Below are 54,978 nucleotides of genomic sequence, written 5' to 3'. Positions count from 1 at the left end.
AGGATCAGCACATACGCTTCGAGTATTCCGGCGACACCGAAAACCCGTTCTACACAACAGACGGGTACCGATTCACCACCCCGTCCGATTTCACCTGCAACCGCGTCGGGTATTCGACCCACGACTTTAACGATACCGACAGTCTGGGCCTTGGGGATCGCGTGTTGCTGAGCGATACGGAACAGGCCCGTCTGGAACAGGCCGCCGCCTTTGGAACCGAAAGCAGGATCGCCCCGCTGATGCTGGGAATCGACCATCTTGCGACGCGGGTGCTGGCGGGCGAGCGCGAGGATGCGATTCTCGAGTTCCTGACCATGGTACCCTACTATTTCTGGGGCGCTTACAACATATTCGACATGAACTCATCGACCAACGTGAACCGCAACGGCAATGTGGACGATGACAAAAAGTCTCCGGCCAAGGTATTCACCGCAAACAACACGCCATCCTTCGTCAACTCCTTCGCCAAACTGCCGATGCCGACCGAAGATTTCGTGCGCAATTTTGGCCGTCGCCTGCACCACATGGCGGTCGAGATTCAGGATGGCGATCACGGTGCCGGGGAAAAGAACGTCGATTTCGTGGTGAACACCCTGAAGGACGAGGGTGTGCCGTTCCTGGCCCATGTGGTGGGTGAGTGCAAAGACGACCCTAACCTGAAACAGATCTTCTCGAAACACTCCAAGCACACCCTGCTGATTACCGAGTATATCGAGCGGTGTCACAAATACGACGGGTTCTTCACCAAGGACAACGTCGCCGCCCTGACGGCTGCCGCCGGGCAGGATGAACAATACCAGCACGGTCACGTTTTCGACTGAAAAAAGGGCTGCGGAAAACCGCAGCCCAGACCCGTTCAGGAGAGAGAATGCCGAACCTTATGATGGCCCGATCATGAAACAGGTGACGTTGCGGGCCTGCAAACGGCGACAGGCCAGATCCGCCTGTTCGCGCGTCATGCCCTGAAAGGTTGCGTCAAACCCGCGCGCGCTTTGGTTCACCTTGCGCAGCGTGCCTTCCAGAGTGGTCATTTCCGACAATGCGGTTTTCAGCAAAACCTTCTCGGCCTCATACCGCGTGGTATAGCGACCCACATTGACCCCCCACAGGTGCCCACCTGACGAAGACAACCGAGTGACAACCTCCTGCTCAGGCTCTGGCTGTTTCGTGGAATCCGTCGAAGCCAGAACCAGATTTTCGGGGCGCAATGCCGGACGGGTATCGGATGTTTCCACAGGCGGTGCAGTTGGCGCGATATCCGCCTCTGCAATGGCCGCCGCGATCGCGCTGGTAATGCTGTCGCGATTCTCGTCAGCCGCCGCTGCAACCGCGCTTGCGACTTGCGTTGCCGCGGTCGGGCGCCGAACCGGGCGCAAACTGGATTTTGGCGCGCCGCTCACGCTGGCGACCTGCGTCCCGACACCCAATCCGGTATTTCCAGCATAGGCCGGTCGGGCAGGTTTGCGAATGGGCGCACGCGACGGGGCGCGGCGGAAGCCCAAATCCAGAAGCTCGGCAACCTTGGCATTCCGAGAGGCGCCGGACTTTCCGCCGAAAACGGTGGCGATGATGCGTTCATCCTTGCGCTTTGCCGATGCCACAAGATTGAACCCCGCTGCACGGGTGTACCCGGTTTTGATGCCGTCGGCGCCCTTGTAGGCCGCCAGCAGGCGGCGGTTGGTGTTGGGAACGGTTTTGATCCCTGCATAGGTCGATTGGCGCGAGAACAGATTGTAGTATTGCGGATAGTCATACAGCAGATGCCGGCCCAGCGTGGTCATGTCACGTGCGGTCGAAAGATGACCCGCTTCGGTCAAACCATGGGCGTTCTTGAAGGTCGTGCGGCTCATCCCCATCGCCTTGGCGGTTCGCGTCATGCGCCGCGCAAAAGCTGCCTCGGATCCGCTGATGGCAATGCCGATGGCCGTGGCGGCATCATTGGCCGATTTCACGGCAGCCGCGCGGATCAGATAGCGAAAAGCAATCGTCTGACCGGCGCGCAGCCCCAGCTTCGATGGCGGCTCGGCTGCTGCCTTTTTGGTGATCCGAACCGGGGTATCCAGCGTGATCTCACCGTTCCGCACCGCTTCGAACGCGATATAAAGCGTCATCATCTTGGTCAGCGATGCCGGGTGAAGTCTTGTGTCAGCATTGCGCGAATGCAGAACCTCTCCGGTTCGGGCATCAATCACCATCGCCGCGTAAGGTGCCGCCATGGACCTGAGCGGCGCAAACGCCAGAGCACATAGCAACACTATGAGAAGAAAGCCCATTCGGGCCGGAACTGTCCGCCGAATCTGCACGATTATTGCCTCTGTCTGCCTCGCGCCGCCGGGTTTTCCCGGTCGGCAAATTTTGTTTTATTATCGTACAGACTATCACAGAGACTTGGTGAAATAAACCGAAAGCTGAGCTTTTCGCGGTTTCGTCAGGCCGCCCGAACAGGGCTATATCTAGACAGATGCCGCCCAAAGCCCACCAGATGCGCGATTGAGGCAGAACTTGGTCAACGCCCGGCAGGGTTTTCGTGGAACTGCAGCCAAAAGGCAACATCACTTCAGGCTGTGCACCAGATCGGCCAGACCGCCCAAATCCCTCAACTCCCGGAATCGGGGACTGTCGACCGGGGCTTCAGCATGCTCCACCTCCCAGATAAGGCCGTGCGGAACATGAACCCCCCAGCTTCCTGCCTGAATCGGAGCCACGACGTCAGATCGCATGGAATTGCCAACCATCATCGCGCGCGTCGGGCCATCGCCATGCCGCTCAAATATCGACCGGTAAGTTTCAGGGGTCTTTTCAGACACGATTTCCACCGCGTCGAACAGATCGCCCAGACCCGACTGGGCCAGTTTCCGTTCCTGGTCGATCAGGTCCCCTTTGGTGATCAAGACAACCCGACACAAGCCGGTCATGCCTTCCACCGCGTCGCGGGCATGGGGCAACAGCTCGATCGGATAGGCCAGCATCTCTTGGCCGGCTTCGATCAATTGGCGAATGACCGAGGCCGGAACACGGTCGTCCGTGACCTCGATCGCGGTTTCGATCATCGATAGGACAAAGCCCTTGATACCATAGCCATAATGTCGAATGTTGCGCTTTTCGGCCGCCAGAAGCCGCTCCATCAGATGGTCCCGGTCGGCATGCTCGGCCAGCAATTCAGCAAAATGCGCCTGCGTCAGCTGAAAAAAACGCTCATTGTGCCACAGGGTATCATCCGCATCGAAACCGATTGTCGTCAGCTTGTCAGTCATCTCGTTTACGTCCGCTTGCTCTTTTCACCGGCCATCCCCACGTTATATAAGCGCGAAGATAAACCCCAAAACTGAATCGGACAGTTGCCTACGATGCTGGAAAAGACCTGGATGATGTCTGACGAACCGGACGACGACAGCGACGCGTCCGTTCTGGTGCAGACGCGCCCAAAAACCAAGCGTCCGCCTTTGTACAAGGTGCTGTTGCTGAACGACGATTACACGCCGATGGAATTCGTGGTTCATGTTCTGGAACGTTTCTTCGGCATGACCCATGCGGAAGCGTTCGAGATCATGCTGACCGTGCATAAAAAAGGTGTGGCCGTCGTCGGGGTCTTCAGCCATGAGATTGCCGAGACCAAAGTAGGCCAGGTCATGGATTTCGCCCGCAGGCACCAGCACCCGCTGCAATGCACCATGGAACGCGAAGAATAGGGCTTTTTGCCTGACACTCACCCATATTTGCCGGAATTGCCCATGTCCCCTCGCCTGGAACTTGCATTGCAGAACGGCCTGTCGCTGTCGTCGCCCCTTAGCGTGATCTGCCCTGTTCCGGCCCATGATCTGTCGGCGCTTCCCAATGAAGCGCAGGTGGTGCAACCGTTCAAACCTTTTCACGACCATTTTGCTGCGCAGGGCTTTGACACGGTGCCAGAAACAGACGGCCCCTGTCAGGATGCCATTGTGTTTTTGCCGCGCGCCAAGGCGCTGGCGCGGGCAATGATCCATCTGGCCAGTTCACGAGCCCGCGGCGTTGTCGTGATCGATGGCGCAAAGACCGATGGCGTGGACAGCATTCTGAAAGATGTTCGCAAAAGGATCTCGGTCGAAGGACCTCTGTCCAAAGCACACGGGAAAATCTTCTGGTTTCAGGCTGACCCGCAGAGCTTTGCAGATTGGGCTGCGCCAAAGACACAGATCGTCGATGGGTACCACACGGCACCGGGTGTGTTTTCAGCGGACGGGATCGATCCCGCTTCGGCCATGTTGCTGAAGGCCTTGCCCGCCAAGCTGGGGCCGCGCGTGGCCGATCTGGGTGCCGGATGGGGGTATCTGACCGCAGAGTTACTGAAGCGCGACACTGTGAAATCCGTACATCTTGTCGAAGCAGATCACACGGCCCTTGCCTGTGCGCGCATCAACGCCTCTGACCCGAAGTCCCGGTTTTATTGGGCTGACGCCGTCACCTGGTCTGAGCCAGAGCCGATGGACACCATCGTAATGAACCCCCCGTTTCACACCTCACGCAGTGCCGACCCTGCGCTGGGGCAGGGTTTCATCGCAGCAGCGGCACGCAATCTGACGCGCAACGGAACGCTCTGGATGGTGGCAAATCGCCATCTCCCCTACGAAACCACTCTGAACGAACACTTCGCTCGGGTCGATGAAGCCGCCGGCGACAACCGGTTCAAGGTGTTTGAGGCCTCTCGCCCTCGGCGATAAGGCCAGCTAACCTGCCCCCAATTCAGGAGGATTCGGATGTCCTTTTCCATCGCAGGCAAGACAGCAATCGTTACAGGCGGAGCCAATGGCATCGGGCTGGCCATAGGTCGGCATTTCGCGGATGCGGGCGCAAATGTCATGTTCGCCGATATAGATGAAAAACGTCTGATCGATGAGCTTGGGGAACAGGCAGAAGACGGCAATATTCGCTACTTCGCAGGCGATCTGCGCGAAAAGCTGACCATTGCCAATTTGCTGTCGGCAACACTGGATGCGTTTGATCAGGTGGATATTCTGATCAACGGCGCGCGCCAGGTGATCCAGTCTGATCCGCTGGACCCCGATGACGATTCGATGCGCACCTTGCTGAACCAGAACTTGATGCCTGCGCTGCGGCTCAGCCAGCTGGTCGCGAAACGCATGATAAAACAGGCCGGGGATGACGATGAAAACCCGGCCGGATCGATCATCAACCTGTCATCCATCGCGGCCCGCCGCACGCATCCGGACCTGATGGCCTATTCCGTGTCTACCGCCGCGCTGGATCAGTTGACACGTTCACTGGCCGTGGCGTTGGCGCCGAACCGCATCCGGGTCAATTCGATTGCGCTCGGCTCGGTCATGAGTGCATCCCTGCAATCGACCCTGAGAGAGAACCGAGAATTCCGCGACGACATCGAAAAGCACACACCGCTTGCCCGCATCGCGTCGGCCACCGAATTGACGGAAACTGCGCAGTATCTGGCATCGGATGCAGCCGGATTCATCACCGGCCAGATCCTGACAATCGACGGTGGCCGCACATTGCTTGACCCCGTTGCCGCACCTGCGCATTAAGACCCATGTTCGAAACAGAAAAAAACACCGCCTCTGCCTGGTTCCGTCAATTGCGCGACGACATTGTCGCCGCATTCGAAGCACTGGAGGACAGCCACGACACCGGCCCGTTTTCCGACGCAAAACCCGGCCGCTTTGAAGTGAAGGAAACCAAACGCCAGTCCGAGGACGGCTCTGACGCAGGGGGCGGTCTGATGTCCGTGATGCGCGGCGGGCGCGTGTTTGAAAAGGTCGGGGTCAATGTCTCGACGGTTTACGGGACCCTGGGCGAGCGTGCACAACAGGCAATGGCAGCGCGCAAAGGCATTCCCGGGATGACCGAAGACCCGCGTTTCTGGGCCTCGGGGATCAGCCTCGTGGCGCATATGCAGAACCCCCATGTCCCGGCGGTGCACATGAACACCCGCATGTTCTGGACCCCGCACGCCTGGTGGTTCGGCGGCGGGTCGGATCTGAACCCCTGCATCGAGTATGATGAAGACACGGCGCATTTCCACGCGACCCAAAAGGCCCATCTGGACCCGCATGGTCCCGGGCACTATCCACGCCTGAAAGAGTGGGCGGACGAATATTTCTATATCCCCCACCGCAAACGCGCACGCGGCGTAGGCGGCATTTTCATGGATGACTATTGCACCGGAGACTGGCAGGCCGATTTCGCCCTGACGCAGGATATCGGTCGGGCTTTCCTGCCGGCCTTCCTGCCATTGGTTGAAAAGCGGCGCGTACAGGGTTTCTCGGACGCCGACAAAGACACCCAGCTGGTGCATCGCGGTCTTTATGCGGAATACAATCTGGTCTATGACCGGGGCACCAAGTTCGGACTGGAAACCGGACATGACCCGGACGCCGTTCTGATGAGCCTGCCGCCGATGGCGAAATGGGTCTGACGCTTAGAAGGTGTCCATGATGAAATTGTCATAGCAGTAGTTCTGCGCCGACGACGCCGACATATTGGCCCCAACCTTCCTGACGGTGATGGAATATCCCGGCTTGGTATCCGCCCCCGGCGGCGGGGTCAGCGAGAATTGCACGGTCCGGACACCGGGTTCATAGGCGCGCCAGATATAGATCCGCTGGTTGTTTGGCACACCCAGCGAGCGGATCGCGTAATCCCCGATCCCACACCAATAGTTCACGGGCGCCGACGATCCGATGGCCTTGACCTCGTAGACACCGTTCGGCAAGGCTGTGATTTCCGTGCGAAATTGTGGCCGAACGGACAGACCGAACCCAACGGCCTCGGCCATTGCAGGTATCGATAAAAGCACGGCAGCAGCCAAAGTCTTGAATGATCGCATAATCCAGATATCCCGAAACAAGGGTCCGATACCAATAGCATAGCCGGGACGATCTGCGAGTAAAGCAGGACAGGCCAACGAAACGGTAACACTGACCACATCAAAGAATTTATTCTACCCATATTGCAGGAAAGCAGTACACTCGCGGCAGACTTTTGGTTCCCGTTACACTGTTGGGCATCTCTTTGAGCAAGACGTTTCCAAAAGACTGGTTCGATTTCACGCCGGAAAAATACGCGGATCTGGGCGCTATGTTCTATCTGGCGGGTTTGACGAAAACACATCAGAAACGCAGTCTGGCGCAGGTTTTGTACGCGTTCGAAACCCCGTTTCGCCTGGGCCAGTACCATATCTTCCGGCAGCACGGATTCCCCCGGGGTTTTGTCACCTTCGCCGGGCTCAGCCCCGAAGCCGAGTTCCGATATGCGGTGAAAGAAAAACCCCTTTCAGACACGGATTTCACCAGCGGATCATCCTTCTGGATCATTGATCTGGTGGCTCCGTTTGGACAGACCAGCCAAATTGTTGATATCCTCAAGCAGGAAATCCCGCACCCGCGTGTGCGCACCAACCGGATGGACAGTGACATGACACGCAATCGGATTGTCGAATGGACGCGGGATGAAGCGGGCGAGGTTCACATGCGCCTGTATCGCAAGAAGGAATTTGAACGCGTGTTGCAGCAAGGCGAGGGTTAATTGGTTTCAGTTCCGATCACAGGTGAACTGACCGGGGATGTGACTGGTTTCCCGCCCAACGTTGAGACGGGGCAACCCACTCTGGACAATGGAAACTTCAACCCGGTCACGCAAACCTGGACGATTGCGGCACAGCCCGCCAACGGTACCGCCTCGATTGACCCGAACACAGGAGAGTGGACCTATACCGTCGACCCGACATTTTTCGATGGCCTCGACAAAGGCGAGGTTGTCTTCGATTCTTTCTTCATCAGCGTCTCGGGTACAACCCAAGCCGGCCCATTCACCCTTCCATTCACCGGCACACCGGACCCGGTTGAAGTCGTCATCAGGATCGAAGGCGTCTGTTTTGCGGCCGGAACTCTGATCGAGACTGAAAGCGGCCCGCTTGCGATCGAAACGCTGGGCACAGGTCATATGGTGGCCACTGCCGATCACGGTCTGCAACCTATCCGCTGGATCGAAAGCAGCAGGATTCCACCCGAACGATTATTCGATGAACCTGCTTTGCGCCCCGTTCGTATCTCGGCGGGCAGTCTGGGGCCGAACGAACCCTCTTGCGACCTTCTGGTGTCGCAACAGCACAGAATTCTGGTAAAGGGCCCGAAGGTCGAGTTGCTTTTCGGCGCATCCGAAGCCCTGGTTGCCGCCAAACACCTGTGCGGATGGCCCGGCATTGGCATCGATACATCTGTTGAAGCCATCGAGTATCTCCACGTCCTGCTGGACCGCCACGAAATCCTGAGCGCCAACGGAGCGCTGGCCGAAAGCCTGTTTTTGGGGGAAGAGGCGCTGTATGCCTTGTCCTCTGACGCGTTGCGGGAGCTGGCCGCGATTTTCCCGGACAGGCCGACCTCGGGTCATATCGGATTCGGGCGCGCGGCTCGTCTGATACTGCGCGAACACGAAGCCCGCGCGCTCGCCTGAGACTAACTACCGGCCACGATATGTCCGCCGACATCCTGCGGGGCCAACGCAACCGTCTTGATCACCGCATGACATGTGCTGCCCGGTTGCAGGTTCAGGGCCACAACGGATCGGCGCGTGACCCGCGCCAGCACATTGCCCGCCGGAGTCCTTACGGACACGATCGCACCGGGTCCCTCGCCCGACCGGATCTCTTCGACAGTACCGCTGAGCACATTCAGCGCCGAAAGCCCCTCGGGTTTATTGTTCGACAGGATCACTTCCTGCGCAGGAATACGAATACGCAAATTGGCTCCGATCTCATGTCCGATACGAGGCAGAAACAACCGCGCGCCATTGGCATTCAATTCCGTCAGCCCATCGGAATGTTGTTTTGCAACCTGAACCTGCAACACGGCCCCGACGGCACGGACACCCGTAGGGGCCACAGACGGGTCGGCAAGAACTTCGGATGCGGGCCCATGACGAACGGCCTTGCCATCCTGCAACGCAACGACGGACGTTGCCAATCGGGCCACTTCAGCAGCCGAGTGCGTCACATAGAGGATCGGAACCGAAACCTCATCCCTGAGGCGCTCGAAATAGGGCAGGATTTCCGCTTTTCGCCCATCATCCAGTGCCGCCAGCGGTTCATCGGCAAGGATCAATCGCGGGCTTGCCAACAAGGCCCGCCCGATGGCGACGCGTTGTTTCTCTCCGCCTGACAACCCGGCAGGTCTGCGGTCCAGCAGATGACCGATGCCCAGCATGTCGATGACCTTGTCGGGGTCTTCGCGCCGTGTACTCTTCGGCGCGAACCATCGCCCATAGGCAAGGTTCTGGCGCACGGTCAGATGAGGGAACAACCGCCCTTCCTGAAAAATATACCCCAATCGCCGCCGATGCGGCGGCAGCCAGAGCCCCTGTTCCGTGTCGAACAGAACCCAGTCATCTACCGCCACCCGGCCCGCCCGGGGCCGCAGCAACCCTGCGACTGCGTTGACGATGGTGGTCTTGCCCGATCCCGAGCGCCCGAACAGCACTGTTACGCCGGGGGGTGCATCAAAACTGACGTCCAGATCGATCCCCGGCAGATCATGGTGCAACCGAACAGACAGGCTCATGATCCGGCCACCCGCGCGGCGGCGCGGCGTCCCACATATTCTGAAAGCAACAACGCGCTCATCGCGATGACAATCGAGATCAGAACCAGCCGCGTCGCAGCGGCCTCGCCGCCCGGGACCTGCAAAAACGCGTAAACAGCCGAAGGCAATGTTTGCGTCTGACCCGGGATGTTGGACACGAAGGTAATCGTCGCACCGAATTCACCCATGGCCTTGGCGAAGGCCAGAATAGCCCCGGCTATGACCCCGGGCAAAATCATCGGCAAGGTCACCGTACAAAACACCATCGGACGCGACGCGCCCAGAGTTGCCCCTGCCTGTTCCAGCTTCGGGTCCACCGCTTCGATCGACAAACGTATCGCCCGGACCATCAAAGGGAAAGCCATGATCCCGGCGGCAAGGGCCGCGCCTGTCCAGCGAAAGGCCACTACGATCCCGAACTCGGCCAAGATCCGCCCCAGCGGCCCTTGAATGCCGAAGGTCAGCAACAGCAGGTATCCGGTGACAACGGGCGGCAGGATCAAAGGCAAATGCACCAGACCGTTCAAAACCTGTCGCCCGGGAAACCGCCAACGCGCCAGAGCATAAGCGACAAATATCCCAAACGGCAAAGTCGCCAGCGTCGCCCAGAAGGACACCCGCAATGAAAGTTTCAAGGCTTCTACTTCGGCAGGTCCCAACCAATTCAAGGCAATCACCTGCCCGGCAGGGTAAATCCCTGCTCCAGAAATACAGCCGTGACAGCATCCGTCTTCAGGTGTTCAAGGAAATCGTGTGCTCCTTCTTTTGCATTGAGGGTCAGGGCCGCAGGGTAAATTATCGGTGGATGCAGATCGGCAGGGAAAGTCGCTACGACCCGGACCCTTTCTTCCACCCTGGCGTCTGATTGGTACACGATCCCAAGTGGCGCGGCCCCTGCCGCCACCAGGGCCAGCGCAGCGCGCACATTGTCGGCCTGCGCCACCTGTGTCCGCACAGCTTCCCACTGGTTCAGGCTCTGCAAAGCAGCTTTGCCATAAATCCCGGCAGGCACCGCGTCGACCAGTGCCATGGCCAGATAGCCTTCTTTCAAGTCCGCCCTAAGGTCATATCCGGGCTGGATTTCACCCATTTGCGCATGATCTTCAGCCCCGACCAGAACCAGACCGTTGCCCAGCAGATCCACTCGAGACTCTGTCCGAATTAGACCATCCTGCTCCAACACATCCATCCAATCCGTATTGGCCGAGACAAACACATCCGCAGGTGCGCCTTGCTGAATCTGCCGCGCCAGAACCGACGACGCCGCATAGGAAACGGAAACGCTCTGACCGGTCTGGTTTTCGTATCCGGCAACGATTTCGTCCAATGCGGTCTTGAGGCTGGCCGCTGCAAAGACCAGAATGCCTTCTGCACCGGCCCGGATCGGGGCCAGCGCCGACACGCCAAGGATCAATGCCACCATCCATAATCGGCGGCCGAAGGATAGGGTCATGTATACTCCCGACCGGATCGTTTCAGTTTCTCCGGGAATATCGGACGCCACAGGTGGCGCGCAAGCGCCTTTGGCCATTTACACGTGATGGGTCGCAGGTTCAGCAAGGCGTTTTCCATCGATCTGTCTGAAAATTAGGCTGTGCACCTTCCGGCCCGAAAGGCGCCCAGAGCACCCGCATGTTCTGCCTACTGCTTGCACGATGCCCCTTTGGTCGGCCGCCGAAAACGGAACGCAAGAAAATCTTCCAGACCCTCTTGCACCTGCCCGCAGGCTTGGCTAAATGCAGCATCACGGGTGATTAGCTCAGTTGGTAGAGCGCTTCGTTTACACCGAAGATGTCGGGAGTTCGAGTCTCTCATCACCCACCATCCTTTCCCCAAAAAATTGCTGCGCTGTTCCGTATCCGGGGCCAATCATCATTGAGGCCGATCCTGGACATCTATCGCGAATAGAACCCTTCTCTCAGTTCCTGTCTGAGACGCAGGCGCTGGGGGTATTCTTTCAGAAATCGTTCGGGGGGCTTGCCTTCCCACACTTGCGCGTAAACCCGCATCTTGTTGCCGCCATAGATCTTTTCGAGGTCTTCATCGGAATAGCCGCGCGCCCAAAGATCATCGGTGATTGCCGCAAGTATCTTGGCCAGTTCACCGTTACCGGTGGCCCCCTTGTTGAAGGCGTCGATCATATAGCCGCCATCATCATACATGCTTGCGTTTTCAGTGGCGAACTGCACGACAAGCTCGGTCGAGAACATATCATCCGTTGCGATCCCGACGTGGTCCACTCCGACAAGCTGGACATAATAATCAATCATGTCAGCGGCCTGTTTGGGTGAGATATCTTCAGGCCAAACGCCGTCCATCATCCATTCGGTGAATGTGGGAGAAATGTAACCCCCCGATTTGGCCGCACGCAGGGCCTCGTCGTCGGGAATGGCCCGATAACACCCGCGTGGCGTCGTACCGGGTTCGTTCGCGTAAAGGCCGGCGGGGACTGAGTGGGTGTAGACATAGGGCACGCCCGGATAGTTCTCGTCCATGTAGTCCATGGCTTCGTTGGCTGTTTTGGATCCGGTGTGGCTCAGGTCAAGCAGGATACCGAACCGCACCATTTCATCGATGACCGACTTCCCCCAAGGTGTCAGACCGATGTCGCGCCCGTTATAGGCTGCCAACTGTCCCGACCCGGTGCGGAAGATATCGTTGTAGGCCAGGATCATACTCTTGATCCCCATATCCTTTAGCAAGGCCATCTTCTTGAGGTCGCCGTTCAGGATTGTGGCAGTTTGGCTGTTCCAGATGACGGCCGTCTTGCCTTGAATATGGGCGGCCTCGATATCACGGGTTTCGTTCACGATCAGGTAGTTTTCCGGCTGCTGCGCCATCGCCGACCGGAAGTGGTAGTGCTGATCAAGAAAGGTCTCAAAAGACATATCCGCTGCGGCCAGCGTCATCTCGTGATCTGTTATGCCGTTGTCCCGAGCGCGCGCGAAGTAAATGTGCAGCTGTTCGTCTTCAGTCCACCCGGTGCCGTAGGGACTGGCCAACATGCCAAGCACGATTGTGTCCTTCACAAATTGCTTCGCCTTATCTGACGCATCCCATGTCTTGCTTTCCTCGCTCGCGTGCAGTGCGGCACCGAATACGATTGCAATGGCGCTTGCGGCCAACAAAGTTTTCATGACTGAGCCTCCCAAATTGGCTTCGTGTGAGTTGCAGCTTTCGAGCCGCATCAAAAAACGATCCGGGTTCGCAGGCTGAACAGCGTGATGCTATCCTGATTGGGGTTCAGCAGCGGATTGGAGATGAACTGTAGCGACGGCGTGATTTGCAGCCCGGGTGAGATCGAAAAGCGATAGAATGCTTCCAGCGTGAACTGACCGCCGTCGATGTTTCTTGCCTCGGCCCAGTTCAAACCCAAGCCGGCCAGATCTGTGTTTCGACCGTAATAGCCCAACCCGGCAGAAACCGAACGATCATACAGCGCTGCCGTGCCTTTCGACGCCCCTGCCCGAAAGAACGGCATCCATTTGTTGTCGACAAACCATGCCGCGGAAAACACACCCCCGTAATCTTCTGCACGGCTGCCATCGTCGGCCGCATCCGCATGCCAGAGGGTCAGGTGGATATTGTCGAAATAGATGCGATCAAAGCCCGACGTGTAGCCAATTTCAAACGATTTGAAGAGATTGCCATCGCTGAACACGTCAAGACTTGGATCAGACGGATCGGCGTTTGCGTCTGCAACGCTGGCAACGGCATAGAAGTTTTCGTTCAGCTTTATCCCACCGGCAATGCCAATTCCCTGGTTGGGCGTGTTGATTGTCGGGTTGGTGTTGAACGACAGGTTTTGGAACCCGCTGTAGGGGCTGACCAACCCATAGATATCCACAAAGTCCGTCACATCAATCTGGCCGACTTGCAGCGTCCACGCGCCGTTCTCGGCCCTTTGGGTCCAGAACAGGTTGGTCAGCAGCAAACCGTTGTCGTTGAAGGCAGTCCCGGTGATCGACAATGCGCCTCCGTCCAGCCCGAGGAATTGCGGGGCAACATCGGTGTATCCGTGCCGATCTTCGATTTTGAATGTCAATGAACCCCGCTCGGTTGCCTGCCAACTGCCGTAGACGCGAGCGATTCCACCTGCGGCTTCGCCAGTTCCCAAATCAGCGTTCGTGGATTGGCCCAACGCCAGGTAATCCACGTTGAAACGAAACCCGCCCTCGGCCAGCCGGTCTTTCCACCGAAACCAACCCGGCGCGATATTGCGCGGAAACTCGGAACGGTATTGCGGATCGGTCAGGCCATCGCCAGGTTTCAGCTCGGCCTCGACCGAAGAAGGCCCGGACAACCCCTGGGCAGACGCCATACCCGCGCAGGCAATACTCAATGCGGCAACAAGGCGCCCTATCATTCCGACGCCTTTGCGCCGCCGGTTTTGCGATTGCCGGCAGCTCGGACGCGATCGGCTGCACGCTGCCTCCATTCCAGACCGTCGGCCTTTGTTTCCAGCGTTTCAACGCTGTCCGTCTCCAATTTGAAGGTCGCATTCATCGGCACAGGCCCATCCACGACCATTATGTTCTGAACCGAGGGTTCAATCGTCAGCGTACCAGTGAGCCGAACAGGTTCATGGAAGTAACTGGGGGCCCAGTCGCCGTTCAACCGCACCCGGATCATCTGATTGGGCGGAGGCGGAGGCATGTGGCTGCACATCCCGCGTTCTGGTACCAAATACGCCACTGCTCGCCCGTCCGGATCGTTCGGCGCGGGAATGGCAAAGCCCGTCAATGTAACCGTCTGGCCATCGAATCGCGGATTTCCCCTTGTTCCTGCCTTTTTTCGCCGCTCTTTCACATCCTCGCGCTTATCGAGCAGCCAATCGACATCAACGCCACCCTCGGCCAAGGCGTCTTCGGTCTCGGTCAGAAGCTCTTGCCATTTCTGTCTTTCCTCGACGCTGCCGACATCCTGCTGCAACCTGCCGCGCAAGCGCACGACGAAAAGGACATCGTCAAACTGTTCAGGGCTGAGATCACGATAGGGGTCATCGAACACCTGCACGGACGGGTCCGGAAGGTCAGACCAGTCAAGCGTCGCATGGGGCGCTGCCATTGCGGAATGACCGCTCAGGACCAAGCCAACGAAAACTGCGGCGCGAAACCAAGGGACCATGAAATCTCTCCAACCGTTTTTGGGGTCACTCCAGCGTGTTCTTGTATATCACACCGTCCTTCATAATCAGTCGGATCGTTTCCGGGCTTTCCGGCCTCGTTTCGGCGCCAAACCATTGATCCCCGGTTCCAACGACGGAAAAGTCTTCAAGCGGGTTTCCGTCGATCAGCAGGATGTCAGCATAGGCCCCTTCCTCGATCACACCCAGTTTTCCGGCCGTATACGGGTTCATGAAATCGCCGGACAGCGCCACGATCTCGCCGCCGATCGACGTCAAAGTAACCATCGACTGATAGGGCCCGAAAAACTCATTGTTCAGGTGTTTCTCATAGGCAATCTGGATATTGCAAGCCTCGACCGAACCAACACAATCGGTCTGGAATCCCCGTTTCACCGGGCATTCCTTCATATTGTCGATATAGCCTGCAAATGTGGCCGAGGCGGATTTTGCCTTGGCCAGGCTCGACGGCACGTTTGCCACAGCCGGAATGTCCAGCAATCCGGGGTCGAAGGCCGTCAGGTTGGTGGTAATGTAGGCCCCTTTTTCGTTCATGACCCGGGCAATGTCACAGTCGAACGAGAATCCATGTTCGATCGACATCACACCTGCGTCGAGCGCTGCGAGGATTGCTTCCTTGCGATAAGAATGCGCCATGACATAGCTGCCATACTCATTTGCCACTTGCACGGCGGCCCTGATTTCCTCGGGAGATCCGGCCAGCAATTGCCAGGGGTCGAAGGCCGAGACGACGCCCCCGGATTGCATGAATTTCAACTGTGTCGCACCCATTCGGAAATTGTTGCGAGCAAACCTGTAAACGTCATCCACGCCGCTGACTTCCTGCGCCATGTTCAGGCGGCTCATGTTGGTCTCCGAGCCCGGCGGTGCAGTAAAATTGGCAAAGTCAGCGTGACCACCTCGCGTACCGATGAACGCACCTGACGGAAAGAAACGCGGGCCGTCGATTTGCCCCGCCTCAATTGCCCGGCGCAGCCCGCCATTGGCCCCACCTGCATCCCTGACCGTGGTGAACCCCTGCATCAGGTACATTTCAGCCATTCGTGCGCCATGAATGGCAAAGTCTTCCCATGTCACGTTGGCTTCCATCGCGGGCAGAGTGGGCCCCATCAGCATCAAATGGGCGTGGGTCTCGACAAAGCCCGGGCTCAACGTCCGCCCTCCGCCGTCAATCACAACGGCATTGGGCGCGTCGACCGCTTCGGTTGAAACAGTCTTGATCAGGTTGCCCTCGACCAGAACATTGGCATTCTCGATACGCTGTTCATTCACGCCATCAAAGACGTGTACATTGGTGAACAGCGTTTGAGGATCTTCTTGATCCTGAGCCTGCGCAGCCGCCGAAAAACCAAAAGCTGCCGCAACCATTACCGCCGGGCCAAGGGACATTCGCATGCTGGTCATAGGTTCTCCCTTCACATTCACGTTTTGCCAAGTGTAGCCCGAAAACTCTTGGGCGGGTTGCCACTTTTGGACTAACATGTGCGAATGTGGCCGCAAAAAGGGCCACTGAACGAAACCATTGGTTCAAACAAGGGTGACAGGCGTGCCACTCAGCTCTACTTCTGAAGCGCATAGCGAAGGCTTTATCCGCCTCGCGCTGGCCGCCCCTTTTCTGCAATATCTCACCGACCGCAGGATCAATCCGCAACCGGCCTTGGATCAGGTCGGCTTGAAGGCCGACCTGCTGTCCGACCCATCTGTCTATGTCCACTCAGAACTGGTCTATGGTCTGTTGAATGCCTTCTCCGAATTGTCAGGGGATCGATACATTGGTCTGAATGTAGGAGAGACGTTTGACCTGCAAGGATGGCCGCCATTCGCCCGGTCGCTGCAATCCTCGAACACGCTGTTCGAGTTTTTTGCCCGGTTCGTCAGGCTCGTGCCACAAGAGTCAAACGCCGTGCGGCACAGCCTTGTCGTGGAAGCTGACAAAGCGATCTATCGGATCGAGCGGCAACAGGAACCCACCGTTCCGCCGGTTCAGGTTACCGGGTTTGGGGCTGCCATCTATGTGCGCCTGTTGCAAAGCATGGTGGGAAATGCGTGGGATCCGTCCCGAGTGCGATGGGAAAGCAGATACATCCTTGGCTTGCCTCTCGACTACAAGGGTATCGAAGTCGGCCTTGGAACCAACCCCGGAATGCAGATCAGTTTTCCCGTGGAATGGTTGTTTTTGCACCATGCGGCAAAGGATCCCGAAGCGCCGAAAACCACGACCCGGCACAATGAAGACGTAACCGTGGTGGCCGCTTTGCGCTCTGTCCTGCGTGGAAAACTGGACGAGTCAGAACTGGGGCCGGAGGTTGTGGCCGGATTGCTGGGTATCCAGCCCGAGCGGTTCCTGAAAGCACTTCACAATCATCAGACAACACTTCCCCGAGAACTGAGGCGGCTGCGGGTCGATGTCGCCAAGGAGCACCTCAGAGAAAGCAAAAAGACAGTTGCCGAGATCGGCCTCATGCTTGGCTATTCCGACAAGTCCCACTTCACTCGATTTTTTCGAAGCCAGACCGGAGTGACGCCAACCAAATTCCGCCTTGGATAGAAACTGCGCTGCGAATGGGCGGATTGGCGTTCCACTGCTTCCCTCATGTTTGTCCGCCAAGGGATGGCAAGGGTTGAAAAAGCAATTGCCCCATGGCCCTTTCGGCAACGCATGCCTGTTTTGGCTTGATCGAACGTGACCTTGAAAACGGCAAGAAAGGATATGCCCTTGAACCGTCCCGCAGTTTGTGCAACTTCAAATCGCTGACAACACCAGGCATCTCTGGGAACTTGTGCGCTTGGTGGCAATGCAAGACGGCGTCTTGGTGCATCTGCGGATTGGAAAATGCGCTTCGGTTATACTGAAGATGTCAGGAGTTCGAGTGTCTCATTACCTACCTTTTTGCCTTCAATGTCTCGACACTCAAACAGGGTTGAACCGCCGAAGCAGGGTTGCAACCGGTTGCAAGTTCAGGTCGATGATGCATAATGCTCGGGCAATGCCAAACTTTCCTGCTTTCCTGCCTCGCTGTAATCGGAGTCCCGCAGCGTGAGCGTAACTCTGAAAGACGTGGCCGCCTTGGCTGGCGTTTCACGCTCTGCCGTGTCGCGCACCTTTACCGAAGGTGCCTCGGTTTCCGCAAAAACGCGCAGCAAGGTTGAAAAGGCGGCCCGTGAGCTTGGCTACAGCCCCAATGCTCTGGCTTCGTCTCTGACGACCGGGCGCACCAAACTGATCGGATTGATTTCGAACAACTTTCACAACCCGATTTTCCTGGAAGTCTTCGACCAGTTTACACGCGCCTTGCAGGAACGCGGCCTGCGCCCGCTGATCGTGAACCTGACCGACGAGACCGAGCCCGCCAATTCCGTGCGCATGCTGCGGCAGTACTCGGTGGATGCGGTGATCGTCGCCTCGTCAACCCTGCCGCCCAGCTTTGCCAAGGCGTTCCACGACGCGGGTGTGCCGGTGGTGCATACGTTCGGACGGTCGGCGACCTCACCCGAGGTGCATGTGGTCGGGATCGACAATGTGGAATGCGGGCGCATGGCCGCGCGCGAGCTGGTCGCGCGGGGCTATGCCAGCGTGGGCTATATGGGCGGGCCGGTCGATGCGACCTCGTCGCTGGACCGGCAGCGGGGCTTTATCGAAGAAATGGCCAACCATCAGCAGATTCCGGTCAGCCACTCCTTCGCCGGGGCCTATTCCTTCGAAGCGGGGCGGGCCGAGATGCTGCGCCTGCTGGCCGGTGACCCGGCGCAGGCCTATTTCTGCGGCGACGACATCCTTTCGATCGGGGCGCTGTCGGCGCTGGCTGATCACGGGCTGAAACCGGGTTCTGACATCGGGATCATCGGCCTGAACGACATGGAGATGTCGCGCTGGGAATATATCAACCTGACGACCATCCATCAGCCGATCAAGCAGATCATCACCTCGTCGGTCGATCTGGTGGAAGAGATGCTGAAAACGCCCGACCGCTACCCCGAGGCGCGGATTTTCCCCTGCCGGGTGGTCGAGCGGGGCACGTTGCGGCCCCACCCCTGATCAGCGGAACATCGGCGGGCGGGCATCCTGCCAGGCACCATCTGCTTTGCCCGACGCAACAGCCGCGTGGACCGCGGCGATCGATCGCACGCCATCGGCCGCGTTGGGCAGCCCATCCCGGCTTTCACCGCGGATCGCATCCGCCAGATCGCAATAGATATTGGCTACGGCCAACGGGAACCCCTCGGGATGGGCAATCGCCACGCGCGACAGACGCATGGCGTCGTCATGCAGGCCGCCCTCGCCCTTTTCGATGATCTGGGTGCGCCCACCGACCGGGGTGTAGATCAACTGGTTGGGTTGCTCTGACGCCCAGCGCAAACCGCCGGTTTCGCCAAAGACCTGTATGTCAAAACCATGCTGGCGCCCGATCGCCACTGAGGATGTCCAAAGACGCCCGACCGTGCCGCCTTCCATACGGAAGTTGATCATTGCATCGTCTTCCAGTTCCCGGCTTGCGATCGTTGAGGCCATATCGGCCGAAAGCGTCTTAACCTCATCATCGCAGATAAAACTGGCCATATGCAGGGCATGGATACCGCAATCGGCAAACTGCCCGGAAACGCCTGCCATCGCAGGATCATAGCGCCACCGCACACGCGGATTGTCCGCATCGGTGGCATCCCCGTGGTGGCCATGGCTGAAATTGGTCACCACAAGACGCACCTGTCCGATTTCGCCCGCGCGCACCATCGCGCGGGCCTGACGCACCATGGGATAGGCCGAATAGCAGTAGTTCACCGCGCAGATCTTACCCGAAGCTTCGGCGACGCGGACTATTTCCTCACCCTCTTCCACGGTCATGGTCATCGGCTTTTCGCACAGGACATTGAAGCCTGCTTCAAGATACGCCTTGGCAATCTCGAAATGGGTCGAGTTGGGTGTGGCGATGGTCACCAGGTCAACCCGGTCTTCACGGTCTTTCTCGCCTGCCAGCATCTCTTGCCAGTCGCCATAGGCGCGATCGGCCGCAACGCCCAATCGCTGCGCGTATTCCCGGCCCGCTTCGGGCCGGTGATCCAGCGCGCCAGCGGCAAATTCAAACAGCCCGTCAGCCTGTGCCCCCAAGCGGTGCGCGGGGCCAATCTGGCTGCCTTCACCACCACCGATCATGCCCCATCTCAACTTAGCCATGGTCATTGTCTCTCATTAGAACTTTTAGGTTGAGCGATCAGAAATCGCGGATGTCTTTCCACTGCCGCTGCTCTGACGACGCCAGGGCGGCAGCAAGCACGCGGTTGACCTCATGCCCGTCGCGAAAGGTGGGCCAGGTGGCTTTTCCGGTGTGGATGGCCTGAAGAAAGTCTTTGGCCTCGATAATGATCTGGTCCTGATAGCCCGTTCCATGGCCCGGACCCTGACAGAAGGGCTCGTAATCCGGATGCGCCGGGCCGGTCAGGATCTTGGCAAACCCGCGCGTGGCTTCGGGCCCTTCCCGCTTATACAGCCACAGCGCGTTCTGGTCTTCCTGATCGAAGCGGATCGCGCCCTTTGTTCCCGATATTTCATAAGCATAGCCCATTTTTCGCCCCGTCGCGACGCGGCTGAAATACAGGTTGCCCATAACCCCGTTTTCGAACCGGCACATCATCTGGGCGTGGTCGTCGTTTGTCACCTCACCACCAGGTCGGGTTTTGTGAACCGTTTCAACATCCGCCATCACCTGTGCGATGGGTCCAACCAGTGCCAACGCACCGTTGACCATGTGCGGTGCCAGATCTCCGATTGTGCCATTGGCCATGCCCGTCGTGCGCCAGGTCGCCGGAGCGCGTGGGTCGGCATAGAAATCTTCGGTGTGCTCCCCCCGGAACCAAGTGACATCCCCAATCTCTCCGTCGGCGATCAGCTGCCGGGCGAATTGGCTTGCGGGCGTGCGAATATAGTTGAACCCCACCATGTTGACCGCACCCGAAGCCTCGGCAGCAGCAACCATAGCCTGACTGTCCGCAAGCGACGCGCCCAATGGCTTTTCACACAGAACCGGTTTGCCCAGTGCAAAAGTCGCTTCGGCAATCTGACGATGCGTGGATTGAGGCGAGGCGATGACGATTGCCTCGACCTGTGGGTCCTCAACCAATACACGCCAGTCGTGGGTCGCGCGTTTGTACCCGTAGGCTGTCCTGTAACGTTCAGCGCTTTCGGGGCTGGAGGCACAAATGACCTCGAGCCGGGGTCGCAATGCCGTGTTGAACACCGCACCGACCGCAGACATGGCTACGGAATGGGCCTTGCCCATATAGCCGCCGCCGACGATTCCAATTCCGATTTCAGGCATCTGTAACGGCTCCGAACATATCATTTGCAACCGGTTGCAAAATCAGTATCGTGTGAATCGATTCAACGCAAGGTCCAAACTTTGCCGACCCCACTCTGCCGGAGGACAAAACTTGAGCGCTTTGATGGATGGTATCAAAGGAAACCGCTTCGCCGTTCTGGGTCGCGCAGGTATGGACCTGTACGCCGATCCGATCGGCGTCAGAAGCGAGGATGCCGACACGTTCCATGCCGATCTTGGCGGGTCTTCCGCCAATATTTGTGCCGGGTTGGTCAAGTTGGGCAGTGAGGCGTCGCTGATCACGTCCGTCTCGGATGATGCGATCGGACGGTTCTGTCTGAACCGGTTGCGGCATTACGGCGTGGACACATCCTATATCCGCGTTCTGGGCGGCGAATACCGCATGTCTCTGGCGGTGTACGAAAGCCGGACCGAGGACTTTCAGAATGTGATCTATCGCAACGGGGCCGTTGATTTCCAGGTCACCAAAGAGGACATGGACAAGGTCGATTATTCATCTTTCTCGGCAATCATCTCGGCTGGAACGGTCTTTGCGTCCGAACCGTCGCGCAGCGCCACATTCCGGGCATTCGAGAACGCCCGGAACGCAGGCCTGCCGATCATCTTCGATATCGATTACCGCCCCTACAGCTGGCCCTCGGCCGAAGTGGCTGCCGAAGTTCTGTCGCGGGCCGGTGAGGCCAGCGACCTGATCGTCGGCAATGACGAAGAGTTCGGGTTCATGGCCGGCGGCATCGAAAAGGGGTTTGCCAAGGCCCGGGAACTTGCTGAAAAACCCGGTCGGATCGTCATCTACAAGATGGGTGAAAAAGGCGCTGTCACGTTGGTGGACGGGCAGGAACTTCGAACCGGTATTTACCCGGTTACGGCTGTCAAACCCAACGGGGCCGGCGACAGTTTCATGGCCGGTCTGCTGGCCTCGATCGCGGCGGGGCACGATCTGAAAGACGCAGTCATGCGCGGTTCGGCCTGCGCGTCGATCGTGGTGTCGCATCCCGGTTGCGCGCCCGCCATGCCGACGACCCCGGAACTGGACGCGTTCCTCGCTTCTCATCCCGGCCCGGCCACATAGGAGAACCCCATGCATATCGCGCCCTACGACAACCAGAACAAACCCATCGTCGATGTCGATGACCCGACCGTGCCGCTGAACTATTTCAACATCGTCAAGTTGAAGCGGGGCGAAGCCTTTGAATACCAGGTCCCGGGATACGAGACCTGCATCGTGCCCGCCACCGGCAGCGTCGACGTGGAAGTCGAGGGCGTGCGCTTTGCCCATCTGGGCAACCGCGGCGAAGATGTCTGGGATGGCGAGCCCGAAGGCGCCTATGTCCCGTCGGGCGCACGGGCACAGATGGTCTGCGTCTCGGAGACGGCCGAGGTGTTCGTGGCCGGCGCCAAATACGACAAGGTGCTGGACCCGTTCGACGTGCGCGAGCATGACCTGGTGCAATATGGCAGCGACGACACCAAGACCCATCGCAAGATCAAGCATATCCTGGGCCAGAAACAGCATGACAAGGTCGGTCGCCTGTTGGTGAGTGAGCTGTTCACCGTGGGTCAGGGCGGCTGGTCGGGCTTTCCCAGCCACAAGCACGACACCAACCGCCTGCCGGACGAGACCCGGCATGACGAAACCTACAATTTCCGTTTCAAACCCAACTGGGGCTCGGGCCTACAGATGCTGCAACGCGAGGACAACGAACCGGGCGATGCCTATCACATCGTCGATGGCTCGACGATCTGCATCGACAAGGGGTATCACCCCTGCTGCGTGCTGCCGGGATACGAGATGTATTACTTCACCATTCTCGGCGGGCTGACCCAGCGGTCGCTGGTGCAGTACTTCCAACCCACCCATGCCTATCAGATCGAAACGATCCCGGGCATCAAAGACATGATCGCCAAGTTCAAATGACCCTCGCTACGCTCAAAGACGTCCTGCAACCGGCCTATGAACAGGGCTATGCCGTCGGCGGCCTGGTAACGCTGGGCTGGGAGGACATGCGCGCCTATGTCGCCGCGGCCGAGGCCGAGAACGCCCCGGTGATCCTGCAAGCCGGCCCCAGCTGCCGCGAGCACACGCCGCTGCCCGTTCTGGGCAAGATGTTCCGGTATCTGGCCGAAAACGCCTCGGTGCCCGTCGTGGCGCATCTGGACCACGGATATACGTTCGAGGAGTGCAAGATCGCGCTGGACAGCGGGTTTACCTCGCTGATGTTCGACGGATCGCGCAAGCCCTTGCAGCAGAATATCGACGAAACCGCCGCGATTGCCGAAATGGCCCATGCCGCCGGGATCTCGTGCGAGGGCGAGATCGGCTTCGTCGGCTATTCCGGTGGTGAAGGCTCGGCCGGGACCGACCCGGAAGAGGCAGCGACCTTCGCCACCCAGACCGGCGTGGATGCGATGGCGATCTCGGTCGGAAACGTCCACCTTCAGCAAAACAAGGAAGGCGGGCTGGACGAGGACCGCATCCGCCGGATTCAGGCCGTGACCAACGTGCCGCTGGTGATCCATGGCGGATCGGGCGTGCCCGTGGAACAGCGCGCGCGGCTGGCGCGCGAGACCTCCATCTGCAAGTTCAACATCGGGACCGAGCTGCGCATGGCCTTCGGCACCGCCCTGCGCGCGGCCGTGAACCGCGACCCCGACCGGTTCGACCGGGTGACGATCCTGAAGGAAACCCACGATCCGGTCGTGGCTGCCGCCCGCACCGTGATCCGCGCCTTTGGTGCGCCGCCGCAGCGCTGACCGTCCCGGCCTGAGCCGTTCTGCAAAACACGTAGGCGGCTTCTAGTCGTCGCGCCCCGGATCATTGGGATTGCTGGAAAACAGGGCGATCTTGTTGCCCTGTGGGTCCCGCAGATAGCTGACATAGAAACGCGGCCCGTACATGGCGCGAAAGCCCGGCTGGCCCTCGTCCGACCCGCCGGCGCGCAGCGCGGCGGCGTGCAGGTCGCGCACCTGCTGCTGATTGCGCGCCTCGAAGGCGACCATCGCACCATTCCCGGCCGAGGCCGCAGCCCCGTCAAACGGCGGTTTGACATAGAATTCCGGCAGAACCGGCCGCTGGTCCGGCGGCACCGGCAGGGCGAAACTCAGCCCTTCTGGGCCTTCCTCCAGCGCATAGCCGAGATCCGGCAGAAAGGCGCAATAGAACCGTTTTGCGCGCGCGATGTCGTCCGCGCCGACCGTGACATAGGCAATCATGCCGCATCTTCCCTTGCCGGGTGTCGATCCGTCAACCGGCACCAGCGCATCGGCGCACGTCCATTCCGGACGGGGAAGACCCCAAGGCCGTCAGATCGAGCCGCCCTCGACCATGAAATTCCCCGCGCTGCACATGGCCGCGTCATCCGAGGCCAGAAACAGCACCATCCGCGCCACATAGACCGGGTCGATCGGGTCGGGCAGGCATTGGCGGTCGATCTGTTTGGCCAGCGCCTCGGGCGTGACCCACAGGTCTTTCTGGCGCTGGGTCATGATCCAGCCGGGCACGACCGTGTTGACCCGGATCCGGTGATCGCCCAGCTCGCGCGCCATGGTGCGGGTCAGGCCATGCACCGCCGATTTCGCGGTGGCATAGGCAGGGAAACCCGCACCGGCCTCCCACCACGAATTCGACCCGATATTGATGATCGACCCTGCGCCCTTGGCGATCATTCCCGGTGCCACCGACTGAATGGCAAAGAACATGTGGCGGATATTGGTCGCCATGCGCTCATCCCAATAGTCAGGCGTTACCTCGCGCCAGTCGTGCCGGTCATCCCGGGCCGCATTGTTCACCAGAACATCCGCCTCGCCCAATTCTTCCACCAATTGCCCTATTGCGGCGTTCATCTCGTCAATGTCGCGCAGATCGCATTGGGCGAATGCATGCTCTCCGTCCAGCTCGGAAAGCAAAGCAAGCCCGGCATCGGCGTTGAGGTCCAAAAACCCGACCTTTGCCCCCTGTTCGGCAAAGGCCCGAACGGTTTCCGCGCCAATTCCGCCGGCGCCTCCGGTGATGAAAACCGTTTTTCCTGCAAGGCTTGGGTAATTGGCAAAAGTATGGCTCATCCGTCACGCTCCATGATCCATTCGACCTCGGGGGCTGGAACGAATCTCCATTTCCGAAGCGGCCCGGCCATGACGTTCAGGTAATACATCTCAAACCCATAGGGTGCACCGCAAGGGTGATGGCCACGCGGGACGGTCACAACGTCGCCATCGGATACCGCCATCGTCTCATCCAACTGGCCGTCATCGGTGTAAACCCGCTGGATCCCAAATCCGTTCGACGGGTTCAGGCGGTGGTAATAGGTCTCTTCCAGATATGTGATGCGGGGATAGTCATCCTCGTCGTGGCGGTGACTGGGATAGGACGACCAATGGCCATTCGGCGTGAACACTTCGGTCACCAGCAGGCTGTCGGCGTAGTCCTCATTCTCCATGGCGATGTTGTTGATATAGCGCGTGTTCACGCCCTTGCCGCGTTCAGTCAGCGTAATGCCATCCGGGCCGATGCGGCGCGCCTGATGACCGCCTTTGCCGGGCGCTGAACACACTGCGATGACACAATCGGTCTCGGCCACTGCATCCCATTCCGTTTCGTTTGGCAAATACAGGCAATGTGGCGGCGTCTTTTCAAAGACGTTCATCCGGTCACCCATAACCCCCCAATCCTGGCCGGCCCCGGTGATCCGCGCCTTGCCTTCGACCATCACCAGAATGACCTCACGATCCGCGGTCACTTCGTTTGCGCGATCCCCTGCCTTTAGATGATAAAGCCCAAAGCCCACGTATTTCCATCCCGCGCTGGCCGGAGTGATGTCATGTACCTTGCCGTGGGTTCCAATCGGTTTCTTCAGCAGGTCTGCCATTCTTGTTCTCCTTCTTGGGCGGGCCCCGAGCGCCCGCCTGTGTTGAATTCAGGCAGCTTGCCTTTGGTTCCGGGCCGATAGGGACTTGGCCAGCTGCGCCTGGGTCCACCCTTCCGCAACCGCGTGACGCAGAATATCCGCCTGGCTTTCCGGCGCATTGCCCCCGACCGGGGGGTCCGTGTCCAGATTGGTCGGGAAGGGATAGCCCTCAGCCGTGGCCGCAATTGCGGCCTCCAACTGCGCTGCGTCCAGCGCCCCGCGCTGTTTCAAGGCGATTAGAGACGGGAACACCGCCACAGACATCGCCCGCCGATCCACCGCCTCCATCGCGCGCCCGAAGGCAGATGAGATTTGCAGCAGGTTTGCCATGCGATTGATGTCGGTGCTGCTGTTCGCGCCCGCCGCATGGAACAGCGCCGGATTGAAGAACACCGCGTCACCCTTTTCCAATGGCAACTGGATACAGCTGTCTTCGAAATGCGCCCGGTGTGCTTCATCGTGGAACGCCAGATAGCCCGGCGGGTAGAGCTGCGAGAACGGCAACAACTTGGTCGGCCCGCTTTCCACCGGCATGTCACAATGGGCAACCGCCCCTTGCAGGGTCAGCGAGGCCGTCACCAGATGCGCCTGTGCCGGATACCGGGCCGCGCTTTCGGCGCTTTGAAATCCAAGGTGATAGTCCCGATGCGCCTGTTGCGCCTTGCCACCGGGGCGCACCTGATTGACCTGAGCAGTCACCTGATAGTTCGGCCCAAGCCATGCTTCACAGGCCGCCGCAATCGCCGTGTTCCCGAAATAGAGAGCAAAGCCCTCGGGGTCGCGCAGGCACTGCTTCTGCAATGCGTTCCACACCCGGTCATTCGCGCCGGACGCGGCAAAGTGATCGCCCTCACCGGCGCCACCCTGGCGTTCTTCTTCGATGATTTCACGAAACACATCCGTCGCCCGATCAATGATCGACGTATCCGGGTACGCCCCTTTCAAGGCGATCACACCGGCGGATCTGCCCAGCACCCGGCCCCATTCCGCCAGCAAGGCCCTACGCCTATCAGGCTGTTCCAAACCGGAACGCAGTGCCTGCATATCATAGACGGGCACGTTCTTTTCGACCGAGGCGGCAAAAGGCACCGTCTCGGCGGAAAGAGACTGAGAGGTCAACACCTTGAATTCATCCAGATCACAGGATTCCCGGTCGAAATAGCCGACGAAACCGAGTTCTTGATTTACCATGATTTTTCTCCTCTTTCATGGCTTCGGTGTTGCCTCGAAGGGCGGGTTGTTACGCTTTGATCTCCAATCCTGCCTTGCCACAAACCTCGACGATGTGGTCATAGCCCATTTTGGAGTACTCATAGGGCGGCGCCTTGGCCGGGTCCTGCTCTGCCTCGACCACGATCCAGCCGTTGTAATCCATTGCTTTCAATGCATTGGCCACGGCCTGAAAGCCGATGCAACCATCACCCGGCACTGTGAACGCGCCCGCGATCACCGCATCCAGAAAACTGCGACTGTTCTCACGCGTGTCCTGTACGATTTCAGGACGGATATCCTTGAAATGCACGTGATGAACCCGGTCGCCCCAACGGTTCAGCGTGGCCATCACATCGCCGCCTCCAAACAGCAGATGGCCCGTATCGAAGCACAGCTTCAATTCGGGGCCTGAACCCTCCATCAGCCAGTTCACCTCATCTTCGCTTTCGATAATCGTGCCCATGTGGTGGTGATAGGCCATGGGCATGCCCTGATCAGCCATCCACTTGGCAAGTTCGGTGATCTTGGCGGCGTAGGTCAGAACCTCGTCTTTGGACAGCTTGGGACGGTTGTTCACCGGTCTCCCGATCTGCCCCTGCACGGTATTTGAACACTCGGCATAGACGATGCACGGGCTGTTCAGCGCCACGAACTGTTCGACCTGTTCACGAACCGTTTCGCGTTCAGTCGCAAAATCGTTGACCAACGAGGCGCCGGAACACCAACCGCCACACAACGCAATGTCATTGCCTTCGAGATACGCGCGCAGTCCTTCGGTGTCGCCGGGCATCCTCTGGCCACGTTCAACACCTGTGTAACCGATCTCGCGCGCTTCTTTCAGCGCCTGCTCCATCGTGTAGGCTGCGGTCAGGTCCGGCAGGTCGTCATTCTGCCAGGCAATCGGAGAGATACCGATCTTCACGCTCATTTCGTGTTTCTTTCTTGGATGGCGGCTTCATAGGCCGCGCGTTTTTCATTCACTTCGGGGCGGGTGCTGACCTCGGGCACCGCCACTTCCCACCACGTTCCGCCATACTCGGTCGATGGGTAGGGATCGGTGTCGATCACCACGACATAGGGGCCGTTGACCTCACCGCGTTTGGCCAGCGCGTCTTCAAGCTCGGCAATTGAACTGACCTTGACCGAAGTCGCCCCCATCGCTGCCGCATGGGCTGCAAAATCGATGGCGGATGCCGTCTCGTGCACGGTATGGTCAAGAAGGTTGTTGAACTCGGCCCCGCCTGTCCCCATTTGCAAACGGTTGATGCACCCAAACCCGCGGTTGTCCGTGACGACAACGGTGAACGAGATCCCCATCATCGCCGCCGTCGCCATTTCCGAGTTGGCCATCATATAGGTGCCGTCACCGGTAAAGCAGATCACGTCGCGGTCGGGCTGGGCCATTTTGATGCCCATGGCACCGGCGATCTCATACCCCATGCAACTGAAACCATATTCCATGTGATAGGCACCGGGGCGCGGCGCCTTCCACAGCTTGTGCAGCTCACCCGGCATCGTGCCGGCGGCGCACATCGCAACAGTGTTTTCCTTGGCGGCCCTCTGCACGGCACCGATCACCTGCATATCCGTGGGCAGTGCATTGCTGTCGGTGGGGGCATCCGTCAGCGCATCAACTTTGCCGAACCAATCAGATTTCAATGTCGCGGGCAGATCCGGCGCGCGATGGTCGCCCAGCGCTTCGCCGAGTTCACCCAGCCCAACCCGAGCGTCGGCCTGCAACGGCATCGCTCCGTGCTTTTCGGCGTCATAGGCAGCGGTGTTCAGGCTGATCAACTCACGCTCGGGGTTCGCGAACAAACCCCATGACCCGGTAGTGAAATCCTGAAACCGGGTGCCGACGCCCAGCACAAGATCCGCCTTTGCGCAGATGTCATTGGCGGGTTCGCCCCCGGTCACACCAACGGGACCAAGGTTGAGCGGGTGATCCCAGGGCAATGCGGACTTGCCCGCCTGTGTCTCGGCCACCGGGACATTGTGTGCTTCGGAAAAGCGCTGCAACGCGGCGGTTGCGTCCGAATAATGCACACCCCCGCCTGCAACGATAACGGGACGCTTGGCGGCCTTGATCGCGGCAACGGCACGGGCCAGTTCACCCTCATCCGGGCGAATGCGGCGCTGATACCAGACGCGTGGTTCAAAGAAGCTTTCGGGATAGTCATAGGCCTCGGCCTGCACGTCCTGACAAAAGGCCAGTGTCGCCGGGCCGCAATCCGCCGGGTCCGTCATCGTGCGGAAGGCACGCGGCAGAGCCGTCAGCAGATGTTCCGGGCGAGTGATGCGGTCGAAATACCGGCTGACCGGTCTGAAACAATCATTCGCACTGATCGTTCCATCCGAGAACACTTCGGGTTGCTGCAATACCGGATCGGGGCCACGCGTCGCAAATACATCGCCAGGCAGCAACAAAACAGGCAGACGGTTTACATGGGCCAGAGCAGCGGCCGTGACCATATTGGTCGCCCCCGGTCCGATTGACGATGTCACCGCCATGGCGCGCCGCCGACCCAATTGCTTGGCATAAGCAATCGCGCTGTGTGCCATGGTCTGTTCGTTGTGACCGCGATAGGTGGGAAGACTGTCTTTCACGCCATGCAGCGCCTCGCCCAGACCTGCCACGTTGCCATGGCCGAAGATCGCCCACACACCTGCGATGAACGGCTCTCCGGCCTCGTTCATCTGCGCCCCGAGATAGCGCACCAGAGCCTGCGCCGCGGTCAATCGGACTGTTTTGCTCATCATGATCCCTTTCAGCTCGGAGCCGCTGTCGGCGGTCCGCGGGTTTTCTCATTTGCGAAGGTGTCAGGCCTTTTACCAGAGCCTGAAATCAGAGTGGCGTCAGGTGCCACCGCCCGATGGATGCCCCCGTGGGGGCATCCGTGTGTTTTGCTTTAAACAGTACCGCCCAGTGATCCCTCAAGCTCGGCCATTTCCTGACCGCCGGCCATCAGGTCCTGCAACTCTTCGGGTGTGATTTCACCGCGTTTGGCAGTGCCCAGTGTTTTGCCACGGTTCAGCACGGTAAACCGATCACCCACCGCCAGCGCATGGCGCACGTTGTGGCTGATGAAAACCACGCCGACACCCTGGCTGCGCACCCGGTCGATCGTGGCCAGAACATTCGACGTCTGACGCACCCCAAGTGCCGAGGTCGGTTCGTCCAGGATCAGGATCTTGGCGCCGAAATACACCGCCCGCGCGATGGCCACCGTCTGACGTTCGCCGCCTGACAATGTACCAACCGCCTGATCCGGCGCGCGCAGATTGATGCCCATCTTGCGCATCTCTTCCATGCAGACTTCGTTTGCATGATCCACATCGAACCGCTTGAGCAGACCTTTGCCCTTGGTGGGTTCGCGCCCCATGAAGAAATTGCGCGTCACGCTCATCAGCGGGATCATCGCCAGATCCTGAAACACCGTGGCGATACCTGCTTCCATCGCATCGCGCGGCGTGTCGAAATGCAGCGGCTGACCTTCGAACATGATCTCGCCCTTGGTCGGTTTGTGCACCCCGGACATGGTCTTGATGAAGGTGGACTTACCCGCGCCGTTGTCGCCCAGCAGGCAATGGCATTCTCCCGGTTTGACGTCAAAGCTGACGCCAGCAAGCGCGATGATATTGCCAAAGTGCTTTTCGATGTCTTTCATCTGAACGATGGGCGCCTGATCGCCGACGGCATCGCCATGGTGGAACTTGGTGTCTTCGGTCATATCAGCGCTCCCCGGTTACGCGCTTGCGGATCGCGTTGTTGAACAGAACGGCAATCAACAGCATGGCACCCAGGAAGACCTGGAACCAATCCTGATCAAAGTCGGTATAGGTCAGGCCGATGACGACCATGCCAAAGATGATCGAGCCGAAGAAAGCCCCGATGGCCGAGCCGTATCCGCCGGTCAGCAGGCAGCCGCCGATCACCGCGGCGATGATCGCCTCGAATTCCTTCTGGAACCCCCGCCGCGCATCGGTCGAGCCCGCGTCCATGACGGTAATGATTGCCACAAGGGCGGCGCAGCAGGCCGTCAGCATGAACAGTGAAACCTTGACGCGATTCACCGGAACACCTGAATTGGATGCAGCCGTGCTGTCCCCACCCGAGGCGAAAATCCAGTTCCCCACCGGGGTGCGCAGCAGCACGTAGGTTGCCGCCAGTGTAATGACAATGAACCACAGAATTTCGACCGGAATACCCGGGACCTTGGGCGCACCGCTTTTGAATGTATCGATCATGCCGTTGGCGGCCAGCCATGCGAACAGGCTGCCGAATGCTTCGCCCGAAAAGAAGGGGGCCAGCCAGTCGTTTTCGACCGCGTCGCGTACTCCGCGCAACTGGGTTGAGCCGCCTGTCGCCATTTTCAGACCCACCAGTGACAGGCCACGAAGGATGAACAGAAACGCCAGCGTTACAATGAACGAAGGCAGGCCCGAACGGATCACGATATTGCCGTTGACCGCACCGACACAGGCCGCAAATACGAATGTCATTGGGATGGCAAAGAGCAGCGGCAGTTGCCAGGTCACGACACAGACGCCGAAAAACAGCCCCGAAAACGCGACCATCGATCCGATCGACAGGTCGAACTCTCCACCGATCATCAGCAGTGCCGCACCGATAGCCAGGATGCCCAACTGCGCCGCAGGGGTCATGAAGTTCATAACACCGGCAAGAGTGAACATCGATTCATCTGCGGTAATCGCAAAGAATAGGAAAACCAGAACAGCACCGGCAATGGCGCCCAGCTCGGGTCGTTTCATCAGTTTGGCTAGGAATGGTTCTTTCTTGACCCTTTCGTCCGACAGGACGGGCGCTGATTCACTCATGGTTTCCTCCCAATTCGGTGAGACCGGCGCGTTGGCGCCGATCCTGTTGTTTGTCGGATCGCGCCGAAATCAGCGGATACCCTGCGCGGACAGTTCGATGACCTGAGCGGCCTTGTCCTGAGTGATCAGGTTCGGACCCGAAGGCACGTCACCGCCCGGCATCAGGCCGTATTTGGCGTGAAGGCCCATGAAGTTCACCGACAGATAGCCCTGAAGGTACTGCTGCTGGTCGATGGCAAAGGCCGCGTCACCATCCACGATTGACTGGAGGAAGTTGGCCGACAGGTCGAACGAGGCAACATTCAAATCCCGCCCCGAGGCTTTGGCCGCGGCGACCGAAGGCTCGCCGGCCGAGCTTGCGCCCAGCGCCATAACGGTATCGACGCTTTCGTCAGAGGCCAGAGCGGCAGCAACCTTGGACTCGATCTCGGACGGATCGTTCGAGGTCGGCAGAACGGTTACTTTACCGCCAAACCCCTCGGTGAAGCCTTCGCAGCGCAGGTCAAGTGACACGTTGCCGACCTCGTGGTTGACACAGATCGCATTGGTTCCACCCATCGAGGCCAGCTTTTCACCAGCCGCCTTGCCCGCATCATATTCGTCCTGGCCTACATGCAGCAGAGCACCCAGTTCCTTGGCCACTTCCGCGCCCGAGTTGATCGAGATCACTGGGATACCGGCGGCAACCGCACGTTCGATCGAGGGGCCAAGCGCGTCCGCATCCGGGATCGAGACGATCAGCCCGTCGGGCTCCTGGTTCACGGCGGCGTCGATCAGCTGCGACATGGCCACCATGTCAAAGGTTTCAGGTGCACGGTATTCCACGTTCACACCGACATCCTTTCCGGCCTGCTCAACACCGTTTTTCACGACGTTCCAGAATGCGTCATTGGCCTGGCCATGCGACACGACGACGATTTCCTGCGCAAATGCAGGTGTGGCCAAGGCCAGTGCCCCCGCAGCAAGCGCGCCTTTAACGAATTTCTTCATTTCAGTTTCCTCCCAATGGTTCAGTCTGATCTTCTGTCGGGGTACCGGCCCCAATCATCCGGCTGTGCCGAATCTCAGTGGCTGCGGCGCTGGGCCGAGCTGATGTCAGTTTGAAGAATTTCGATCATTTTGCAACCGGTTTCAAAATTTCCTCCATTCGAACCGGTTTTCCTGCCCGCGCCGACAGGGTTGCGGCCTCGGCCATCGCCAGCGCCGCAACACCGTCCTTCAACGTGACCGGAACTTCGGATCCACGTTCAACTGCATCGACAAAGGCGGCCCATTCCACGCGGTATGCAGGCATGTAGCGTTCCAGGAAAAAATAGGTCGGCTTGGCACCCACGACACCGTCCGCCGTTGACTTTACGACAGTGTTTTCCAGCATGTTCTGAGCCTGTAGCAACCCCTCGGACCCCAGCAACTCGACCCGTTGGTCATAACCATAGGCCGCACGTCGCGAGTTCTTGATTACCGCGATGCGGCCATCCGCGTAAGTCATTGTGACTGCGGCTGTATCCACATCTCCAGCGGCGCCAATTTCAGCATCCACAAGCGAGGACCCAACCGCCGAGATGGTATCGGGAACCTCCCCCATCAGGTAGTTTGCCATGTCAAAATCATGGATCATCATGTCCCGAAACAAACCACCAGACACCTTTACGTAGCTGACAGGTGGTGGCGCCGGGTCAAAAGAGGTGATCGACAGGAGCTCTGCCTTACCGATCTCACCCGCATCCAGCCCCGCCTTCAAGATCGCAAAATTGGGATCAAATCGCCGATTGAATCCTATCATGACCGGCTTGCCGCGTTCCGAGACGGTTTTGAGACAATCCGTGGCGCGCTTCAGGTCCAAATCAACGGGCTTTTCACACAGAACGGCCTTTCCTGCGCCTGTCGCTGCTTCAATCAGATCAGAATGCGTATCTGTTGGAGTTGCAATCAGAACCGCGCCGATTTCCGGATCGGCAATGATCTCTTCGGAACTGCGCGCCTCGGCCCCATGATCGCTGGCAAGGCTGGCTGCGGCCTCGGGCAAGGCATCGGAAACAGCAATGAGTTTGCTGCCGGGATGCGATGCAATCGCCTGCGCATGAACACGCCCGATGCGCCCGGCACCCAACAATCCGACGTTCAACATACAGATCTCCCGAATCTTGTTGTTGCGCGCAACAATGATTCCTTTTGCAACCGGTTGCAATATTTTTTTCACAACCTTGATGCTTTTACGGCCCAATCCCCAAATCACCCTGAAGAATCGCGATATGGTCCCGGGTCCCGATCCGCCGGCCGCAACCCACACGCTGAAATCCGCGCATTGGCCGTCCTACGGGAATCCCCCAATTTCGGAACATGGTGAATCAGGTTAATACTTGGTTAAGGAACACACACTACCACACTGTGACCCCTTAGAAGGGCTGGCATGACCCCCTCGTCCAGCCCTTCATTCCCTCCCAACTGCCACAAGAAAACGGCCCGCATTGCGGCCCGATGCGTTCATTGAAATTGACGTTCGAGAATGGCGATCCCTGAAGGACTCGAACCCTCAACCTGCTGATTAGAAGTCAGCTGCTCTATCCAGTTGAGCTAAGGGACCGCTGCACCCTTCTTGCGGTTTTTACGAGCGGGGTTCAAGAGCCAAGCGCATGAATGCGCTGTTCGGATCGTCGCTGTACCCAAAGATCGGACCGCAGTAGGAATAACCCAACGCTTCGTAAAGCTTGCGGGCGGCATCATACTCCGGAAGATGCTCTGCCCCGGTTTCCAAAACCAATGCTTCGACGCCTTCTGCGCGCGCCAGTTCGGCCAGATGAGTCATCATGACGCGCGCCAGTCCGCGCCCCCGTGCCCGTGCAAGGATATGCACCGACTTCACCTCGGCCGTGCCATCGGGCAACAGCTTCAGGGCGCCACAGCCCAAAGCCTGCTGATCGTCGAAAACCGCACAGAATCGAATACCCGGTCCGGCCAGTGATTCTGCGCTCATCGTGTGGTTGCTTTCCACAGGGCCGGCCGATTCGCTGTGGGCGAAATGCGCTTCGACAATCGGGCGCAACACGTCCGAAGTCGGGTCGGCCTCGCGAATTTCGATCATTCAGTGAGTCCAGGGACCACGGCGGTCGGTGGCGAAGTTTTCCCCGTAACCGCGTGCGCGCAGGTTGGGTTTGCGCTTGTGCGGCTCGCTGACCTGCGCGTCGATACCATTGTCCCGGGCGTAATCCATCGCCTCTTTCTTGGTGTCGAATTTCAGGCGTATCTGGGTTTGCGTGTCGTTGGATGATGTCCAGCCCATCAGCGGATCAACCTCACGTGCCGAAGCGGGGGCATATTCCAGAACCCACTTGCGGGTCTTGGCCATCCCTGAAGTCATCGCATTCCTCGCAGGCTGGTAAATCCGTGCGCGCATGTCGCCTCTCCGTACTCACTTGGCTGGACCTGTTTATGCGTCAGAGTGCGGCCCGGGACAAGACAACAATTGTCGCGGATCACCGAAGCAAGCCAATGCCAGAAACTGTCATCAGGACCTATTATGATCTTCCATCAATCAGCCAAAGGATAAACAGATGATCCATCGCGAACGCACTCCGGACGTCGACGCAAACCCCGGGAACATCCGGGCGATGCCCTCGACCGAAGCCCTTGCCGTGATCGCCGTCAAACCGATGATGACGAAGGCTCTCATCGGCGAGTTTGCCGCGCTGGCCGGCAAGGTTGGCTCGGATCACGATCCGGATGCGTATCTGCCCAGTGTCGAAACTGGGGGATTTGTACCGGATCAGCCCTTGCAGTTGGACAAAATAAGAACAAATGTAAGGGCCTGATCCGGAGCCTGCCCATGCCATACGCCCATTCCGACAAGACCCAAATGACAACCGAAGATGTTCGGGCCCGCCTGAAACTGGAAGGCGGCAAACAGTTTGTCATGCATACGGAGTTCGCCCCCGCAGGAGACCAGCCAACCGCGATCAAGGAACTTGCTGGCGGCATTCTGGATGGGGAGCGTGATCAGGTTCTGTTGGGGGCGACCGGTACGGGCAAAACCTTCACGATGGCCAAGGTGATCGAGGAAACCCAGCGCCCGGCCATCATCCTCGCCCCTAACAAGACATTGGCGGCGCAGCTATATGGCGAGTTCAAAGGCTTCTTCCCGGAAAACGCGGTCGAATACTTCGTCTCCTACTACGACTACTACCAGCCCGAGGCCTATGTCGCGCGATCGGACACGTATATCGAGAAGGAATCGCAGATCAACGAACAGATCGACCGGATGCGCCACTCGGCCACGCGGGCGCTGCTGGAACGGGATGACGTGATCATCGTGGCCTCGGTCTCGTGCATCTACGGTATCGGCTCGGTCGAGACCTACGGGGCGATGACGCAGGATTTGAAGGTCGGAAACGAATACGACCAGCGGCAGGTGATGGCCGATCTGGTGGCCCAGCAATACCGCCGCAACGATCAGGCCTTCCAGCGCGGCAGCTTCCGGGTACGGGGCGATTCCCTGGAAATCTGGCCCGCCCACCTTGAGGATCGCGCCTGGAAATTCTCGTTCTTCGGTGAGGAACTGGAAAGCATCACCGAATTCGACCCGCTGACCGGCGAGCGCGCCGCGACGATGGAACAGGTGCGCGTCTATGCGAACTCGCACTACGTGACGCCGAAACCGACGATGCAGCAGGCGATCATCGGCATCAAAAAGGAACTGCGCCAGCGGCTGGATCAACTGGTGGGCGAGGGCAAGCTGCTGGAAGCGCAACGGCTGGAACAGCGCACCAATTTCGATCTGGAAATGCTCGAGGCCACCGGCGTCTGCAATGGGATCGAGAACTACTCGCGCTACCTGACCGGCCGCGCTCCGGGCGAGCCGCCCCCGACCCTGTTCGAATTCATCCCCGACAACGCCATCGTGTTTGCCGACGAAAGCCACGTCAGCGTCCCGCAGATCGGCGGCATGTATCGGGGCGACTATCGGCGGAAATTCACCCTGGCCGAACACGGCTTCCGCCTGCCGTCCTGCATGGACAACCGACCTTTGAAGTTCGAGGAATGGGACGCCATGCGCCCGCAATCCGTCTTCGTCAGCGCCACCCCGGCGAAGTGGGAGATCGAACAGACCGGCGGTGTCTTCACCGAACAGGTGATCCGCCCCACGGGCCTCTTGGACCCTGAGGTCGAGATCCGCCCCGTCGAGATGCAGGTGGACGACCTGCTGGACGAGGTGCGCAAGGTCGCGGCCAAGGGGTTCCGCACGCTGGTCACCACGCTGACCAAGCGCATGGCCGAGGACTTGACCGAATACCTGCACGAACAGGGCATCAAGGTCCGCTACATGCACTCGGATATCGACACGCTGGAACGCATCGAAATCCTGCGCGACCTGCGGCTGGGCGCATTCGACGTGCTGGTCGGCATCAACCTGCTGCGCGAGGGGCTCGACATCCCCGAATGCGGCCTGGTCGCCATTCTGGACGCGGATAAGGAAGGCTTCCTGCGCTCCGAAACCTCGCTGATCCAGACCATCGGCCGCGCCGCCCGCAACGCCGAAGGCCGCGTGATCATGTATGCCGACCGCATCACCGGCAGCATGGAGCGCGCGCTGGAGGAAACCAACCGCCGCCGCGCCAAGCAGATCGCCTATAACGAAGAACACGGCATCACGCCCGAGACGGTGAAGAAGAATGTCGAGGACGTTCTGGCCGGGCTCTATCAGGGCGACGTGGACATGAACCGCGTCACCGCCACCATCGACAAACCGATGCACGGCGCGAATTTGGAGGCCCATCTGGACGGTCTGCGCGACAAGATGCGCAAGGCGGCCGAGAACCTGGAATTCGAAGAGGCCGCCAACATCCGGGATGAGATCAAACGTCTGGAAGCGGTCGATCTGGCCATCGCCGACGACCCCATGGCGCGCCAATGGGCGGTCGAGAAAGTCTCGGAGGACGCGGTGAAGACGCGCGGACGGTCAACGGCTGGCAGGCCGGGGCAGCGAGGTGGGAATGTGAAGCGAAGGAAGCGGTGAGGCTGAATGCCCTGTAGATATTTTGTTAACACTACCATATATACTAACCCTGTGATCGGGGAGTGATATGCCAAATCAGGCTGCGACAGCGATAGCAAATGAGTTTTTGAGCCGCCGGGCTAGCCCGATGTGGCCTAGGCAGATGTTGCTTCAAAAGCTTTCTTACATCGCAAACGGTTGGAATCTTGCAATTAATGGGGAGCCGTTGATTGGAGAACTCCCCCAGGCATGGGACAACGGCCCTGTATACACATCGCTTTGGAGAGCGGTGAAAGACTACGGGTACCAAGGACCAAACTGTGAGATACCAAACCCTTTTTCAAACGCTCCATGGAAAGCTGATCTGACGGCCAGTGAGGCCGCGATTATTGATCATGTTTGGAATAAGTATGGGTCGTTCTCTGCCGAACAACTGTCAGACATGACTCATGAGCCTGGAACCCCTTGGTTCAATGCATATTTAAATCAAGGACGAAATGCGGAATTAGACCAAAACGAAATCCGCCAACACTATTATAATTTGGCAATGGCGGGCCGTGAGCAAACCCACTGACGACACTCTTGTAACTCTAGACGACCTCGATCGTGCTCCAAGCACTCTCCCCAAACAAGATGAGAGGGATGCGAAGGATGAGCAAATTGAGACTCTATCTGAACGCCTTGGTGTGGTCGCCAATGAGCGTGATGAACTGCGCGAAATTAACAACAAACTGCGCAAAGAGGTGGGGGATCTACAATCACAGAACGACACAGCCGATATACTGAATGAGTTGATAAAGCCGTACGCGTCCAAGGCTTTTATTTTCATGTGCGTGTATAGTTTTGTTGTTGGCATCTTTATTACTTTTGATGCTTTTGGTTGGTGTGGTTTTGACCTTGAGGCAGGCGTGATGGAGTTCCTCGTCGGCAGCACCGCAGTCACAGTTATTGGTCTTGTTGGCATGGTGTTGACGGGGATTTTCGTAGGCGCGCGCAAGTAAACTCAGAATGTGTCACTGTGCACAGCAAGCTGTTGCTACCTTCATTTCCCAACACTTCAACCTTGCAGCCCAGCGCTCCCTCCTACACGTTTGAAATCACAAATTGTGATTCCAAACGGTTGCCATGACGAAACCCAACACCCTGCCCAGCACGCACGAGGTCCAAAGCGCTATTCACCGGGTGCGCGGCACCCGCGTGGTGTTGGCAGAGGATTTGGCGCAGTTCTACGGAAAATCCGTCAGCGCCTTCAATCAGGCGGTGGCGCGCAACAAGGACCTGTTCGAGGGCTACCGCTTTCAGCTGACCGATGCCGAGGTGGCCGATTTGCAATCACAGAATGTGATTTCAAAGCCCAAGGGCCGCGGCGGGCGGCGGGTCAATCCTTGGGTCTATACCGATTACGGCGTGGCCATCGCCTCGACCCTGTTCAAGGACCCGCGCGCGATCAAGATCACCCGCATGATCACCGAGGCCTTCGTCGACGGCGCCAACGCGCTGGCCGAGACCCCGCGCAGCGCGCCCGAAATCCTGCCGCCCGAAGGGGCCCCCGCCCCGCTGCTGCCCAATGGAGATCAGTTGCGGGCGCTGGCCGAAAACATCCTCGATTCCGGGCGGCAGAGCCTTGTCGATTATATCGCCAACCCCACCACCAAGCGCCAACAGGCCGTGGCCGTGATCATGAAGACGCTGGCGGAAACCGCCGGCGAAGAGGTGCGCACCCAACAGGAACGTCTGCGCCTGCGCATCGCTGAACGGTTGGCCGCGGGCGATTATGCCGATGATGATGACCGCAAGGGGTTGCTGGACCTGCTGAATGCGATGAAAGGCTGACGCAGCCCTTGCCCCGGACCTTTCGGCCGCTAGACTCCGGGACATGCGCGTTGTCTTGTTATCACTGATCCTCGGCACACCCGCCGCCGCGTGGGAAGCAACGGTGGGCCAGATCTGCACCCTGTCACACGTGACGGACACGGCAGAGATATTCCTGACCTATGACCCGGCAAAGCCGCTCTATACCCTGTCCGTTACCCGCAAAACCGAAGGTTGGACCAATACCCCATGGTTCGCGATGCGGTTCGAGGGGCCAAACCCCATCGAAATCGCCACTCCGCATCATGTCCTTTCTGACGGTGCATCATCGTTGACGGTCACTGATACAGGATTTGGAAATGTGCTGGACGGGCTGGAATACAACTTGACCGCCTATGCATTCACGCAGGACAGGGTGACTGAATTTCCCTTGAACGGTGCTGCGCCCCAGGTTCGCATTTTTCGCGAATGCGCCGGGGCCCAGCTGTCCTGACCGGGTCAGAAATCGAACAGATCTTCCAGAAAGCCGCCACGTTTCTTTTTCTTGCGATAGCCGTGATCCGCCCGGTCATCATAGCCGGATTGTGGCGGAGGCGGTGGAGCATAAGCTGTCGACCGCTCAATGATCTTGTCCAGTTCGCCCCGATCCAACCAGACACCTCGGCATTGCGGACAGTAGTCGATTTCAACCCCGTTTCGGTCCGTGATGACCAGTTGAGTTCCGTCAATCGGGCATTGCATCATACGATCTCCCATTTTGCTATCAGTATGAGATGGGGTTGATCCGCTGCATTGCCATCCCTCTGTGACATGACGCCCGATCGCCCGGGCCGAAGTCGGGTGATGCAGGCAACTGGTCCTGTCCCGAGTGGATCTTCTGAACTTCGCAATTGCCGCCGTCAGGGTCGCACGAACTTGGCCGTTCCAAGAGACCGTTGTTGCGGTTCAGGACTGTTGTGAACTGGCGGCGCAGTTGACTGCGGCGCGCTGGCAGAACCACAGGCGACCCCGTCGCCATCCGGGTCATTGCGCTTGTGATAACCTGCCTGCCCCTCGTAAAACGGCCCCACCCCCAGCGACTGCGTTGCATCACAACCCGCCAATGCGATCAGGTGGATCACCGCCTCGTCCCGCTCAAATTCAGACAGGCGCAGAAAAACACCCGTGGCGATCAACACGGTGGTCAGCGGCAACAACAGAACCATGACCAGAATGCGAACCGGAGACAGCGCCTGCCTGCGCGTTGCCTCTGCGCGTCTGTGTCGTCTGGACGACCGTGGCTTCAGATCAGGCGTATCCTGCGAGGGTTTCTTGAACAGCATTGTCTGATCTTTAACGTCGATTTGTGGCAAAGCCGAGGCAATCCCATATCGGCTGAGGTAAAACAAATGGCGCAATCCGTTTCAGGCACTTAAGATGACAAGGAACCTCATCTGCCCGTATTTTCTTTGCTACCGAACCGATATCTTGACCCAATCCGATCCTTATCAGACGCCCGACGCAGCGGCGCGCTCGCAAGCACAGGACCTTCTCTTTCAAGCCAAATGTGCCGCACTGGCCTTTCTGCGCCCTGACACCGGGTTGCCGTCTGTTTCGCGTATCGCGCTGGCCACGGATGAAGCAGGTTGCCCCATCTCGCTGATTTCAACCCTTGCGGAACATACGCGCGCGTTGAACGCTTGCCCCAACTGCGCCCTTCTGATCGGAGAGTCCGCAGACAAAGGCGACCCGCTGACCCATCCGCGCCTGACCTTGCACGTGATCGCTCAGCCAGTTCACCGGGACACGGCAGGCTATGGTGACTTGCGCGACTGGTACCTGACGCGGCGGCCCAAAGCGAAACTCTACATCGATTTCGCCGATTTCGGACTGGTCCGGTTCGCCATTCAGGACGGCCTATTGAACGCCGGATTTGGCAGAGCCTACCGCCTTACCGCACAGGATTTCTAGCGCTCAGCGGACCACATGCACGGCGCATCCCGCATGGCGCACGACATGAGATGCGGTTGAGCCCAGCAACAGATCCTGCATCCCCGGTCGGTGGGATGCAATTATGATCAGGTCGGGTTTGTTCGCCTCGGCCCAATCCAGAATGGTCCGGCCGGAATGTCCTTCGATCACCAAACCCTTGGCATTCGGCAGTTGCGATGCCAGTTCATCCAGTTCTGTCTGAATCGCCTTACGCGCCTCTGTCAGGTATTCGGACGGCATGTACGAGATTGCATAGTTGGGAATATGCTCGACCACATGCAACAATGTCACCTGCGCGTCTGGCGTGGCCAGAATCCGGGCCAGCTTCAAAGGCCCGGATGTATCTCTTTCAGCATCGAACGAGATGGGGACCAGAATGTTGTGATACATGATGTGAGCCTCCATTTTTGCAGGCTCACTTTGAAACAGAATTGAATTTCAGGCTTTGATTCAGGTCAGGAACTGCCGAAAGTCTCAGCGACGTCATACATGACCGGCTCAAAGCTTTTGCAGAGCTCGTTGATCTTGCGGTTGCGATCGCGCATTTCAGGCGTGCGCAGCATGGCAAGGAAATCTTCGCGGCGTTCCCATTGCGAGTAGTTTGCGATCCGGGTTTGTGCGTCATTGACGTGCAGCCCGGCGGAAACGAAACCTGGCTGCTTCGAAATGAACTCGGCATAGGCATCCGTCAGAGCTTCCAGAAGGTCCTGGCAGGTGCCGGGCGTCATTTCAAAGGTCGTGATAACTGTTTGAACACTGGTGTTTTTGTCGATTTTCAGCATCGGGATTCTCCACTTTCTGTCCCAAGCCTAACACATGAAAATGAAACGTCGCCTATTTCCTGCCAACCTTGCAAACCAGGTCAGTCATTTACGGTCAGATCAGAGTGAAATGGCCACCCGTTTCAGGGTGGCCAGACAGCCTTTTAACGTTCCATGCGCATCAGAACCGAGGCCGTACCTTTCACATGCTCTGGCCAACGCAACAGAAAACTGTCGCCTGTCGCCCCCTGTTCGACCTCAACATGAGGCGCGCTGAAGACGTGGTTGTTGAACACCCCCGAAAGCACACCGATCGTCGCAACCCCATCGCAGCTTCGCGCCTTGCCGTCGAAAGGCAACTGCCCGTTTGCGGAAACAGGCCAAAGATTGGACACCGAGTTCTGCGTATAACGAACCCTCAACGGGTTTGCGGATTTCCTGGTTACGCCATGATAGGTGTTGTTCTGGAAGGTCACGTTCGTGTGCCTGTCTTTGTTCAAGTCGGCAAAGCTTGTATCCACCCGTTCCGCTCGAAAGATTTCGCCGCTCGTGGCACGGAACTTGTTGCCGGTCACGACCAGGCCGTTGAGATAATGCCCGGGCCCATAGGGGCGAATGACGATGAAACTGAACCAGGACGGGGCCTGACTGGAATAAAAGATGTTGTCCGTGATGCTCATCGCACTGAACGAAAAGCCACTCGTGTAGGTCGGCGACGGGTCGCGTTCATTCGTCCATTCGATGAAACAGTTGTCGACATAATTCTCGGCGATAGTGGAGCTGTTGTAGGTGCCGATCATGATCAAACCGGCCGTACGCACACCTTGCGGGATGCTATCGCCCTGAAAGACATGGTTGCCCAGAACCATGTTGTTGTCGCCCCCCAGAACGGCGAAATGTCTGAAACGCACCGCTCGGTTGTGGCGCAGCTTCACATCGTTTGAATTGGTATTCAACGCAATGGAATACCGGTCCGTTACGACAAGGGATTCTTCTGCTGACAGGAACTGGCAATTGTCGATCAGCATGCCCTTGCACCCCGTTCCGGTCGACGTGATCCCCCGGTCTTTTGGGCGGCTGACAAAACAGTCGTTCAACGAAAATGTACTTCCGGCAGCCGCCAAACGAATTCCGCTGCATCGGCTGTTGCACTGTAATTCGATCTGTTCCATGCCGAATTTCCGAAGCGTGCTGAAGCCGCTGAAATCCAGCAGGTACTTGAAGGAATAGAATGTGAAAGACTGGGTCCCCGACGCCCCAACAAGAGGCGCGCTCAGCGTGATCTCACCCGCACCGACATTCTTTGACCGTACATAGATTTCGCGCCCGACTCCGCTGCCGGCAACGTAGGACCCGACGGGAATGTTGGCGACATTCGCGACATTGGTCAGACGCGTTTTGTCGGACGGGTCATAGGTCGCAGTCGAGGTGAACGTTTCCGTATCCCACGCCGAACTGCTTTTGACGTCAAACTGACCATTCCGGATCACGCGACGGGTTGAAAAACCACTCTGCTTGTTGGGAACCGCTGCTGCCATATCGATCGGCGCGGTGACGGAAATCTTGCGACCACCCAAATCCAGCGAGTCATGATCCGAATTGTTCAGAAGGGCCTGAAACGCTTTTTTGAATGCCAGTTCTTCGTCTCCGAAAGCCGAAATGTAAGCCGGCAGATGGAAATCCTTGGTCAGCAACAGCATCTTGTCATCCGGCATGGTGACTGTGCCTTCAAAGTCCATTTCGGACGTCATACTGGTGTTTTCGGCCAGATGATAAGTCCCTTGCGGAACGTAAACCCGACGGCCACCCGCCGCCTGGTCGGCCGCTTCAAACGCAGCCGAATCGTCCGTCACACCGTCGCCGATGGCACCGTAGTCGCGCACATCCACAACACTGATCATCTCACGCAGGAAGACACCGGTGACATCCGTGATCTCCAGATCGTCGACGCGCACCAGCGCCCCATTCGCGCCCTCAATATCCAGACCGAAATGGCCATACAGGGCGGCCAGCCCCCAGGGCATGTCCACGCCGGGGCGCTTGCCGGTTCCGACAATCGCCGTTATTTCATGCACGCTTCCATAGCCCGACAGCTGTGTTGCAGGCCCCTGCTCCACGACACCTGCCACATGCGTGTCACCTGCGCCCCCGGCCCAGGCCGCTATACGCACCGACGGTAAAGGACCGCTGATCGCCTTGACCCGCGCTTTGATCTGCAAATAGCAACCGGGCAAAATCGGCGTCTGGCCCATATATCGAAGCTGTTGGGTAGTTTGAACTTTCAGGATCTCCAGACAGCCACCAAAATCGGCATCCGCAGGCACGAAAACCCCGGTGCCGGATCCACCATATGTGGGCGAGCCCGGCGTTCCGTCCCCCGCAGACCATACGGTCAGGCCATTCGCGAATTGAGGCGGCATGAAGACGATGCCGTCAGTGATTGCCTTGTTCATTGAAAACCCTTTCTAAATCGCGCCGCGCCAATCTGGCGACGCGTCCAAACCCCGTGTCCAGGTCCGCCCCGAACGCGTCAGTCTGAATACCGAAAGAGAGTTAACCACGGCTCATCTCACCGTGACGGTGGTGTTGCCTCAGGCCGCCGGGTCCGCGTTGCCCAACAATTGGACGCCGTTGATTTTCCAACCGCCTTCCAGAGGGATCATCTGATAGTCCAGTATGTGCACACGCCCGTTTGCATCCGTGATCATCACCTTCTGCCACAAGGCTCCTGCAATTTCACGCAATTCCAGAAAACGTATGTCGGCTGGACGCCAGACCATAGGATATCCATTGCGCACCATCTGTCCGAAATTGTCGGGGGTCTGAAAAAGGCGCTGGATGCTGGGGCTGGCAAAGGTGAAGGCCGTGGCAAAATCATCCGCCTTGAAGGCCTGTATCTGCGCCGAAATGTTTGCTTCGATCTCTGCGTTTTGCGCAAATGCGCCCGACCCCAGCCCGACACTCAGGGATACAGCAAGCAAAAATCGACGCATGGGGCCACCTCCTGCAAAAAAGAGTAGCCCCATACGGGATCAGGTCAAATCAGGTCAGCTCTCCGGTCAAAGCCTTGTCGATCAGGGCAATTGTTTCAGGCACACCGTACAGCGCAATAAAGCCGCCAAAACGCGGGCCCTGCGATGCACCCAGAAGCACTTCGTACAACGCGGTGAACCAACCGCGCATGGGGTCGAACCTCTCACGCCCGATGGAATAGACCACCGATTGCAGCGCCTCGTCCTCGGCCGGGCCATCATAAGCTTCAAGCGCGGCTTTCAGCGCTTCCAGCGCCTCACGCTCCTGATCCGTAGGTGCGCGGTGTTTGCGCGTTGGTTTGACGAAATCGTTGAAGTAGCGAACCGCAAAGCCCGCAGCCTGATCCAGATCGGGATGGCTTTCAGCTGTTGCTTCCGGCGCATAGCGGCGAATAAAGCCCCACAGCGTCTCCTTGTCTTCCGCGCCCGAGACCGACGCCAGGTTCAGCAACATCGCAAACGGTACGATCAGGGTCGATTCAGGAACGTCGCCACCATGAATGTGCCAGACCGGATTGTTCAACCGAGCTTTCAGGTCCTGCCCCGGATAGGCGCGCAACTGTTGATGATATTCGTCATAAGCCTTCGGGATCACGTCAAAATGCATCCGCTTGGCCGTTTTGGGCTTTTGATACATGAAATACGCCAGGCTTTCGGTCGGCGCATAGGTCAGCCATTCGTCGATCGACACACCATTGCCGGACGATTTCGAGATCTTCTGGCCATTCTCATCCAGGAACAGCTCATAGGAAAAATGCTCGGGCGCGCGGCCACCCAGCGCACGGCAGATCGCGTCATAGATCTTTTCGTTGGTCGCATGTTCCTTGCCGTACATCTCGAAATCGACACCCAGCGCCGCCCAGCGCGCCCCGAAATCCGGCTTCCATTGCAGTTTCACGTTGCCGCCAGTCACGGGCAGGGTCCATTCCTTGCCGTCCTCGTCATCGAATGTGACGGTATAGGTCTCAGCGCAAACCTTCTTCATCGGCACATACAGAACCCGCCCGGTTTCCGGATGGATCGGCAGGAAAATCGAATAGGTCTGCTGGCGTTCTTCCCGCAGGCTTTTGAGCATGATGGCCATGATGTCGTCATAGCGCTCGACCGCGCGCTTCAGGATCTCGTCGAACTGGCCTGACCGATAGAAATCGCGTGCCGAATAGAACTCATAGTCGAATCCGAACGTATCGAGGAACCGGCGCAACATCGCGTTGTTGTGCTCGCCGAAGCTGGGGTATTCGCCAAACGGATCGGGAACCGAAGTCAGCGGGCGCTGCAAATGCTCTTCAAGCGCCTCCGGGTTGGGCACGTTGCTGGGCACTTTGCGCATCCCGTCCAGATCGTCCGAAAAACAGATCAGCTTGGTCGGTATGTCCGAAAGCGCCTCGAACGCGCGCTTGACCATCGTGGTCCGTGCAACTTCGCCGAACGTACCGATGTGTGGAAGGCCCGACGGGCCGTAACCGGTTTCGAACAGCACATACCCCTTTTCCGGAGCACCTTTCTGATAGCGTTTGAGCAACCGGCGCGCCTCTTCAAAAGGCCAGGCCTTGGACGACATCGCGGTTTCACGCAGTTCAGACATTTCAATGTGCTCCATCGGGGAAAATGTCACGGTCACCCCATGCAACCGGACCGGCCCCTCCTATTGTGCCAGTGCAGCATGAGTCAATAAAGCAGTGGCGCAATTCGCGACACACTGCGCCAAAAAACAGTCGTCCTCGGGCCGGTAGGGAAACCGTTTTTGGGCCCGCAAACACTCTGTCGGGGATATTTGCGCTGCATTTTCACCGCCCAGCCTTGCTCAGGCCACAATGGCGGTTCGATTGTTCCCCGAAACAAAAAAGACACGGGCGCGGGCGCAAACTTGACCAGGTTGTTTCGCACGCTTACCGGGCGGTGTTAGACAAAGGCGACACGGGGGTTTTCCCCGGACCAGAGGAAACGGGATGCGACGCGAAACCACCAACCGTATACGCTTTGTACTCGAAGATATCGTGCCGCCCATCCTGCGTGACAGCGCCGCTTTTCATTGGCTGGCATGCAGGGTTTGGGGCGACCATATCACGCGCCTTGCCGAATTCCGTGAACGCGCAACCTACCTGACGGATGACGAATACGAAAAACTCTACCGCGATCATCCGCGCGTGCATCAGGGCACCGACAATTCCGAAGCCTGCATCAAGCGGATAGCAAGGGATATCGTTGGGCAAAGCATCTGCGATATCGGCTGCGGCACCGGAGTTCTTTTGCAACGCATCAAAGCCGCCCGACCGGATATCACGCAGCTGACAGGGGTGGATTTCGTCGTCGATGATGCGGATGCCATCGACAATATCGACTATGTCGCCGCCCGGATCGAAGAGCTTCCGTTTGAAGACAACAGCTTTGACACCGTCATCTGCACCCATGTGATCGAGCATCTTCTGGACTACCGGCAAGCGATCGCTGAACTGCGTCGTGTCGCGCTAAAACGCGTCATTATCGTCGTCCCGCGTGAACGCGAAAGCAGGTTCACCTTCAATCCACATTTCAACTTTTTCCCATACACACACAGCTTTCTGCGTGCCGTGCATCCCAGCCCGGACATCCATGTCTGCGAAGATCTGGGGCGCGACATCTATTACTGTGAAGACCGCCCCGAGGAAAAACCGGAACCGGAACAACAAGGATGACCCCGCCCGCCCCCACGACAATGGTCTGGGCTGGGTTGCTGTGCACACCAGTCATGATCTCAGCCGGGCAAATCCTGTTCAAACTGGCAGGAAACCGGATTGATGGGCGCGAAGCCTCCGGATTGGCGGGCCTCATCCAGACGCTTTTCGATCCTTTCCTTCTGACAGCCTTTGCCATCTATGGCTCGGCAACGGTGCTGTGGGTGTATGTCCTGCGGTATCTGACACTGTCCCAGGCCTACCCCTTCATGGCCCTCAGTTTCGTTCTTGTGCCACTTGCCTCGCACGTCTTCTTCGGCGAAACACTTGGGCTGCGCTACTGGCTGGGGGCTGCGCTTTTGATTTCGGGAATGATGGTCATGAACACCTGATCGCACGGGGTGGATGAAACAAGGTGTTGAACCTGACCCGCTGCGCTCATATCGTGCGTCTTCGAACAACCCCAATCAGGACCATCCCATGACCGAGCAAGTGCCCCACCCGATGTCCCCGCAGGATTGCCTTGTGGCGATCATGGTTGCAGTCTCGGCCTCTGACGAAAACATCCGAACCGCTGAGCTGGTCAAGATCGAAGTTGCCGTCAACATGTTGCCGGTCTTTGCAGGATACGACAGTGATCGGACCCGTCGCGTATCGCAGGTTGTTTTTGACCTGTTCGAACAGGAAGACGGGCTGGATGCGCTGTTTGGCCTGATCCGTGAAAACCTGCCCGAGCGTCTGAACGAAACGGCCTATGCTCTGGCTTGCGATGTTGCGGCTGCCGATGGTGCGCTGGCCGAAACGGAACTGCGCCTGCTGGAAGAAATCCGGTACGAGCTGAATATCGACCGTCTGCATGCCGCCGCAATCGAACGCGGGGCGCGCGCACGCCACACGGTCTGATCCGGGCAATCTACGGGTTTCAGCTTCCGTAGAGTGCGCCCCAACGTTCCAGCAAGGCCCGTTGCAGTTTCCGCGACCTGCGGTTCCAACTGCGCGCACCTTCAGGCCGTTCACGTTGTGCGCGTGGGATCTTGGCGCGATGGGCCACGTCCGCCGTAAAAATGGCAAAAGCCAGATCAACCCCGTCCGCCGTTGTCAGGAAACCGCCCAGCCCGGATACGAAGTTCAATGTCCCTGTCTTGGCATCGACCTTGATCGGGTGGTTCTTGACCGGCCGTCCATTGCGATCCGTCAAGGCAAATGGCTTCATCAATGGGCGCAATGCGCCCATTTTCCGGGCCGCGACAAGGGCCGCGACCAGATCCGCCGGCACCATACGCGAGGCATCGCCAAGACCGGAATGATCGACCATCGCGATCCCGTTCACGCCAAAGCTCTGAGACGCCCAGAGATTCATCTCGGCCGCCGACTCCGCCAGGTTGCGCGGGTCAACGCCCCGCGCTTTGGTTGCGGCCAGTCCGACCATCTCGGCCGTCAGGTTGGTTGAGTATTTCAGCATCCCCTGCAAAATACTGTTCAATGGATCGCTGCGATGCACGACAAGGTCGACACCTTTTGGCGCCTCTCGTGTCACCTGCACCCGATTCAGAACGATTCCGTTGGATCGGGCCAAAGTGCGAAACACATCACCCGCGTACAATGCCGGTTTGCGCACAGGCAGCCAGCGCGCCCCGCCATTGCCCAACGCGCCCTTGGCCACGGTCCAGCGATCCTGACGCGGGCTTGGCTGATAGGTGTAAATCGGCAAGCTGCGGTTCTCGACCCGCATGGCTGCCACATCCACTGCCGGCACATAGCGCGCGCTGCGTGCATCCATGGTCACATCATAACCCTTACCGGCACGCTTCCACTCGAAATGGACCCGATTGAAATTCAACGATATCCCACTGATCGCCGGGCTGTACCCCACATGATCCGGCTGTCCGGGATCAATACTGAACACGAAGGGCAGCGCCCCGTCATAGACCTTGAAGGCTCCGCGAACCTCGATAATTCCGGCTTCGCGCAGGTTGGCCGCCATCGTGGCCAGCGAATCCGTGTCCAACAGCGGATCGCCCCCGCCTGCCAGTATCAGATCGCCATGCAGAATTCCGTTTTCAATTGGCCCATCTGCGATCAAACGGGTTTCGAACCGATGGTCAGGTCCCAGAACGTCCAGTGCGTAAAGCGCGGTCATCGCCTTGCCGACGCTGGCCGGGGGCAAACCCGTACCTTCGCCAAAAACCTCCAGCGTCGTCCCGGTCGCCACATCCGCAACGGCGAAAACAACTTCGCCCGTCAACCCTGCGGCTGCGACCAAACGCTCGGCGCCACTCAACGGCACACCACGCGCGCGCGGCCTGAGCGAGACCAACGGCGCCTGCGCCAGACCAGCTACCGGGATCAGAGATGCCCCCAATCCCCCCAGAAACACACGACGTGAAAAACGACCAGTCATAGGTGAAATAAAATCCCACAGATCAAATGCACGCAACCACTCGCTGCGATTATGCGCCCGGCAAGGCTATTCCGGCAACACTTCCGCGCGCCATTCGCCGCGTGTCCGAATCTCAGTGGAACTGACATCAACCATCGGCACGTTCACGAAACACCAGGCCGGAGCCTGCGCCCGCCCCAAAAGATGCCGCGCCTGCCCGTCGATCCTGTACTTGGCATAAACCCGCGCCGCCCTGGACATCCGGGCGGATATCCGGTCGCCGGGCCGTGCGACCACACCGACAGGGACGCTGTCCATGATCCTCCGCCAATCTTTCCAGCGGTGAAATTGCGCCAGATTGTCCGCCCCCATCAGCCAGACAAATCGGACCTGTGGATACAATCGCTGCAATGCTGTCAGAGTATCCGCAGTCGCGCGCGTACCCGTCAGCGCCTCGATGTCCGTCACCTCGACCCCTGGGTGCTGCATCACATTCCGTGCTGCCGACAGTCGCCTGTCCATGGGGGCCGGCCCGCGTTCCTTCAACGGATTGCCCGGCGATACCAGCCACCAAACTCGATCCAGCCCGAACGCCTTCATCGCCTCAAGCGTGACATGCACATGGCCTTGATGCGGTGGATCAAACGACCCGCCGAACAGACCGACGACCTGCCCAGGTCGCGCATAGGGTATGCCGTACCGCTCCATACCCTGCTGATGTTCAGAACTGCGGGGCGTTGTCAATCAACAGGTTGCACCACATCGCCCAGCCGAACCCGCCCGGGTCGCACGACTTCGGCACACCATCCTCCGTGCCCACGCACGGCGGAATAGCCGCCCTTGCCCAGCGCTTCTTCCATCCGGCTGCATGGCGCACAGATCACTGTAAATCGCAAAATAGCCTCGCCCACCTGCACCTCGCGTCCTTTGAGCGCCGCCAGATTGATCCCCGACACCACCAGATTGCGCCGCAGAACCGCGGGCGCAACCGGCCCCTGCCCCAGGTACGACCCAATCGCCGCCAGATGCTCCTGCTGGATCAAAGTCACTGCCCGCTTGCCAACGCGGGCGCGGTCACTGATCAGACCGGCCTCAGCAATCACGGATTCCTCCAGTGACACCATCTCGGCCCGGCGCTCTGGTCGCGCTCCGATCCAAGTTACGCAACCGGGCTGCGCCCAACCCGCAATCAATTCCGCCAGTTCCGGCATAACGCCCCCATTTTCAGCGCACTCAGACTATGCCGCCCGGCCCAAAGACGAAATTCACAATACCACCAGCTTGCCCCGCCCGTCCCGCTCGGATATCCAGCGGTTCAACCTGATTTCCCGACCCAGAGGACGCGACATGGCCGCCTATCAATATGTCTACCACATGCAGGGTGTCTCCAAGACCTATCCCGGTGGCAAGAAATGCTTTGAAAACATCCACCTGAGCTTTCTGCCCGGCGTGAAGATCGGTGTCGTCGGCGTCAACGGTGCGGGTAAATCGACCCTGATGAAGATCATGGCCGGCCTCGACACCGACTTCACCGGCGAGGCATGGGCCGCCGAGGGCGCCAAGGTCGGCTATCTGCCGCAGGAACCGCAACTGGACGAATCCCTGACCGTTCGTGAAAACGTCATGCTGGGCGTGGCCGGGAAAAAGGCCAAGGTCGACCGGTTCAACGAGATCGCGATGGAGATCGCCGAGAACTACTCGGACGAGCTGATGGAGGAAATGACCGCCCTTCAGGACGCGATCGACGCGGAAAACCTGTGGGATCTGGACAGCCAGATCGATGTCTCGATGGAGGCGCTGCGCTGCCCGCCGGACGACGCCGACATCGCCAATCTTTCGGGCGGTGAAAAACGCCGCGTGGCGCTGTGCAAGCTGCTGCTGGAAGCGCCCGACATGCTGCTGTTGGACGAACCGACCAACCACCTTGACGCCGAGACCATCGCCTGGCTGCAACAGCACCTGATCGACTACAAAGGCACCATCCTGATCGTCACCCACGACCGCTACTTCCTGGATGACATCACCGGCTGGATTCTCGAATTGGACCGCGGCCGCGGCATCCCCTACGAGGGCAACTACTCCTCGTGGCTGGAACAAAAGGCCAAGCGGCTGGAGCAGGAAGCCCGCGAGGACAAATCCAAGCAGAAGACGCTACAGCGCGAACTGGAATGGATGCGTCAGGGTCAAAAGGCGCGTCAGGCCAAGTCCAAAGCCCGGATCAACGCCTATAACGAGCTGGCCGAACAGTCCGAGCGCGAAAAACTGACCCGCGCTCAGATCGTCATCCCCAACGGCCCGCGCCTGGGCAGCAAAGTGATCGAGGTCAACGGGTTGGCCAAGCACATGGGCGACAAGCAACTGATCGAAAATCTCTCGTTCAGCCTGCCGCCCGGTGGCATCGTCGGCGTGATCGGCCCCAACGGCGCCGGTAAATCGACCCTGTTCAAAATGCTCACCGGCCAGGAAAAGCCCGACGCCGGCACCATCGAATACGGCGATACGGTGCAGCTGTCCTATGTCGATCAGTCGCGCGACGACCTCCATGACAACGACACCGTGTGGGAGGCGATCACCGGCGGCGCCGAGATCATCCAGCTGGGCGACGCGCAGGTCAATTCCCGCGCCTATTGCTCGTCCTTCAACTTCAAGGGCGGCGACCAGCAGAAAAAGGTCTCTCTGCTGTCAGGGGGTGAACGCAACCGCGTCCACATGGCCCGCCTGCTGAAAGAGGGCGGCAACGTCCTGCTGCTCGACGAACCCACCAACGATTTGGACGTGGAAACCCTGCGCGCGCTGGAAGATGCTCTTGTCGATTTCGCCGGCTGCGCCGTGGTGATCTCGCACGACCGTTTCTTCCTCGACCGGATCTGTACGCATATTCTGGCGTTCGAGGGCGATGCGCATGTGGAATGGTTCGAGGGCAATTTCGAGGAGTACGAAGAGGACAAAAAGCGCCGTCTGGGACCCGACGCGCTGGAGCCCAAGCGGTTGAAGCATAAGAAGTTTGCACGGTGAGGCTGGACGGGGATCGTATGGCTGAAAAAGCCGAAATGGAGATGTCTTGTTAATGATTAGGTTAGCGGCGCGCTGTGTCCAGATTTCTGCTTTCCTAGTTTGCGGTACGGGTAGTGCATTTGCTGAGACACCAAAGAAGGTTACTACCTTTGCCGCGCCAGCGGATTTCACTCATTTCTTGCATAAGCACGATAGTGAGCAGGGAAAATTCGATTTCACAGACAAATGGGTGGATCCAGAAAAGTCTGATGTGATTGTGGTTTTCATAGAAAATCGAGAAGATATCGATTTTGTTCCAGCAAAACTCTATTCTTCATTCCAGACTGTTCTGTCAATTGTAGATACGCATTTTTATCAGCTTTCGAGCCGCGTCTTTGGCGACACACTAAATTCTGACGTTTACATTGTGTCCGTTTCAAGATTGCAAAACAAATTGGTGGAGGACGGGTTTTCGACAGAGCAGGCTCAAAAGGGTGCATTTATTTCGTGCTTTGCAGCCGGCTTGGTTGAGGATTTTTATCGCCAAGGAAATCTAAATGCGAACCATCGCAGAATTGGAGACACATGTGTGGAATACCTAGAAAACAAGTAAGCGTAAGTTGAGTGCTCGCTCCCTTCACGCCAACTGGTAGGCCGGGCTTCAGCCCGGCACCCCTCGAAACACCCACACCTTTACCAACATCCGCCGATGAATGGCCTCAAAACCCTTCAATCGCTCTGAGGGGAATGGTGGATGCCGGGCTGAAGCCCGGCCTACGGGGGGTGTTCTTTGTATCACGGCTCTCCGAATGCCCCGCCCGTCACACAACCGCTCCATTCCGGATCAACCCGACCCCCGCGGATATCGTGATAGATTGACGATTACGGTCACTCGGTCGAGTGCTTCCCCAGCCCGCTCATGGATGCGGCCGCCAAGCAGCAGCGGCTCAACATAACATACATTGGACTGATTGCAGGGGCAGCACTTTGCCAGATCGGTTTCCGCGAAACCTTCTGGCCCGGCACCAATAAACCCGGCCTCCGAACCTTCCCATGAGGGCTCACTGCACCAAAGTTCACAGGAAACGATTTCAACCTTTTCTGTCAGGTCCTGTTCCCGCTCTGTGAGTTCCAGCAACAGCTCGTGCATTTCCGGGTTTAACATCCAGGCCGTAAACCACAACGCGTTTGGCCAGGGTGTGGTATTCACGGCCACAGAATTAGTTTGATACTCTCTCTTGTCACCCGGTCCCAACACTGCTAAACGCACCCAATCTTGCGGCCTCGGATTCGTTCCGGGGCCTTAGATATTTTGAACCGGGGACCTTCGGGGCCCTATACCCTTGGCACCTACGGGGGCCTCTCACA

The 54,978-nt window shown here is 58.5% G+C and carries 59 protein-coding genes and 2 tRNA genes (1 of these 61 only partly in view); 25 read left to right on the top strand and 36 right to left on the bottom strand.

The window, feature by feature from the left end; translation table 11 throughout:
- Nucleotides 1-821, top strand: partial view of a hypothetical protein gene (locus ACR0DJ_RS20095; RefSeq protein ID WP_480686119.1) — the 3' portion only. Its footprint begins 427 nt before the window's first position; the window shows 821 of its 1,248 coding nt (coding positions 428-1,248); its start codon lies beyond the left edge, outside the window; it ends in the stop codon at nt 819-821.
- A 57-nt stretch (nt 822-878) separates the two neighbouring features.
- Here ACR0DJ_RS20095 and ACR0DJ_RS20090 read toward each other — a convergent pair whose 3' ends face one another.
- Nucleotides 879-2,273: a D-alanyl-D-alanine carboxypeptidase family protein gene (locus tag ACR0DJ_RS20090; protein WP_425080071.1), complete on the bottom strand. Its 1,395-nt coding sequence runs from the start codon at nt 2,271-2,273 to the stop codon at nt 879-881.
- Nucleotides 2,274-2,552: 279 nt separating this feature from the next.
- On the bottom strand, nt 2,553-3,254 hold the full coding sequence (locus ACR0DJ_RS20085; protein ID WP_425080070.1) for an HAD family hydrolase: 702 nt from the start codon (nt 3,252-3,254) through the stop codon (nt 2,553-2,555).
- A gap of 93 nt (nt 3,255-3,347) precedes the next feature.
- Between ACR0DJ_RS20085 and clpS the strand changes: the two genes are divergently transcribed.
- From clpS to hemF, 4 genes are read left to right on the top strand one after another with little or no spacing between them, the layout of a single operon-like run.
- On the top strand, nt 3,348-3,689 hold the full coding sequence (gene clpS, locus ACR0DJ_RS20080) for an ATP-dependent Clp protease adapter ClpS (RefSeq protein ID WP_152456986.1): 342 nt from the start codon (nt 3,348-3,350) through the stop codon (nt 3,687-3,689).
- Nucleotides 3,690-3,731: 42 nt separating this feature from the next.
- Complete coding sequence (locus tag ACR0DJ_RS20075; RefSeq protein WP_480686118.1) at nt 3,732-4,697, top strand: class I SAM-dependent methyltransferase; 966 nt, start codon at nt 3,732-3,734, stop codon at nt 4,695-4,697.
- 36 nt (nt 4,698-4,733) lie between these two features.
- Complete coding sequence (locus tag ACR0DJ_RS20070; RefSeq protein WP_170347355.1) at nt 4,734-5,534, top strand: SDR family NAD(P)-dependent oxidoreductase; 801 nt, start codon at nt 4,734-4,736, stop codon at nt 5,532-5,534.
- 5 nt (nt 5,535-5,539) lie between these two features.
- On the top strand, nt 5,540-6,424 hold the full coding sequence (hemF, locus tag ACR0DJ_RS20065) for an oxygen-dependent coproporphyrinogen oxidase (protein ID WP_257600057.1): 885 nt from the start codon (nt 5,540-5,542) through the stop codon (nt 6,422-6,424).
- A gap of 3 nt (nt 6,425-6,427) precedes the next feature.
- On the opposite strand, the gene ACR0DJ_RS20060 is transcribed toward hemF, so the two are convergent.
- On the bottom strand, nt 6,428-6,835 hold the full coding sequence (locus ACR0DJ_RS20060) for a hypothetical protein (RefSeq protein WP_480686117.1): 408 nt from the start codon (nt 6,833-6,835) through the stop codon (nt 6,428-6,430).
- 185 nt (nt 6,836-7,020) lie between these two features.
- Here ACR0DJ_RS20060 and ACR0DJ_RS20055 point away from each other — a divergent pair, with 185 nt between their 5' ends.
- The gene (locus ACR0DJ_RS20055) at nt 7,021-7,533 is read left to right on the top strand and encodes a toxin-activating lysine-acyltransferase (RefSeq protein WP_152456981.1); all 513 of its coding nucleotides are present in this window, start codon (nt 7,021-7,023) and stop codon (nt 7,531-7,533) included.
- Complete coding sequence (locus ACR0DJ_RS20050; RefSeq protein ID WP_480686116.1) at nt 7,534-8,460, top strand: Hint domain-containing protein; 927 nt, start codon at nt 7,534-7,536, stop codon at nt 8,458-8,460. It begins immediately after the preceding gene.
- A 2-nt stretch (nt 8,461-8,462) separates the two neighbouring features.
- Here the strand turns inward: ACR0DJ_RS20050 and modC are convergent, their stop codons facing one another.
- The 3 genes from modC to modA are packed head-to-tail and all read right to left on the bottom strand — an operon-like array spanning nt 8,463 to nt 11,037.
- Nucleotides 8,463-9,563 (bottom strand): molybdenum ABC transporter ATP-binding protein, encoded by a 1,101-nt coding sequence (modC, locus tag ACR0DJ_RS20045; protein WP_480686115.1) that lies wholly within the window; start codon nt 9,561-9,563, stop codon nt 8,463-8,465.
- A complete protein-coding gene (modB, locus tag ACR0DJ_RS20040) occupies nt 9,560-10,252 on the bottom strand; it encodes a molybdate ABC transporter permease subunit (RefSeq protein ID WP_170347349.1) in 693 nt (230 codons plus the stop codon). The genes modC and modB overlap by 4 nt, the downstream gene beginning before the upstream one ends.
- Nucleotides 10,253-10,257: 5 nt before the next feature.
- Complete coding sequence (modA, locus tag ACR0DJ_RS20035) at nt 10,258-11,037, bottom strand: molybdate ABC transporter substrate-binding protein (protein WP_480686114.1); 780 nt, start codon at nt 11,035-11,037, stop codon at nt 10,258-10,260.
- A 295-nt stretch (nt 11,038-11,332) separates the two neighbouring features.
- Here modA and ACR0DJ_RS20030 point away from each other — a divergent pair.
- Nucleotides 11,333-11,408: transfer RNA gene (locus tag ACR0DJ_RS20030), tRNA-Val, on the top strand.
- 71 nt (nt 11,409-11,479) lie between these two features.
- On the opposite strand, the gene ACR0DJ_RS20025 is transcribed toward ACR0DJ_RS20030, so the two are convergent.
- Genes ACR0DJ_RS20025 through ACR0DJ_RS20010 form a run of 4 tightly spaced genes read right to left on the bottom strand, consistent with a single transcriptional unit; the run spans nt 11,480 to nt 16,134 of the window.
- Nucleotides 11,480-12,721, bottom strand: coding sequence for a dipeptidase (locus ACR0DJ_RS20025; protein ID WP_480686113.1), 1,242 nt, complete (start codon nt 12,719-12,721; stop codon nt 11,480-11,482).
- 50 nt (nt 12,722-12,771) lie between these two features.
- Nucleotides 12,772-13,950, bottom strand: a complete 1,179-nt coding sequence (locus tag ACR0DJ_RS20020) for a carbohydrate porin (protein WP_480686112.1) — start codon at nt 13,948-13,950, stop codon at nt 12,772-12,774.
- Entirely contained in the window at nt 13,947-14,711 is a 765-nt protein-coding gene (locus tag ACR0DJ_RS20015) for a DUF3299 domain-containing protein (RefSeq protein WP_480686111.1), read from the bottom strand. The genes ACR0DJ_RS20020 and ACR0DJ_RS20015 overlap by 4 nt, the downstream gene beginning before the upstream one ends.
- A gap of 25 nt (nt 14,712-14,736) precedes the next feature.
- Nucleotides 14,737-16,134 (bottom strand): amidohydrolase family protein, encoded by a 1,398-nt coding sequence (locus ACR0DJ_RS20010; protein WP_425080049.1) that lies wholly within the window; start codon nt 16,132-16,134, stop codon nt 14,737-14,739.
- A 142-nt stretch (nt 16,135-16,276) separates the two neighbouring features.
- Here ACR0DJ_RS20010 and ACR0DJ_RS20005 point away from each other — a divergent pair, with 142 nt between their 5' ends.
- Nucleotides 16,277-17,278, top strand: a complete 1,002-nt coding sequence (locus ACR0DJ_RS20005) for a helix-turn-helix transcriptional regulator (RefSeq protein WP_480686110.1) — start codon at nt 16,277-16,279, stop codon at nt 17,276-17,278.
- Nucleotides 17,279-17,767: 489 nt separating this feature from the next.
- Nucleotides 17,768-18,766, top strand: a complete 999-nt coding sequence (locus ACR0DJ_RS20000; RefSeq protein ID WP_480686109.1) for a LacI family DNA-binding transcriptional regulator — start codon at nt 17,768-17,770, stop codon at nt 18,764-18,766.
- Here the strand turns inward: ACR0DJ_RS20000 and ACR0DJ_RS19995 are convergent, their stop codons facing one another.
- A complete protein-coding gene (locus tag ACR0DJ_RS19995) occupies nt 18,767-19,900 on the bottom strand; it encodes a Gfo/Idh/MocA family protein (RefSeq protein ID WP_170347342.1) in 1,134 nt (377 codons plus the stop codon).
- Between the two features lie 37 nt (nt 19,901-19,937).
- On the bottom strand, nt 19,938-21,041 hold the full coding sequence (locus tag ACR0DJ_RS19990) for a Gfo/Idh/MocA family protein (RefSeq protein ID WP_425080046.1): 1,104 nt from the start codon (nt 21,039-21,041) through the stop codon (nt 19,938-19,940).
- A gap of 124 nt (nt 21,042-21,165) precedes the next feature.
- Here ACR0DJ_RS19990 and iolC point away from each other — a divergent pair, with 124 nt between their 5' ends.
- The 3 genes from iolC to ACR0DJ_RS19975 are packed head-to-tail and all read left to right on the top strand — an operon-like array spanning nt 21,166 to nt 23,816.
- Entirely contained in the window at nt 21,166-22,134 is a 969-nt protein-coding gene (iolC, locus tag ACR0DJ_RS19985) for a 5-dehydro-2-deoxygluconokinase (protein ID WP_480686108.1), read from the top strand.
- A gap of 9 nt (nt 22,135-22,143) precedes the next feature.
- Entirely contained in the window at nt 22,144-22,980 is an 837-nt protein-coding gene (locus tag ACR0DJ_RS19980) for a 5-deoxy-glucuronate isomerase (protein WP_425080044.1), read from the top strand.
- Nucleotides 22,977-23,816, top strand: a complete 840-nt coding sequence (locus ACR0DJ_RS19975) for a class II fructose-bisphosphate aldolase (RefSeq protein ID WP_170347338.1) — start codon at nt 22,977-22,979, stop codon at nt 23,814-23,816. The genes ACR0DJ_RS19980 and ACR0DJ_RS19975 overlap by 4 nt, the downstream gene beginning before the upstream one ends.
- Before the next feature lie 42 nt (nt 23,817-23,858).
- Here ACR0DJ_RS19975 and ACR0DJ_RS19970 read toward each other — a convergent pair whose 3' ends face one another.
- From ACR0DJ_RS19970 to ACR0DJ_RS19910, 13 genes are all read right to left on the bottom strand, one after another.
- Nucleotides 23,859-24,275, bottom strand: a complete 417-nt coding sequence (locus ACR0DJ_RS19970) for a VOC family protein (RefSeq protein ID WP_257600031.1) — start codon at nt 24,273-24,275, stop codon at nt 23,859-23,861.
- 90 nt (nt 24,276-24,365) lie between these two features.
- A complete protein-coding gene (locus ACR0DJ_RS19965; RefSeq protein ID WP_480686107.1) occupies nt 24,366-25,124 on the bottom strand; it encodes an SDR family NAD(P)-dependent oxidoreductase in 759 nt (252 codons plus the stop codon).
- A complete protein-coding gene (gene iolB / locus ACR0DJ_RS19960; RefSeq protein ID WP_257600029.1) occupies nt 25,121-25,927 on the bottom strand; it encodes a 5-deoxy-glucuronate isomerase in 807 nt (268 codons plus the stop codon). The genes ACR0DJ_RS19965 and iolB overlap by 4 nt, the downstream gene beginning before the upstream one ends.
- A gap of 48 nt (nt 25,928-25,975) precedes the next feature.
- Nucleotides 25,976-27,157 (bottom strand): phytanoyl-CoA dioxygenase family protein, encoded by a 1,182-nt coding sequence (locus ACR0DJ_RS19955; RefSeq protein WP_480686106.1) that lies wholly within the window; start codon nt 27,155-27,157, stop codon nt 25,976-25,978.
- Nucleotides 27,158-27,206: 49 nt separating this feature from the next.
- Entirely contained in the window at nt 27,207-28,106 is a 900-nt protein-coding gene (iolE, locus tag ACR0DJ_RS19950) for a myo-inosose-2 dehydratase (protein WP_480686105.1), read from the bottom strand.
- The gene (gene iolD, locus ACR0DJ_RS19945) at nt 28,103-29,935 is read right to left on the bottom strand and encodes a 3D-(3,5/4)-trihydroxycyclohexane-1,2-dione acylhydrolase (decyclizing) (RefSeq protein WP_480686104.1); all 1,833 of its coding nucleotides are present in this window, start codon (nt 29,933-29,935) and stop codon (nt 28,103-28,105) included. Before iolD ends, iolE begins: the two co-directional genes overlap by 4 nt.
- Nucleotides 29,936-30,087: 152 nt before the next feature.
- Nucleotides 30,088-30,909 carry an ATP-binding cassette domain-containing protein gene (locus tag ACR0DJ_RS19940; protein WP_170347331.1) on the bottom strand — a complete coding sequence of 274 codons (822 nt, stop codon included), beginning with the start codon at nt 30,907-30,909 and terminating at the stop codon, nt 30,088-30,090.
- A gap of 1 nt (nt 30,910) precedes the next feature.
- Nucleotides 30,911-32,017, bottom strand: a complete 1,107-nt coding sequence (locus tag ACR0DJ_RS19935) for an ABC transporter permease (protein ID WP_170347330.1) — start codon at nt 32,015-32,017, stop codon at nt 30,911-30,913.
- 69 nt (nt 32,018-32,086) lie between these two features.
- Nucleotides 32,087-33,007: a sugar ABC transporter substrate-binding protein gene (locus ACR0DJ_RS19930; protein WP_170347329.1), complete on the bottom strand. Its 921-nt coding sequence runs from the start codon at nt 33,005-33,007 to the stop codon at nt 32,087-32,089.
- Between the two features lie 124 nt (nt 33,008-33,131).
- Nucleotides 33,132-34,145, bottom strand: coding sequence for an inositol 2-dehydrogenase (iolG, locus tag ACR0DJ_RS19925; RefSeq protein WP_480686103.1), 1,014 nt, complete (start codon nt 34,143-34,145; stop codon nt 33,132-33,134).
- Between the two features lie 379 nt (nt 34,146-34,524).
- A tRNA-Arg gene (locus ACR0DJ_RS19920) sits at nt 34,525-34,601 on the bottom strand.
- Between the two features lie 21 nt (nt 34,602-34,622).
- Nucleotides 34,623-35,099 carry a GNAT family N-acetyltransferase gene (locus tag ACR0DJ_RS19915; RefSeq protein WP_425080032.1) on the bottom strand — a complete coding sequence of 159 codons (477 nt, stop codon included), beginning with the start codon at nt 35,097-35,099 and terminating at the stop codon, nt 34,623-34,625.
- Entirely contained in the window at nt 35,100-35,411 is a 312-nt protein-coding gene (locus ACR0DJ_RS19910; RefSeq protein ID WP_152459136.1) for an ETC complex I subunit, read from the bottom strand.
- Nucleotides 35,412-35,568: 157 nt separating this feature from the next.
- On the opposite strand from ACR0DJ_RS19910, the gene ACR0DJ_RS19905 reads away from it, so the two are divergent.
- The 6 genes from ACR0DJ_RS19905 to ACR0DJ_RS19880 all read left to right on the top strand — a co-directional run bounded on the left by ACR0DJ_RS19905 (nt 35,569) and on the right by ACR0DJ_RS19880 (nt 40,311).
- A complete protein-coding gene (locus ACR0DJ_RS19905) occupies nt 35,569-35,826 on the top strand; it encodes a hypothetical protein (protein ID WP_170347326.1) in 258 nt (85 codons plus the stop codon).
- Between the two features lie 14 nt (nt 35,827-35,840).
- On the top strand, nt 35,841-38,027 hold the full coding sequence (gene uvrB, locus ACR0DJ_RS19900; RefSeq protein ID WP_480686102.1) for an excinuclease ABC subunit UvrB: 2,187 nt from the start codon (nt 35,841-35,843) through the stop codon (nt 38,025-38,027).
- A 142-nt stretch (nt 38,028-38,169) separates the two neighbouring features.
- Nucleotides 38,170-38,580 carry a Panacea domain-containing protein gene (locus ACR0DJ_RS19895; protein ID WP_480686324.1) on the top strand — a complete coding sequence of 137 codons (411 nt, stop codon included), beginning with the start codon at nt 38,170-38,172 and terminating at the stop codon, nt 38,578-38,580.
- The gene (locus ACR0DJ_RS19890; RefSeq protein ID WP_480686100.1) at nt 38,564-39,007 is read left to right on the top strand and encodes a hypothetical protein; all 444 of its coding nucleotides are present in this window, start codon (nt 38,564-38,566) and stop codon (nt 39,005-39,007) included. The genes ACR0DJ_RS19895 and ACR0DJ_RS19890 overlap by 17 nt, the downstream gene beginning before the upstream one ends.
- 124 nt (nt 39,008-39,131) lie before the next feature.
- Nucleotides 39,132-39,839 (top strand): ORF6N domain-containing protein, encoded by a 708-nt coding sequence (locus tag ACR0DJ_RS19885; protein ID WP_480686099.1) that lies wholly within the window; start codon nt 39,132-39,134, stop codon nt 39,837-39,839.
- 43 nt (nt 39,840-39,882) lie between these two features.
- On the top strand, nt 39,883-40,311 hold the full coding sequence (locus ACR0DJ_RS19880; protein WP_170347321.1) for an excinuclease ABC subunit B: 429 nt from the start codon (nt 39,883-39,885) through the stop codon (nt 40,309-40,311).
- Between the two features lie 5 nt (nt 40,312-40,316).
- On the opposite strand, the gene ACR0DJ_RS19875 is transcribed toward ACR0DJ_RS19880, so the two are convergent.
- Nucleotides 40,317-40,559 (bottom strand): TFIIB-type zinc ribbon-containing protein, encoded by a 243-nt coding sequence (locus ACR0DJ_RS19875; protein ID WP_170347365.1) that lies wholly within the window; start codon nt 40,557-40,559, stop codon nt 40,317-40,319.
- Between the two features lie 158 nt (nt 40,560-40,717).
- The gene (locus tag ACR0DJ_RS19870; protein ID WP_425080027.1) at nt 40,718-41,140 is read right to left on the bottom strand and encodes an excalibur calcium-binding domain-containing protein; all 423 of its coding nucleotides are present in this window, start codon (nt 41,138-41,140) and stop codon (nt 40,718-40,720) included.
- Nucleotides 41,141-41,285: 145 nt separating this feature from the next.
- Between ACR0DJ_RS19870 and ACR0DJ_RS19865 the strand changes: the two genes are divergently transcribed.
- Nucleotides 41,286-41,768, top strand: a complete 483-nt coding sequence (locus ACR0DJ_RS19865; protein ID WP_170347319.1) for a HugZ family pyridoxamine 5'-phosphate oxidase — start codon at nt 41,286-41,288, stop codon at nt 41,766-41,768.
- A 3-nt stretch (nt 41,769-41,771) separates the two neighbouring features.
- On the opposite strand, the gene ACR0DJ_RS19860 is transcribed toward ACR0DJ_RS19865, so the two are convergent.
- The 5 genes from ACR0DJ_RS19860 to ACR0DJ_RS19840 all read right to left on the bottom strand — a co-directional run bounded on the left by ACR0DJ_RS19860 (nt 41,772) and on the right by ACR0DJ_RS19840 (nt 47,167).
- Nucleotides 41,772-42,179, bottom strand: a complete 408-nt coding sequence (locus tag ACR0DJ_RS19860; protein ID WP_170347318.1) for a universal stress protein — start codon at nt 42,177-42,179, stop codon at nt 41,772-41,774.
- A 65-nt stretch (nt 42,180-42,244) separates the two neighbouring features.
- The gene (locus ACR0DJ_RS19855) at nt 42,245-42,571 is read right to left on the bottom strand and encodes an antibiotic biosynthesis monooxygenase family protein (protein ID WP_170347317.1); all 327 of its coding nucleotides are present in this window, start codon (nt 42,569-42,571) and stop codon (nt 42,245-42,247) included.
- Between the two features lie 143 nt (nt 42,572-42,714).
- Nucleotides 42,715-45,003, bottom strand: coding sequence for a glycosyl hydrolase family 28-related protein (locus ACR0DJ_RS19850; RefSeq protein WP_425080026.1), 2,289 nt, complete (start codon nt 45,001-45,003; stop codon nt 42,715-42,717).
- 138 nt (nt 45,004-45,141) lie between these two features.
- The gene (locus ACR0DJ_RS19845; protein ID WP_257600018.1) at nt 45,142-45,543 is read right to left on the bottom strand and encodes a DUF4864 domain-containing protein; all 402 of its coding nucleotides are present in this window, start codon (nt 45,541-45,543) and stop codon (nt 45,142-45,144) included.
- Nucleotides 45,544-45,592: 49 nt separating this feature from the next.
- The gene (locus tag ACR0DJ_RS19840) at nt 45,593-47,167 is read right to left on the bottom strand and encodes a lysine--tRNA ligase (RefSeq protein ID WP_425080025.1); all 1,575 of its coding nucleotides are present in this window, start codon (nt 47,165-47,167) and stop codon (nt 45,593-45,595) included.
- 364 nt (nt 47,168-47,531) lie between these two features.
- On the opposite strand from ACR0DJ_RS19840, the gene ACR0DJ_RS19835 reads away from it, so the two are divergent.
- The 3 genes from ACR0DJ_RS19835 to ACR0DJ_RS19825 all read left to right on the top strand — a co-directional run bounded on the left by ACR0DJ_RS19835 (nt 47,532) and on the right by ACR0DJ_RS19825 (nt 49,139).
- Nucleotides 47,532-48,257 (top strand): class I SAM-dependent methyltransferase, encoded by a 726-nt coding sequence (locus ACR0DJ_RS19835; RefSeq protein WP_480686098.1) that lies wholly within the window; start codon nt 47,532-47,534, stop codon nt 48,255-48,257.
- A complete protein-coding gene (locus tag ACR0DJ_RS19830) occupies nt 48,254-48,628 on the top strand; it encodes an EamA family transporter (RefSeq protein WP_217355962.1) in 375 nt (124 codons plus the stop codon). Before ACR0DJ_RS19835 ends, ACR0DJ_RS19830 begins: the two co-directional genes overlap by 4 nt.
- Before the next feature lie 88 nt (nt 48,629-48,716).
- Complete coding sequence (locus ACR0DJ_RS19825; RefSeq protein ID WP_170347312.1) at nt 48,717-49,139, top strand: tellurite resistance TerB family protein; 423 nt, start codon at nt 48,717-48,719, stop codon at nt 49,137-49,139.
- A 19-nt stretch (nt 49,140-49,158) separates the two neighbouring features.
- Here the strand turns inward: ACR0DJ_RS19825 and dacB are convergent, their stop codons facing one another.
- From dacB to ACR0DJ_RS19810, 3 genes are all read right to left on the bottom strand, one after another.
- Nucleotides 49,159-50,637, bottom strand: coding sequence for a D-alanyl-D-alanine carboxypeptidase/D-alanyl-D-alanine endopeptidase (gene dacB, locus ACR0DJ_RS19820; protein ID WP_480686097.1), 1,479 nt, complete (start codon nt 50,635-50,637; stop codon nt 49,159-49,161).
- A 66-nt stretch (nt 50,638-50,703) separates the two neighbouring features.
- Nucleotides 50,704-51,324 (bottom strand): nicotinate-nucleotide adenylyltransferase, encoded by a 621-nt coding sequence (locus ACR0DJ_RS19815; RefSeq protein ID WP_170347363.1) that lies wholly within the window; start codon nt 51,322-51,324, stop codon nt 50,704-50,706.
- A gap of 32 nt (nt 51,325-51,356) precedes the next feature.
- The gene (locus ACR0DJ_RS19810) at nt 51,357-51,827 is read right to left on the bottom strand and encodes an MOSC domain-containing protein (RefSeq protein ID WP_257600015.1); all 471 of its coding nucleotides are present in this window, start codon (nt 51,825-51,827) and stop codon (nt 51,357-51,359) included.
- A 136-nt stretch (nt 51,828-51,963) separates the two neighbouring features.
- Between ACR0DJ_RS19810 and ettA the strand changes: the two genes are divergently transcribed.
- Nucleotides 51,964-53,631 carry an energy-dependent translational throttle protein EttA gene (ettA, locus tag ACR0DJ_RS19805; protein WP_480686096.1) on the top strand — a complete coding sequence of 556 codons (1,668 nt, stop codon included), beginning with the start codon at nt 51,964-51,966 and terminating at the stop codon, nt 53,629-53,631.
- A gap of 52 nt (nt 53,632-53,683) precedes the next feature.
- Nucleotides 53,684-54,223, top strand: coding sequence for a hypothetical protein (locus ACR0DJ_RS19800; protein WP_480686323.1), 540 nt, complete (start codon nt 53,684-53,686; stop codon nt 54,221-54,223).
- A gap of 231 nt (nt 54,224-54,454) precedes the next feature.
- Here ACR0DJ_RS19800 and ACR0DJ_RS19795 read toward each other — a convergent pair whose 3' ends face one another.
- Nucleotides 54,455-54,775, bottom strand: a complete 321-nt coding sequence (locus ACR0DJ_RS19795) for a hypothetical protein (RefSeq protein ID WP_480686321.1) — start codon at nt 54,773-54,775, stop codon at nt 54,455-54,457.
- Nucleotides 54,776-54,978: the final 203 nt, after the last annotated feature.

Source organism: Ruegeria sp. BF10, assembly GCF_056538725.1.
This window is presented reverse-complemented; position numbering and strand designations above follow the sequence as displayed.

Excerpts from the sequence above, each read along its gene's own strand:
- ACR0DJ_RS19860 (WP_170347318.1), bottom strand. The coding sequence starts at position 42,179 with ATGTATCACAACATTCTGGTCCCCATCTCGTTCGATGCTGAAAGAGAT.
- ACR0DJ_RS19980 (WP_425080044.1), top strand. The coding sequence starts at position 22,144 with ATGCATATCGCGCCCTACGACAACCAGAACAAACCCATCGTCGATGTC.
- ACR0DJ_RS19850 (WP_425080026.1), bottom strand. The coding sequence starts at position 45,003 with ATGAACAAGGCAATCACTGACGGCATCGTCTTCATGCCGCCTCAATTC.
- ettA (WP_480686096.1), top strand. The coding sequence starts at position 51,964 with ATGGCCGCCTATCAATATGTCTACCACATGCAGGGTGTCTCCAAGACC.
- ACR0DJ_RS19800 (WP_480686323.1), top strand. The coding sequence starts at position 53,684 with ATGATTAGGTTAGCGGCGCGCTGTGTCCAGATTTCTGCTTTCCTAGTT.
- ACR0DJ_RS19990 (WP_425080046.1), bottom strand. The coding sequence starts at position 21,041 with ATGCCTGAAATCGGAATTGGAATCGTCGGCGGCGGCTATATGGGCAAG.
- ACR0DJ_RS19845 (WP_257600018.1), bottom strand. The coding sequence starts at position 45,543 with ATGCGTCGATTTTTGCTTGCTGTATCCCTGAGTGTCGGGCTGGGGTCG.
- ACR0DJ_RS19830 (WP_217355962.1), top strand. The coding sequence starts at position 48,254 with ATGACCCCGCCCGCCCCCACGACAATGGTCTGGGCTGGGTTGCTGTGC.
- dacB (WP_480686097.1), bottom strand. The coding sequence starts at position 50,637 with ATGACTGGTCGTTTTTCACGTCGTGTGTTTCTGGGGGGATTGGGGGCA.
- modC (WP_480686115.1), bottom strand. The coding sequence starts at position 9,563 with ATGAGCCTGTCTGTTCGGTTGCACCATGATCTGCCGGGGATCGATCTG.
- ACR0DJ_RS20090 (WP_425080071.1), bottom strand. The coding sequence starts at position 2,273 with ATGGGCTTTCTTCTCATAGTGTTGCTATGTGCTCTGGCGTTTGCGCCG.
- ACR0DJ_RS20075 (WP_480686118.1), top strand. The coding sequence starts at position 3,732 with ATGTCCCCTCGCCTGGAACTTGCATTGCAGAACGGCCTGTCGCTGTCG.
- ACR0DJ_RS19935 (WP_170347330.1), bottom strand. The coding sequence starts at position 32,017 with ATGAGTGAATCAGCGCCCGTCCTGTCGGACGAAAGGGTCAAGAAAGAA.
- ACR0DJ_RS20015 (WP_480686111.1), bottom strand. The coding sequence starts at position 14,711 with ATGGTCCCTTGGTTTCGCGCCGCAGTTTTCGTTGGCTTGGTCCTGAGC.
- ACR0DJ_RS19840 (WP_425080025.1), bottom strand. The coding sequence starts at position 47,167 with ATGTCTGAACTGCGTGAAACCGCGATGTCGTCCAAGGCCTGGCCTTTT.
- iolB (WP_257600029.1), bottom strand. The coding sequence starts at position 25,927 with ATGGCAGACCTGCTGAAGAAACCGATTGGAACCCACGGCAAGGTACAT.
- ACR0DJ_RS19940 (WP_170347331.1), bottom strand. The coding sequence starts at position 30,909 with ATGACCGAAGACACCAAGTTCCACCATGGCGATGCCGTCGGCGATCAG.
- iolC (WP_480686108.1), top strand. The coding sequence starts at position 21,166 with ATGGATGGTATCAAAGGAAACCGCTTCGCCGTTCTGGGTCGCGCAGGT.
- ACR0DJ_RS19915 (WP_425080032.1), bottom strand. The coding sequence starts at position 35,099 with ATGATCGAAATTCGCGAGGCCGACCCGACTTCGGACGTGTTGCGCCCG.
- ACR0DJ_RS19895 (WP_480686324.1), top strand. The coding sequence starts at position 38,170 with ATGTTGCTTCAAAAGCTTTCTTACATCGCAAACGGTTGGAATCTTGCA.
- modA (WP_480686114.1), bottom strand. The coding sequence starts at position 11,037 with ATGACCCTATCCTTCGGCCGCCGATTATGGATGGTGGCATTGATCCTT.
- ACR0DJ_RS19965 (WP_480686107.1), bottom strand. The coding sequence starts at position 25,124 with ATGAGCCATACTTTTGCCAATTACCCAAGCCTTGCAGGAAAAACGGTT.
- ACR0DJ_RS19855 (WP_170347317.1), bottom strand. The coding sequence starts at position 42,571 with ATGCTGAAAATCGACAAAAACACCAGTGTTCAAACAGTTATCACGACC.
- ACR0DJ_RS20060 (WP_480686117.1), bottom strand. The coding sequence starts at position 6,835 with ATGCGATCATTCAAGACTTTGGCTGCTGCCGTGCTTTTATCGATACCT.
- ACR0DJ_RS20025 (WP_480686113.1), bottom strand. The coding sequence starts at position 12,721 with ATGAAAACTTTGTTGGCCGCAAGCGCCATTGCAATCGTATTCGGTGCC.
- ACR0DJ_RS19910 (WP_152459136.1), bottom strand. The coding sequence starts at position 35,411 with ATGCGCGCACGGATTTACCAGCCTGCGAGGAATGCGATGACTTCAGGG.
- clpS (WP_152456986.1), top strand. The coding sequence starts at position 3,348 with ATGCTGGAAAAGACCTGGATGATGTCTGACGAACCGGACGACGACAGC.
- ACR0DJ_RS19835 (WP_480686098.1), top strand. The coding sequence starts at position 47,532 with ATGCGACGCGAAACCACCAACCGTATACGCTTTGTACTCGAAGATATC.
- ACR0DJ_RS19995 (WP_170347342.1), bottom strand. The coding sequence starts at position 19,900 with ATGGCTAAGTTGAGATGGGGCATGATCGGTGGTGGTGAAGGCAGCCAG.
- ACR0DJ_RS19870 (WP_425080027.1), bottom strand. The coding sequence starts at position 41,140 with ATGCTGTTCAAGAAACCCTCGCAGGATACGCCTGATCTGAAGCCACGG.
- hemF (WP_257600057.1), top strand. The coding sequence starts at position 5,540 with ATGTTCGAAACAGAAAAAAACACCGCCTCTGCCTGGTTCCGTCAATTG.
- ACR0DJ_RS19955 (WP_480686106.1), bottom strand. The coding sequence starts at position 27,157 with ATGGTAAATCAAGAACTCGGTTTCGTCGGCTATTTCGACCGGGAATCC.
- ACR0DJ_RS19810 (WP_257600015.1), bottom strand. The coding sequence starts at position 51,827 with ATGCCGGAACTGGCGGAATTGATTGCGGGTTGGGCGCAGCCCGGTTGC.
- ACR0DJ_RS20070 (WP_170347355.1), top strand. The coding sequence starts at position 4,734 with ATGTCCTTTTCCATCGCAGGCAAGACAGCAATCGTTACAGGCGGAGCC.
- ACR0DJ_RS19905 (WP_170347326.1), top strand. The coding sequence starts at position 35,569 with ATGATCCATCGCGAACGCACTCCGGACGTCGACGCAAACCCCGGGAAC.
- ACR0DJ_RS19975 (WP_170347338.1), top strand. The coding sequence starts at position 22,977 with ATGACCCTCGCTACGCTCAAAGACGTCCTGCAACCGGCCTATGAACAG.
- ACR0DJ_RS19825 (WP_170347312.1), top strand. The coding sequence starts at position 48,717 with ATGACCGAGCAAGTGCCCCACCCGATGTCCCCGCAGGATTGCCTTGTG.
- ACR0DJ_RS20020 (WP_480686112.1), bottom strand. The coding sequence starts at position 13,950 with ATGATAGGGCGCCTTGTTGCCGCATTGAGTATTGCCTGCGCGGGTATG.
- ACR0DJ_RS19880 (WP_170347321.1), top strand. The coding sequence starts at position 39,883 with ATGCGCGTTGTCTTGTTATCACTGATCCTCGGCACACCCGCCGCCGCG.
- ACR0DJ_RS19930 (WP_170347329.1), bottom strand. The coding sequence starts at position 33,007 with ATGAAGAAATTCGTTAAAGGCGCGCTTGCTGCGGGGGCACTGGCCTTG.
- ACR0DJ_RS19970 (WP_257600031.1), bottom strand. The coding sequence starts at position 24,275 with ATGATTGCCTATGTCACGGTCGGCGCGGACGACATCGCGCGCGCAAAA.
- ACR0DJ_RS19795 (WP_480686321.1), bottom strand. The coding sequence starts at position 54,775 with ATGTTAAACCCGGAAATGCACGAGCTGTTGCTGGAACTCACAGAGCGG.
- ACR0DJ_RS19815 (WP_170347363.1), bottom strand. The coding sequence starts at position 51,324 with ATGGAGCGGTACGGCATACCCTATGCGCGACCTGGGCAGGTCGTCGGT.
- uvrB (WP_480686102.1), top strand. The coding sequence starts at position 35,841 with ATGCCATACGCCCATTCCGACAAGACCCAAATGACAACCGAAGATGTT.
- ACR0DJ_RS20010 (WP_425080049.1), bottom strand. The coding sequence starts at position 16,134 with ATGACCAGCATGCGAATGTCCCTTGGCCCGGCGGTAATGGTTGCGGCA.
- ACR0DJ_RS20085 (WP_425080070.1), bottom strand. The coding sequence starts at position 3,254 with ATGACTGACAAGCTGACGACAATCGGTTTCGATGCGGATGATACCCTG.
- ACR0DJ_RS19885 (WP_480686099.1), top strand. The coding sequence starts at position 39,132 with ATGACGAAACCCAACACCCTGCCCAGCACGCACGAGGTCCAAAGCGCT.
- ACR0DJ_RS19875 (WP_170347365.1), bottom strand. The coding sequence starts at position 40,559 with ATGCAATGCCCGATTGACGGAACTCAACTGGTCATCACGGACCGAAAC.
- iolG (WP_480686103.1), bottom strand. The coding sequence starts at position 34,145 with ATGTTGAACGTCGGATTGTTGGGTGCCGGGCGCATCGGGCGTGTTCAT.
- iolE (WP_480686105.1), bottom strand. The coding sequence starts at position 28,106 with ATGAGCGTGAAGATCGGTATCTCTCCGATTGCCTGGCAGAATGACGAC.
- iolD (WP_480686104.1), bottom strand. The coding sequence starts at position 29,935 with ATGAGCAAAACAGTCCGATTGACCGCGGCGCAGGCTCTGGTGCGCTAT.